Here is a 57671-nt window from a genome sequence, read left to right as displayed (position 1 = left end):
GTTGAGCCATTCCACCGATGGTATGCCGTGGGCGCCGCCGCTATAGCGGTAGGTCTTGATTTCGACCGTGAGCAGGTCGTCCCGGCGCGCTACGCGTTCGGCGGTACCACTGAGTTGCCAGCGCGCACTGCTGATCCGCTCTACCTCCGCCGCTTCTGCGAGAAACTGGTCGGCGATCTCATCCAGGCTGTCGGTTGTTTCCTGAACCTGCTCATTACCCTGTAACTGGGCCAATAGCTGCTCGCGGATGATCTTGTTCAGGGCGGGCTGCTGCTCGAAGACCTCGCGGGTTACGGATACGGAAGAGCAGTCGTCGCGATCAGGGCAATTACTGCCGAATCGCTCGAATGTCTCGCGCTCCGATTTCAGCGCGCCGGATGCAGGGGCCCTGGCAGCGGTTTCGACCCGCGCAGGCCGTTCGCGCTCGCATCCATGCAGTATCGTTAGCGCGGCAAGCACGGCGATAAATCCTGCGGTAATTCTGTTCGACATTGTGGCTCCCTGTCAGCGATAAACCGGCGCAGCGCGGCCGGGACTTCGTGGATGATCGCGAGAATGCGCTACCGCGGCACATAGGACAAGCGGGGCGCAGGAAGTGGATAAAGTGCCGGATCACTTTGACTAGCAATAATACTGCTTCTCACCGGAGGTGACTGTTGCAGCAATATATTTGCAGTCGGCGACAGCGGCCCCGGTATATTGGCCGGGTTGAGTAGTGCTTGCCGTCCGTGCAAGCGCCTGCGAGTGCGACTTCGACTGCAGCGCCATCTTCTCTGTTTGTCCCCGGCGGCGGGGGCGCGGTAGCATAGCCGGCCAATAAGCGCCGGAATGCCCCATGTCCCAGAGTCACCACCCCTATGAAGCCCTCACGCCGGATACGGTTATCGACTGTGTCGAAAGCGCGGGCCTGATTTCCGATGCGCGTATTTTTCCGCTGAACAGCTACGAAAACCGCGTCTACCAGGTGGGCATCGAGGATGCTGAACCGCTGATCGCGAAGTTCTATCGCCCCGGTCGCTGGACCGATGCGCAGATACTGGAGGAGCACCAGTTCACCCTCGAACTCGCGGCGGCCGAAATCCCGGTGGTCGCACCGCTGCAATTCGACGGGCGCACGCTAATGGAGGCGCAGGGATTCCGCTTCGCGCTATTTCCGCGCCGCGGTGGCCGCCAGGTGGAGCTGGACAACTTCGATCACCTGGAGCAGGTGGGCACCATGCTCGGGCGCATCCACGCCATTGGCGGCGCCAAGCCATTCGAGTTCCGGCCGGCGCTGACACTGCAGCACTTTGCGATCGACAGCCGCGAATTTATCCTCGCCGGCGACTTCCTGCCGCGGGAAAACCGCGATGCCTACGCATCGGTGACCGCGCATATCATCGAGCAGATAGCGCCGCTGTTTGAGCGCGACTGGCAGACGCTGCGCCTGCACGGTGACTGCCACAGTGGCAACTTCCTGTGGCGCGACGATACCCCCTGGTTCGTGGATCTGGACGACTGCCTGACCGGGCCGGCGATCCAGGATATCTGGATGCTGATTTCCGGTAACCGCGCCGAGCAGACCGCCTACCTGGACGCGGTGATCGAGGGCTACGAGACCTTTGCCAGTTTCGATCCCCAGCAGCTGCAGCTGATCGAGCCGCTGCGCTGTCTGCGCCAGATGCATCACGCCGCCTGGCTGGCGCGGCGCTGGCAGGACCCGGCTTTCCCGCTGGCATTTCCCTGGTTCAATACGCCGCGCTACTGGGCCGAGCATATACTGGCTTTGCGCGAGCAGCAGTCGGCACTGCAGGAGCCGCCGCTGACCCTCGGAGCGGTGTAAGACGAGCGAAAGAGCGACGGCACGCAAAGTTTCGGCCGGTATCAGGCAAGGCGCTGACGCGGGTGGCCATCCGGCAGATAGTTACCGATGAGGTTTTCTGCCGGATGGCCACCCGCGGCAGGGCCGATAAGACGCCCTGCAGCTGGCGGCGCCCGAAATAGGAGGAGTGACAAAATGGAAGCAACACAAACGGAGCAAAGTGCGGCGACGCTCTGGCAGCAGATTCGCACCGATGTGGCACAGCAGGTGGAACGCGAGCCGATACTGGCGAGCTTTCTGCACGCGACTATCCTCAATCACAATTCGCTGGAATCCGCGCTCAGTTTTCATCTGGCCAACAAACTCGACAACGCGGTGGCGCCTGCACTGCTGATCCGCGAAGTGATCGACGAGGCGCTGGAGAGCGATCCGGCGATAGGTCACGCGGCGCGCGCGGACCTGAGCGCGGTCTACCAGCGGGATTCCGCCTGCAATTCCCTCTACGAACCCTTCCTCTATTTCAAGGGCTTTCACGCGTTGCAGGCCTACCGCGTCGCCCACTGGCTGTGGCGGCAGCAGCGCCGCTCGCTGGCGCTGTTCCTGCAACACCGGATTTCTGTGGTCTTCGCCGTGGATATTCACCCGGCCGCGACATTGGGCGAGGGCATTTTGCTGGACCACGCCACCGGTATCGTGATCGGCGAGACCGCGGTAGTGGAGGACAATGTGTCGATCATGCAGTCGGTGACGCTCGGCGGTACCGGCAAGGAGAGTGGCGACCGCCACCCGAAAGTGCGCCGCGGGGTGCTGATCGGCGCCGGCAGCAAGGTCTTGGGCAATATCGAAATTGGCGAGTGCGCGCAGATCGCATCCGGCAGCGTCGTGCTGAAATCGGTGCCGCCGCACAAGCTGGTGGCCGGGGTGCCGGCGCGGGTGATCTGCCGGGCCAGCTGCGCCGAACCGGCGCTGTCGATGGACCACTGCGCCCTGTCACAGGTCGACAAACAGCTGCCCTGAGCCGGGCTCTGTCGACGATCCAGTGCAGCACAGGGTGTCACGTCGCCACCCGGCGCGGAATTCGCGTCGCGTCATGCGGGCAAAAGGATAAACGGAGCTATCCTTGAAGGCATGAAATACAGTCTCAGCGCCAAAAACCTCGTCAACCGGAATCTGGAGTCCCGCGCCAGTTACTGTGCCGGTCTGTTAAACCCCGATCCCACGAAAGAAATAACCGGCGTTGTGCGCAGCGACAGCGGCCTGCTGTCGCGCACTTTGAATCAGGCGGTGACGAATGCGGTGATGCCGACGCGCATATTGCAGCGCTTCGTCGTCGACTACTTTGCCGAGCGCCACAGCCCGTTCACGCTGTGGCACTGCGCAAGCAAATCCCTCGATGACGCGGAACTGGCCGAGCTTGGCTTGAAGCGCAGGGAGTCGCTGGTGGCCATGGCGGTGGAGGTCCAGCGCCTGGCCGCGGACGAGGAGCTGCCGGAGTCGTTGCGTGGCAAGCTGGAGTTTGCTCCCGTCTCCACCGAGGAGCTGGTGATTTACGGTGAGATCCAGGCTTCCGTCTACAACGGTGAGCGCGAAGGATCGCAGATCAAGAAATTCTACCAGCGGCTGCAGGACATTCCGGAACAGAAGCGCAGCCGGCTGAAACTGTTCCTCGGCAAGCTGGAGGGGCAGGCGGTGGCAGCCGGTTGCCTGTTCGCCTCTGCGGACGCCCTCGGCTTCTACGACATGGTCACGCTGGAGGACTATCGCGGCCGCGGCATCGGTCGCGCGCTTTTCTACCACCTGGTGGGCCAGGCCCTGAACAGCCACCACAAACACGCGGTGGCACTGGCGCCAGCCAATCGACAGGAGCTGCTGCTGGAAGCCGGTTTCTTCGCCGTCGGCGAAGTGGCTCAGTACTGTTTCGATCCCTGAGCGGGCACTGGCAATCAGGCGCGCTCGATCGGGAAGGCAATCACCTCGTCGATGGATGTATAGCCGCCCACCAGCATCAACAGCCGATCGATCCCCAGCGCCACACCCGCGCACTCGGGCATGCCCGCTTCCAGCGCGGCGACGAGTCTTTCCTCGAACGGATAGACGTGTAGTTTGTGTATGCCGCGGTAGCGGTGGTCCGCCTGGAAGCGGCGCAGCTGTTCATCGGCGTCGGTCAGTTCCCAGTAGCCGTTGGCAAGCTCCAGGCCGCCCACGTAGGCCTCGAAGCGGCGTGCCACCGGCGTGCCGCTGTCGTCCGGTAGCACCTTTGCCAGTGCGGCCTGACTCGCCGGGAAGTCGTACAGCAGGGTAATGCCTTCGCCCATCGCGGGCTCCAGGCGATGACTCATCAGCAGATCCAGGCACTCGTCGCGATTCGCCGGCACAAACGAGAGCTCCACCTCGCGCGCCGCACAGTCGTGCAGTTGCTGTTCGGAAGCAGTGTGCGGGTCCAGCTGCAGTTCGCGCAGGAACAGCTCGCGGTAGCTCAGCGACTGCACCCGGGCAGTATTCAGCACCCGGCTCAGCAGTTCGCCGACCTCTGTCATCAGGCGGCGATCGTCCCAGCCACAGCGGTACCATTCCAGCATGGTGAATTCGGGATTGTGGCGACCGCCGGCTTCACCCTCGCGAAACGCCTTTCCCAGGTAGTAACAATCGCCGATACCGGCGGCGAGCAGGCGCTTGAGACCGAATTCCGGGCTGGTGGCGAGGTAGGCGGTATCGCCGTTGCACAGCGCGGTGATGGAGTCGATATGCGGATCACTGGTTGCGCGGCGGGAGAGCACCGGCACTTCGACTTCGAGCACATCGCGCTCGGCAAAGAAGCGGCGAATGTCCGCCAGCAAGGCTCCACGGCGGTGCAGGGCCTCCACGGAGGCGGAGGGCCGCCAGCAATTCTCAGTCATTGGTAGGGGGACCTTGGTCGGAGCGGCCCGCTGTTAGCGGGCGCTCCTGCGGGAGACGAGAGGAGAAGATCAGTCTTCCTTGGCACGGCCCAGGTATTCGCCGGTGCGGGTATCGACCTTGATGGTCTCGCCGATTTCCAGGAACAGGGGTACCTTGACCACGGCACCGGTGGACAGTGTGGCCGGCTTGGTGCCGCCCTGGGCGGTATCACCGCGCAGGCCCGGATCGGTGTCGGTGATTTCCAGGATTACATGGTTCGGCGGGGTAACTGCCAGCGGCGAGCCGTTGTACAGGGTTACCGTGCAGACATCCTGCTCCTTCAGCCACTTGGCGGCGTCGCCGACGGCATCGGCACTGGCCTGGTGCTGTTCGAAGGTCTCCGGCTCCATGAAGTGGTAGAACTCACCGTCGTTGTACAGGTACTCCATTTCGCGGTCCATGACATCCGCGGCCTCGAGGCTCTCGCCGGAGCGGAAGGTGCGCTCCCAGACGCGGCCGGTCTTCAGGTTGCGCAGTTTGACGCGGTTGAACGCCTGGCCCTTGCCGGGTTTGACGAATTCATTTTCCACGATGGAGCAGGGGTCGCCGTCGAGCATTACCTTCAGGCCGCCCTTGAATTCGTTGGTGGAGTAACTAGCCATGGATTCCTCTAAATCAATACAAGCTTTTAATTTCTGTGGATGTGCTTAAAATTTGCGCGCTCGAATCAGCCTCATCCCACAGCGTAACTTGCCGCCTATGATACAGCACGCCTCCGCCACCAGTGAAATAGTCGCTCGCGATAGCGCCGCGGAAGGTGCCGGCTGCCGCTGGCAGGACGAGATGGCGGACCTGGTCACCGACCCGGCGGAGCTGATCGAGTTGCTGGGGCTGGACCCGCATCAGCTGCCGGACGCACTGCGGGCCAGCGGCGATTTTGCCCTGCGCGTGCCGCGCCCCTTCCTCAAGCGTATACGCCCCGGCGACCCGCAGGACCCGTTGCTGCTGCAGGTGTTGCCGGGCGCGCCGGAATTGCGCCCGAGTCCCGGCTTCAGCGCCGATCCCCTGGAGGAGGCGGCGGCCAACCCGGTGCCGGGGGTGGTGCACAAATACCGCGGTCGCCTGTTGCTGATCGCCGCCGGCCAGTGTGCGGTCAATTGCCGTTACTGTTTCCGCCGCCAGTTTCCGTACGGCGATAATCACCTGAACCGCAGCCAGTGGCGGGCGGCACTGGAGTACATTCGCGCGCGGTCCGAGCTTCGCGAGGTCATTCTGAGCGGTGGCGATCCGCTGGTACTGAACGATCGCCAGCTCGGCTGGCTGGCGGAGCAATTGGCAGAGATTCCGCAACTGGACAAGCTGCGCGTGCACAGCCGCCTGCCGATCGTCGCGCCGAGTCGCATTACCGACGAGCTGCTCGCCTGGCTGACCGGCTCGCGTCTGCGGCCGGTACTGGTACTGCACTGCAACCACGCCAACGAAATCGATGGCGAGGTGCGCGCGGCCCTGGCCAGACTGCGCGCTGCCGGTGTGACGCTGCTGAATCAGGCGGTGCTGCTGAGGGGGGTGAATGACCGTGTCGAGGCGCTGGAGGATCTCAGTGAGGCGCTGTTTGCTGCCGGCGTGCTGCCGTATTACCTGCACCAGCTGGACCGTGTGCAGGGCGCCGCCCATTTCGATGTGGACGACGATCGCGCGCTCGCGCTGGTTGAGCAGTTGCGCCGGCGCCTGCCGGGTTATCTGGTACCAAAGCTGGTGCGAGAAATTCCCGGAATGTCATCAAAGTCACCCATTGGTAGCTAAAAGTAGCTATAGGCGTCGATCTTTTAGATGACACAGGTCGCAATTTCGGCGCCAAAATCAACCCGCTGAACTTGTTCACGTAAAAGCCCGCTTCATATACTGCTTGCAAACCGAGGGATGGTTCATCGCAATGCAGGACGCTGTTCAAGAAGTGGCTGCCGCCACGGCCGCCGAGGCCCAACAAAAACTCTTCGCCATACTCCAGTTGCCGGCCCAATCGCTGCCGGAACTCAGCTGTGGTTGCGCCACTGAGCGGCAACTGTTCAGCTGGCTGGAGCAATACGATCTGCAACCCTACCAGCCCGCCGACCAGCTGCGCCTGGCCGGACTGTTGTCCACCCTGATTGACGAGGTCGCGGTGTGGCAGGCTCCCGCCAGCAAGCGCCTGGGCATGCTCGATCTGCTGCGCGAGTACACGGTGGCCTGTGTCGAAGCCATGGCAATTCAGCGCGCGGTGATGGCCAACGCGCAGACCGCGCAACTGCGCAAGACCATACTCGCCGCGGTGCGGCTGTTGCAGCAGCTGGGTAAAGGATTTGCCGGTGTGGTGCGGCAGCTCGACGGAGAGAGTGGCCTGGCGCTGTTGCTGCGCGACAGGCGCGCGCGCAGCCTGCAGCGCGCCGTAGACAGCTATGCCCGAGTGATTCAGGTCGTCTCGCTGTTCGGGCTCGGCACTCCACAGCACTGCTGGCGCAATATGCAGATATTGTTACGGCTGGCCCAGTTGCAGAAACTGGACGGCAAAACGGTCGGCGATACACTGAATCCGCGCAGCAAGAGCTGCACAGCCGGTACCTACCTGCAAGCGGCATTGTTTGCCAGTGCCAACCCGACTCAGCTGAACAGCCGCGAACAGGAGCAGCTGTGGGGGCTGACCCGTGACTGGAGCCGCGAGGCCCAGATCGTGTTCGCCTACACTGAACGCGACAACGGGCTGTTGGCATCGCTGGCGCTCGACCAGCCGCCGATCCCCGCAAACCGGCTCGGCTCCTGCAAGGTGGATCTGCGGCATTTTACCGCACCGCAGGGTTGGAAGGTGGATCTCACCAACCTGTTGGGGGTGTTGGAACGGCAGATGAAACGGCGTTACGATCCGCTGCTGGAAAGGTTGCGGCATGGCTGGGCCTCCAAAACCGGGCGCAGCGAGCGCCGCACCCCCCTGCAGCAGACCTGTGAGTTTGTTATTGGTATCGGCGCCATTTGCCATCACCTGGGTGCGGACGGGGCCGGCCACGGCACAACCAGGCAGGAATTTTTCCAGTCGTCCGAACAGAACAGGGATCTCCTGCGCCTGGATGTGGAGTCGGTGGATTATCGTACCGGGGGCGCGGTCGGTGAGTACGATGTGGTGCTGCCCACTGCCCCGAGTCTGCGCCGGGAGGCGCGGGCGCGCGCCGGTGGTGGCGCCGAACGGATTGCCGAGCGTTACCGCCCCCAGGTGGCCAATGTGCTGAACTGCAGTGGCCGCGGCATCGGGCTCAGCCTGCCGCCTTCCAGTAGCGACAAGCTGCGCATTGGCGAGTTGGTGGGTATTCGTCTGCAGGAAAAGTGGCAGGTGGCCGTTGTCCGCTGGCAGCACACACTGCCGGACCACAGCCGTGCCGGTGTGGAGGTACTGGCCGCCGAGTCGATGCCGGTGCAGGTGCAGCGTCATACCGCCGCCGGGCACTTGTCCGCCCCGATTGCCGGGTTGCTGGTCAAGTCGGCAGCGGAGGACAAGCCGGCGCTGATATTGCCGGTGCCGCTGTTCAAGTCGCACGACAGCGTGGAATTGCTGGCGCAATCCGATCCCCAGCCGGTCACACTCCAGCGGCAGACACTTGCCACCGGAAGTTTCGCGCGCTTCGAATTTGTGTGACCTGGGTCGCGCGCTCGCTCCCTGAGCGCCCTTGTATGCGACCGCCGCCGCCGCCTAAACTAACGAGTTAGCGGCAGCGGTACGCCGCATATAAGTAAAAGAGCAAATAATGAGCAGCAACGACACCATCCGACTTCTCCTGATCCACGATACCCCTTCCGAGGCCCAGCGCCTGGTGAGCATGCTGCACAACGCCGGCCGCCCGAACCGGGCGCAACATGTTGCCAGTGAGGCGGCGCTGACCAAGTTGCTGCAGGATAAAACATGGGACCTGCTGATCGCGGCGGAGGGCAGCAAGCTGGTGCCACCGGCCGCGGCGCTGCGCACCATCAGCAAATTGCAGAAAGATGTGCCGGTAATTCTGTTGAGCGAACGCAGCGGCTGTCAGCCTGTAGTCGAGGGGCTGAAGCTGGGCGCACGGGACGTGGTCACCGTCGATGAGGATCAGCACCTACTGCTGGTGATACAGCGCGAAATGACCGCGCTCGCCGACCGGCGCCAGTCGCGCCAGCACGACCGTCGCTACCACGCCACGCTGCAGCGCGCCAAGGAGCTGCTGGATAGCTCCAAAGATGCCATCGCCTACGTATCTGACGGTCTGTTGGTCTACGCCAATGATTCTTTCGCCGAGCGCTTCGGTTACAGCAGTGGCGAGGATGTCGAATATCAGCCGTTGATCGACATGCTGACCGAAGGCGAGCAGGAGGATGCGAGGGAGTTCCTGAAACAGTGTGCCTTCGACAACAATGAAGTCGAGGCGCAAGAGTGGAAGTTCACCGCCAAGACCGCCTCCGGAAGCCCGCTGCCCACCCGCGCCGAGGTGTTGTCCACCGTCTACGACGAGGAGCGCTGCCTGCAGGTGCGCATCGCCGCCCGCGGTGGCGACACCGAGCAGCTGGAAGCGCAGCTCAGCGATATCAAAAACCGCGATCCACTTACCGGTCTCTATAACCGCCAGCACTTTCTGCAGCTGCTCGGCTCTGCGATTCAGGCCGCTGCAGGTTCCCAGCGCACCGGCGGCCTGATGTTTATCGAGATCGATCGCTTCGAAGACACCGTGCAGAAAGTCGTCGGGGTGGCCGGAGCCGACGCCTTGCAGAAGAAAATGGCGGAGCTGCTGCAGTCCAGCCTGCGCCGCGGCGACATAGTGGCGCGCTACGGCGACGAGAGTTTCTGCCTGCTGATCCCGGATACCACGCCGGATAGCGCCGAGCACCGCGCGAAAGAAATCCTGCGGAAAGTTTCCGATACCATCTTCGACGCCGCCGGCAAGACGCTGCAGATCACCGCGTCGGTGGGTATTTCGCTACTGAGTGAGGCTTCCGGCAATGCGCAGAAGGTGCTGGACCAGGCACTGGAGGCGCACGACCAGGCATTGCAGAAGAGCCAGAAAGGCAGTGCCGTGGCGCTCTACGAGCCGGACAGCAGCAAGCAGGGCGATGCCGATACCTATCACCGCGCGCGGGTGATCCAGGCGCTGGAAGCGGGCAAGCTGAAACTGCTCTACCAGCCGGTGCTGAGTCTGCAGGGTACCGGTGAACAGATGTACGAAGTGCTGGTGCGCATGAAAGACGGTAAGGAAGAGCTGGCGCCGCTGGCATTCCTGGAAGCGCTGGGCGATGCCGGGCTCGCCACCAAAATGGACCGCTGGGTGACTCTGACGGCGATCAAGGCCGCGGCGGCCGAGCGGGCCGCCGGCAAGGATGTATCCCTGCTGCTGCATATCACCGCCGCGTCGCTGACCGACAGCGGCCTGCCGGCGTGGCTGGGGGTGGCCTTCAAGGCGGCCAAGGTACCGCCGAAGGCGGTGGTGTTCCAGCTGCGCCAGGAGGATATCACCAGCAATCTGCACGCCGCCCGCGACTTCACCAAGCAGGTGCAGGAACTGGGCTGTCGCGTGGCCGTGTGCCACTTCGGCACCGGACTGAATCCGTTCAAGGCGCTGGAGCACGTAAAGGTGGATATTGCCAAGGTGGATCCGTCTTTCGTGCGCGAGGTGCAGGACGAGGGCGAGAGCAGCGAGACCCTGGCCAACCTGGTCAAGCAATTGGGCCAAGCCAGCACCAGGGTAATCGTGCCACACATCGAACAGGCCAGCATGTTGCCGACCCTGTGGCAGACGGGCACCGACTATATCCAGGGCTACTATGTACAGGCTCCGGCGGAAGAGATGAGCTTCGATTTCAGTCTCGACTAGATCCGTTTGCCGGACAGGGATGTCCGCGTTAATTTCCCGCCCATCCGTTTCCCATCCCGCGGTATTTCACCGCTTGCGCGCTATCCGAGTGCGCCAAATCGTGCGGTCGATGCCCGCGCCGCAGTCGGCTGCTATTGGCAGAGTCATTCATCATTGTGCGATGCTCCTGTATCCTGTGCCGCGAATTAATAAGCAGAATACTTTTGGAGCCATCCCATGTTGCCCCGCTTACTCTGTACCAGTCTTTTTGTCGGCGCCCTCGCCCTGGCCGGCGGTTGCTCAAAATCTGAACCGACTTCCGCGCCGCAGGCAAAGAGCGAGACGGCCGTCGCGCCGCAAGCCGCTGACACTGCGCAGCAAGCTGCCGCAGACAAGACACCGCAATCCGGTGTCGATTACCACTCTTTCGCCAATACCGATGATTACCGGGTGCAGCATCTCGACCTGGACCTGACCGTCGACTTCTCGCGCAAGATACTCGAGGGCGAGGCCCAGTTGCAGGTCAAGCGCCTGAATGACAAGAACCCGCCGCTGATCCTCGATACCCGCGGGCTGGACATCGAAGCCGTACGCGCCGGTCACGGCGACAAGCTGGAACCGGTGAAATTCTCCATGGGCGAGAAGGACGATCACCTGGGTACGCCCCTGAAGATCAACCTGCCCAAGAACGCCACCCGCGTGGCGATCCAGTACCGCACCTCCCCGGACGCGTCCGGCGTACAGTGGCTGGAGCCGCAGCAGACCGCCGGCAAGGAGCACCCGTTCCTGTTCACCCAGGCGCAGGCAATTCACGCGCGCAGTTTCGTACCGCTGCAGGACTCGCCGAAAGTTCGCATCACTTACAACGCGACCATCCGCACGCCGAAAGAACTGCGCGCGGTGATGAGCGCGAACAACGATCCGCAGGCGGAAAAGGACGGCGTCTACGAGTTTGAGATGCCGCAGCCGATTCCGTCCTACCTGATCGCGCTGGCGGTCGGCGACCTGGAGTTCAAACCGATGGGCGAGCGCACCGGCGTCTATGCCGAGCCGTCACTGCTGGATGACGCGGCCGCCGAGTTTGCCGATACCGAGTCCATGCTCGAGGCCACCGAGGAAGTCTACGGCCCCTATCGCTGGGATCGCTACGACCTGCTGATCCTGCCGCCGAGCTTCCCGTTCGGCGGTATGGAAAACCCGCGCCTGAGCTTTATCACCCCGACCGTGATCGCCGGGGACAAGAGCCTGGTGGCGCTGATCGCCCACGAACTGGCGCATTCCTGGTCCGGTAACCTGGTGACCAATTCCAGCTGGCGCGACCTGTGGCTGAACGAGGGCTTCACCACCTACCTGACCAACCGCATCATGCAGAACGTCTACGGTGACGAGCGCTACAAAATGGAGATGGCGCTGGGCTACGACGATCTGCAGGCGACGCTGGAGGACAGGCCGGACAGCGATGAGATACTGGCGGTCAATACGCGCGGCCGCGATCCGGACGAGGTCTTTTCCGATATTCCCTACGAGAAGGGCTCGCTGTTCCTGTACGAACTGGAGCAGAAAGTCGGTCGCGAAAACTTTGACCAGTTCCTGTTGGATTACTTCAACCATTTCTCATTCCAGAGTATTAACACAGAAGATTTCGTGAAGTACCTGAATGAGACGCTGCTGAAGCAGTACCCGGACAAGCTGGATGCCGAGCGTATTCACGAGTGGATCTACGAGCCGGGCATTCCGGAGGGCGCGCCGCATCCGCAGTCCGATGCCTTTACGAAGCTGGATCCGGTGCGCCAGCAGTGGCTTGACGGCGAGATTGCGGCGAAGGATATCGACACCAGTAACTGGACTTTCCACCAGTGGAAATATTTCCTCGACGGCATGCCGGAAAAACTGAGCGACGAGCAGCTGAAGGAGCTGGACAGCGCATTCGGCCTGACCGAGTCGACGAACAACGAGATCGCGTTCAGCTGGTTGATGATCGCGGTGCGCAACCAGTATCAGCCCGCCTACCCGCGTCTGGAGGAGTTCCTGACCAGTATCGGTCGCAACAAGTTCCTGCGCCCGCTGTACCGTAATCTGGTCGAAACCGGGCAGAAGGATCTGGCTGTGCGCATCTTTGAAGAAGCCAAACCGGGTTACCACCCGCTGTCAGTGAAAGTGAATAGCTGGGTGATTTACGGCGAAGACAAAGGCTGATCTTCGCGTCTTCTCCACACAATGCCTTCACTTCGCCGCGGTGCGGGGTGAAGGCATTTTTTTGCGAGAAATCTTCAGGCGTCAGAATCCCCACGGATAGGTATCCGGTGGTGTCGCGGCCCGCGACGCCTCGATATGCAGGGGATGCAGCGCGCGGGTTTCCTCCAGATGGATGAACGCATCGTAGCGCCGTGCCAGTTCGGTCGGCACATAGTTGCCCCGTTCCCATTCCGGGTCGTAGACCACGCCGACGGCGCGATGTCCGCGCGCCTGAAGCAGGTCGGGATCCGGCCGCTCTGCATCCAGCAGTAAAATCCCGTCCTTGCCACGGGCGCGGTGAATGGCGCCTTCCCAGCTGTCGTCCGGGGCCGCCGGCAGCGGCAACTTCTGCATCGCCGCGCCCCAGCGGTGGCCGGCAATGACGCTGCCGCGATGGCTGCCGAAGCCCACCAGTCGCACCCGCTCGGCACTCCACTGCTCCCGCGCCAGCTGGCCGATGTTATGCATTCCATCCGCCAGCATATCGGTGGCGCGGGCGTCGCCGATATGGGTATTGTGCGCCCAGACGATGGCCTTGGCGCCGGCGCCGTGGTGCTGCATCAGGCGGTCCAGTGTCTCCATCATATGGGTGTCGCGCAGGTTCCAGGAGCCGGCGCCGCCCATCATCATCGTGCGGTAATAGCGCTCGGCACTGACCATCACATGGGCGTTCTGCTCGGCATCGAAGTCGCCCTCGGGGTCGGCATCGAAGTGGGGGTGAGTATGCGCCAGCCGCAGCAGCAGACGGGTTACTTCGTCGGCACAATCGTGATGGGACACGGCGGTATGCCGGGCGTAGCGCTGTTCGTCGCGGCCATAGGGCTGGAAGCAGTTGACTACCCGCTCGGCCACTGGCATCGACTGCGGGTCGTTGTGTTGCAGGTGCCGCACGATCGCGTCCAGCGATTCCCACAGGCTGTAGACGTCCAGACCGTAGAAGCCAACCGGCTGGCCGTCGGCGCGGGCATTGTGTTTGCGCAGCCACTCGGTGAAGGCAACCATCTCCCAGTTGGCCCACATCCAGGTCGGCCAGCGGTCAAAACCGCGCAGCACGCTCTCCGCATGGTCACCGGACTGCGGGTAGGCTTTGACGTAGCGGTTAACGCGATAGCAGTCGGGCCAGTCGCCCTCGACGGCGATAAAACTGAAACCGTGCTCTTCGATCAGCCGGCGGCTGATTGCCGCCCGCCAGACATAGAATTCGGAGGTGCCGTGGGAGGCCTCGCCGAGCATGACGATGCGGGCGTCAGCCAGTTGTTCGACCAGCGGGCTCAGGTCGTCCCGGCCGCGCAGGGGTTGGTGCAGGGCGCCTAGGGTTTCCTGCAGGGAGGTGTCGCTATTTGTGCTTGGGGCTGGCATTGAATCGGCGATCTTCCGCGGGTGCTCTCTGTGAGCATAGTTTTTCCGCCGCTGTCACGCGCCGCCAATTTACTGGCGGGATATTCAACCGCCGACTGTTCACCGCCGAACCCATTGCGTAATCTGCAGTCCGATAAAAACCGGTGCTAACGAAGGGAAATTCTCATGGCGAAACGGATATTCATGTTGCTGTTGCTGGCCCTGCTGACGGTCAGTTGCAGCGGCGGCATCAGTGTGTGCACCGACAACAACAAGTCCCGTCCGCTACCATTCCCCCACGCGATGGCGTGACCCGCCAGAGCCTGAGGCAGCGGGCCGCACATGGTGCGGAGAGTTACCGAGCAGGGGAGGGCCGTGCTGCTACCCCAGCTCTTCTATCTGCCGATCGTTGAGTCCAAACAGGTACAGCGCTGCATCCAGGCCGAAACGCTCAATCGACTGTGGCGCTTCCAGGCGCACCTTGGGTTTGGGGTGGATAGCGATCCCCAGGGCGCCGAGGTTCAGCATTGGAATATCGTTGGCGCCGTCGCCAACCGCGACCACCTGCCCGAGATCCAGTCCCATCTGATCCGCCATCTGCTGTAGCAGTGCCCGCTTGCGCATACCATCGACGATCGGTTCGATCACCCCGCCGGTCAGAGCGCCGTGTTCGAACTCGAGCTGGTTGGCGTGCACGAAGTCCACTGGCAGCTGCTCGCGCTGCAGGTAATCGGCAAAATAGGTGAAGCCGCCGGACAGAATCGCGGTCTTGCAACCGAGTGCACGCAGTGCACTGAGTAGTTCCTTAGCGCCTTCCTTTAGCGGCAACTGCGTGGCGATCTCCGCCAGTCGCTGTTCGGAGAAGCCCCGCAACAGCGCCATGCGCTTCTTGAAACTTTGGCGGAAATCCAGCTCGCCGCGCATGGCTGCCTCGGTGATCGCGGCCACCTGTTCGCCGATGCCGGTGATCTTCGCCAGTTCGTCGATGACCTCGGCATCGATCAGCGTCGAATCCATGTCGAAGCCGGCCAGTGCCGGCACCCGCTGGCTGCTGCCCGGTTGCAGCACCAGGTCCGCATCGATTTTTTCCGCCAGTTGCAGGCAGGCGTGTTTGGCGGCGGCAAACTCGAGCTCCGCGTCGAGCTGGAAGCGCAGTACCGTGCGATCGCGGCGCTGCGCCAGTGTGTCGACGGCGCGCACCGACCAATCGTGCGCGGCGAAAAACCTCAGCAGCTCCTGTAACTGCGCCAGGCGGGCGGCGGGAGCCAGCATGGTCACGCACCAGGGGGTGGTTACTGCGGCAGGCTCCCGCGCCGGCGGTGCCAGCTCGCAACTGGTGATGTCTTCGAAGGGCGCCGCGCCGTGATACTCGAGGCCCAGATGGGCGTAGTCACCGGAAAAATCCAGGTAGCGCAGGGGGCAGTCGAGCGGCGTCTGCGTGATCTGTGCCAGGGGCAGGTGGAATTCTTGAGAGGTCGGCTGGTCGCCCATGGCGCTGCTCCCTGCTGTTTGAGAAAGTTGGGGGCGCATTATAGCTCGTGGCGCATTCTTCGCTAAAATCACCTCCATTCCTACAACGACAACAATCCCAGCGGCTTCCTATGCTTGCCTCCATTTTTTCGAACTCCCGCAAACTGCCCGAACTGATCGCCGGGCTGCCACAGCGCACGCAGCAGCAATTGCTGGCAGCGGCCATCTGGCTGGTGCTGGGACTCTTCTGCGGTGCCGCCCTGGGCCATTACTACGGCCAGCAGAAGTCTGCGGCCGTAGCGCGCGACCGGGACTCGGCGGCGGCGGCGGCGGCTTTCCTCGCCAGCCAGAGCCTCGAGAGTATCGTCGCCGGTGACCGCATCAGTATGCAGCTGCTGACGCAACAGCTGCTGGAGCTGCCGGCGATCAGCGGTATCACCGTGCAGGATGTGGAGTCCAATACCCTCGCGCAGGTCGGCGACTCCGGGCGCGGCGAGAGCATCAGTGCACCGGTGGTGTTACACGACAGTATTGCCGGCAATGTCACCGTGCACCTGTTGCCGGGCAGTGGAGTGTCCTTTCCCTGGGCCAGCCTGCTGTTGAGTCTGGTGTTTGCGCTGCCGTTCAGTGCCGCCGCGGCGCTGGCGGCGGGCGCGAGTTCCTCTGCGCGTGCGGGTGCCGCTTCCCGCCGCAGCGTGCCGGTGGTGCAGGCGCGGCCGGCACCGCCGCCCCCGCCGGAGCCGGAAATTACCGTCGGCCTCTATATCCGGCCGCTGAACTGGGCGCAGCTGGGCAACCAGCTCAGCCGCAGCGCGCTGGAGAAACTGCAACTGGAGCTGGAGCAGCGGTTGCAGCTGCTGCGGCGGATCTACGATGCGCGCCCGCTCGAGCACGCCGGCCCACAGCAGGGACTCGGCTTCTGCGGCGGGGACGCGGCCTTCCGCGCTGTCTGCTGTGGGCTGCTGCTGCGCGAGTTGCACAGCGCCAGCCGCGCCACCGGGCTGCAGCTGGCGCTGGCAGTGGTGCCGGCGCGGCCACAGTCGTTCGATTTCTCCGGCGAGCAGCTGCTGGCCCAGTCCCGCGGTCTGTCGCTGCACGCCGAACTGCTCGACGACAAGTCTCTCGATGGACGCGTGGAGCACCACGGTGCCAGCTGGGGTGCCGAGGTGACCGGCCTGGTGCCGACTTATCAGAAACTGCTCGACAATCAGTTGCATCAGCTGCTGAACGCCTAAACTCCCCCCTGTAGCGCATTCTCTCACTCGGTGACCAGTCATCGGGTGAGGGTCAATTTTTGTCATAAAGCTTACGTTTACGTTAACGTAAACTCCTGCTAGTCTTTTGCGCGTTCAGAGGAAGTTGCCATGAAAGCCAAAGACAGCCCCGCAGAGCCCTCCAGCTACAGCATTTCCGAGCTGGCGCGGGAGTTTGATATCACGACCCGCGCCATCCGCTTCTACGAAGACAAGGGGCTGCTGTGCCCGGCGCGACGCGGCCAGACCCGCATCTACAGTCCGGAAGACCGGGTGCGGCTGAAATTGATACTGCGCGGCAAACGGCTGGGTTTCTCCCTCGACGAGAGCCGGGAAATCATCGACATGTACGACCCGGCGCACGGCAACGTGGAACAGCTGCAGCGGCTGCTGCTGCACATAGAACAGAAGCGCGCGCAGCTGCAGCAGCAGTTGCGCGATATCGAGAGCCTGATGGGCGAGCTGGACGACGCGGAGGCGCGTGCCCGCACCGCCCTGCAGCTGAACATCGACAGCTGACGGAATTGAGATACGAAGGCCCCGATACCCGCGGCCGCCCCGAACCCCGAATTGCGCCCACAAGGCGAAGAGTGAAAAAACAGTAACGGAGTCGCTATGAACACCTCCTACCCAACCCTGAATTTCGACCTCGGTGAAGAGATCGATATGCTGCGCGACATGGTCTACAAGTTCTGCCAGGCGGAACTGGCACCGCGCGCGGCGCAGATCGATGAGGACAACCTGTTCCCCGCCGATATGTGGAAAAAATTCGGCGAGCTGGGCCTGCTCGGCATGACCGTGGAAGAAGAGTACGGCGGTTCCAACATGGGCTACCTGGCCCACGCGGTGGCGATGGAGGAAATCTCCCGCGCCTCCGCGTCGGTCGGCCTGTCCTACGGGGCCCACTCGAACCTGTGTGTGAACCAGATTCGCAAGAACGGCACGCCCGAGCAGAAGGCCAAGTACCTGCCCAAGCTGTGTTCCGGTGAGCATGTCGGTGCGCTGGCGATGAGCGAACCCAACTCCGGTTCCGACGTGGTCAGCCTGCAGCTGCGCGCCGAGAAGAAGGGCGATCGCTTCATCCTGAACGGCAACAAGATGTGGATCACAAACGGCCCCGACGCCAATACCTATGTGATCTACGCGCGCACCGAGCCGGGCGTCAGCTCCGGTGGCATCACCGCATTTATCGTCGAGCGCGGCTTCAAGGGGTTTTCCCAGGCGCAGAAGCTCGACAAACTGGGTATGCGCGGCTCCAACACCTGCGAACTGGTGTTCGAGGATTGCGAGGTGCCGGAAGAAAACATTCTCGGCGAGCTGAACGGCGGCGTGCGCGTGCTGATGAGCGGCCTCGACTATGAGCGCACGATCCTGTCCGGTGGCCCGGTCGGCATCATGCAGGCGTGCCTGGACGTGGTGGTGCCCTACGTGCACGAGCGCAAACAGTTCGGCAAGGCCATTGGCGAATTCCAGCTGATGCAGGGCAAGCTCGCCGACATGTATGCGGACCTGAACGCGAGCCGCGCCTATCTCTACGCGGTGGCCAAGGCCTGCGATCGCGGCGAAGACTCGCGCAAGGACTCCGCTGCGGTGATCCTGTTTACCGCCGAGCGCGCCACGCAGATGGCGTTGCAGGCCATCCAGACCCTGGGCGGCAACGGCTACATCAACGAGTACCCCACCGGCCGCCTGCTGCGCGACGCCAAGTTGTACGAGATCGGTGCCGGTACCTCCGAGATCCGCCGCATGCTGATCGGCCGCGAGCTTTTCAGCGAGACTCGCTGAGGCACTTTGTCGATGGGGCCGCGGCGGTACTGCTACCAATACTGGTTCGCAGGGCGCCGTAAACCCATCCATGGGACTCTTCCGCGGCATCCCTGTCGCAGAAGGTCCCGCAAACCAAAACCGGTATCAGCACCTTCGCATTGACGTGCTGATCTCTAATCAACTTCGTAAGTTTTTATGAATCAGATTCAGAGCAAGATTAATACCCGCGACGCCGCCTTCGCCGATAACCGCGCGCACATGCAGAAACTGGTCGCGGACCTGCGCGAGAAAGTGCAAAACATCGCCCAGGGCGGCGGCGAGCGCGCGCGTCAGAAACACCTGGCGCGGGGCAAGCTGCTGCCGCGCGATCGCATCGATGCGCTGCTGGATCCGGGCAGCCCATTCCTGGAATTCTCCCAACTGGCCGCCTACGACGTGTACGGCGAGGATGTGCCGGCGGCCGGTATCATCACCGGTATCGGTACCGTGTCCGGTCAGCCGTGTGTGATCGTTGCCAACGACGCGACCGTAAAGGGCGGCACCTATTATCCGCTGACGGTGAAAAAACACCTGCGCGCGCAGGCGATTGCCGAGCAGAACAACCTGCCGTGTATCTACCTGGTGGATTCCGGTGGTGCCAACCTGCCGCGCCAGGACGATGTGTTCCCGGACCGCGAGCACTTCGGCCGCATCTTCTTCAATCAGGCCAACCTGTCGGCGCAAAACATTCCGCAGATTGCCGTGGTCATGGGCAGCTGCACCGCCGGTGGCGCCTATGTGCCGGCGATGGCCGACGAATCCATCATGGTGAAGGAGCAGGCCACCATCTTCCTCGCCGGCCCGCCGCTGGTGAAGGCCGCCACCGGTGAGGAGGTGTCCGCGGAGGAGCTGGGTGGCGCCGAGGTGCACTGCCGCACCTCCGGGGTCTCCGACCATTACGCGAACAACGACGTGCACGCGCTGCAACTGGCACGGCGCTCGGTGGCGCGGCTGAACCGCATCAAGCATCCGGGCCTGGATATCCAACAGCCGATCGAGCCGATCTATCCGCCGGAGGAAATCTACGGCGTGGTGCCGCAGGATTCCCGCCAGCCCTACGATGTGCGCGAGATCATCGCCCGCACCGTCGACGGCTCCGAGTTTGATGAATTTAAGGCGCTCTACGGCACAACACTGGTGACCGGTTTCGCGCGCATTCACGGTTACCCGGTGGGGATCGTCGCCAACAACGGCATCCTGTTCGCCGAGAGTGCACAAAAGGGCGCGCACTTTATCGAGCTGTGTGCCCAGCGCAATATTCCGCTGGTATTCCTGCAGAACATCACCGGCTTCATGGTGGGCAAGCAGTACGAGGCCGGTGGTATCGCCAAGCACGGTGCCAAGATGGTAACCGCGGTGGCCACCGCCAAGGTGCCGAAGATCACCATTCTGATCGGCGGTTCCTTCGGCGCCGGCAACTACGGCATGTGCGGGCGCGCCTACGATCCGAACTTCCTGTTTATGTGGCCGAATGCGCGCATTTCGGTAATGGGCGGTGAGCAGGCCGCCGGTGTGCTCGCGCAGGTGAAGCGCGACCAGATGGAAGCGCGCGGCGAATCCTGGAGTAACGAGGAAGAGCAGGCGTTCCGCCAGCCGATCGTCGACGATTACGAGCACCAGGGGCATCCCTACTATGCGTCGGCGCGCCTGTGGGACGACGGTGTCATCGATCCGGCGGATACCCGCCGCGTGCTCGGCCTGTGCCTGGCCGCCGCCAGCCACAAGGAACCGCAGGAAACCAGGTTCGGTGTTTTCCGCATGTAAGGCGGAAAATAGTTCGCAGGAGCCGCCGCGTGCGGTTCCAATGAGAAAGAGCAGACGGCGCCCGAAATTAAGGAATCCATTATGAGCGACAAAATGCTGTGCGAAATCGACAGCGAAGGCGTGGCCACGGTCACGCTGAACCGACCGGAAATTCACAATGCCTTCGACGATGAGCTGATTCGCGAACTGGGCGAGACGTTTGACCGCCTCGGCCAGGATCCGGAGGTGCGGGCACTGGTGCTGGCGTCCGAAGGCAAGAGCTTTTCCGCCGGCGCGGACCTGAACTGGATGAAGCGCATGGCGAACTACTCCGAGGAGGAGAATCGCCGCGACGCCGCAGCGCTGGCCGCCATGCTGCACAAACTGGACACCTTCCCGGCCCCGACCATTGCGCGGGTGCAGGGCGCGGCCTTCGGCGGCGCCGTCGGCCTGGTCAGCTGCTGCGATATGGCGGTGGCGAGCGAGCGCGCCAGTTTCTGCCTGTCGGAAGTGAAGATCGGATTGCTGCCGGCGACGATCAGCCCCTATGTCATCAATGCCATAGGTGCCCGCCACGCGCGCCGCTATTTCGTCACCGCCGAGCGTTTCTCTGCCGAGCGCGCGCAGCAGATCGGCCTGGTGTCGGAAGTCTGCGCCGAGGGCGATCTGGATCTGACGGTACAGCAGCTGGTGAACGCGATTACCGACAACGGTCCGCGGGCTGTCGCCATGGCCAAGCAACTGGCGATGTCGATGTCCAACCGCGTGATCAACGAGGAACTGCAGGGGCAGACCAGTGCACTGATTGCCGCGGTGCGCGTGTCGCCGGAGGGACAGGAAGGCCTCAGCGCATTCCTCGAAAAGCGCGCCCCCCAGTGGATGAATAGCAGCGACGAATAATTTTCAGGTTTCTTATGATTCGCAAACTGTTAATTGCCAACCGCGGCGAGATTGCCTGCCGCATCATCAAGACCGCCCGCCGACTGGGTGTGGCGACCGTAGCGGTCTATTCCGACGCGGATGCCGATGCCCTGCACGTGCAGCTGGCCGATGAGGCCGTGCACCTGGGCCCGGCGCCGGCCAAGGATTCCTATCTGGATATTGAAAAGGTGCTCGATGCCGCCAAGCGCACCGGCGCCGATGCGATACACCCGGGTTACGGCTTCCTGTCGGAAAATGCCGAATTCTGCCGCGCCTGCGACACTGCCGGCATTATCTTTGTTGGCCCGCCCACCGGTGCCATCGATGCGATGGGCTCCAAGTCCGCGGCCAAACGCATCATGGAGGAGGCCAAGGTGCCGCTGGTGCCCGGTTACCACGGCAACAACCAGGACGCGGATATTCTCGAGGGCCACGCGCAGCGCATCGGCTATCCGATACTGCTGAAGGCCGCTGCCGGCGGTGGTGGCAAGGGCATGCGCCGCGTCGACAGCCCGAGCGAATTCCACAGCGCCCTGGAAGCGGCCAAGCGCGAGGCCATGAATGCATTCGGCGATGACCTGATGCTGCTGGAGCGCTATGTGGTCAGCCCGCGGCACGTCGAGATCCAGGTGTTCTGCGACCAGCAGGGCAATGGTGTCTACCTGTTCGAACGCGACTGCTCGGTGCAGCGCCGCCACCAGAAAGTGGTGGAAGAAGCTCCGGCGCCGGGGCTCAGTGAAGACCTGCGCGCACGCATGGGTGAGGCGGCACTGCGCGCGGCGCACGCGATCGGCTACGTGGGCGCCGGCACGGTGGAATTCCTGCTGGATGCCAGCGGTGCTTTCTATTTCATGGAAATGAACACCCGCCTGCAGGTGGAGCACCCGGTGACCGAAATGATCACTGGCCAGGACCTGGTGGCCTGGCAGCTGGCGGTCGCCGCCGGCGAGCCACTGCCACTGCGCCAGGACGATCTGCACATCCTCGGCCACGCGCTGGAAGTGCGCATCTATGCCGAGGACCCGGACAACGATTTCCTGCCGGCCACCGGTAAGCTGGTGCGTCACCGCCCGCCGCAAGAGAGTGAGAGTGTGCGCGTCGATACCGGTGTGCAGAGCGGCGATGAAATCAGCGTGCACTACGATCCGATGATCGCGAAGCTGATCTGCCACGGTCGCACGCGCAAGGAGGCGCTGGCAAAACTGGATCGCGCGCTGCAGGAATACCAGATCGCCGGTGTCCGCCACAATATCGAGTTCCTGCGCCGGGTCATCAACCACAAGGCCTTTGCCGGCGGCCGCGTGTCGACGCATTTCATCGAGGACTACGAGGCGGAAATCCTGCAGCAGGAGCAGCAGCTGACGCCGCTGAAATGCGCCGCCATTGCCGGTTACCTGAACCAGCGTGAAATTCACGACCTGCGCGCCAGCGCGCCGGCCGCCGATCCGTATTCTCCGTGGCACAGCGGCGACAACTGGCGCTCCGGCCTCGCCGCCAGGCGCGCGCACAATGTCGAGTACCGCGGCCAGCATGCGGAGATCACCTTCGTCGCCCGGGGCGGCAGTGTGCAGTGGCAGTGCGACACCCTCGACGGGGACGAGAAGAGCGGCGAAATCCGCGTGCTGCCCGGGCGCGAACTGGCGCTGGTGGACGGTCGCCGGTTGAATTTTTCCAGTGTCGACACCGAGCATGGCGGCTCGATTTTTATCGACGGCACTCAGGTTGAGTTCAGGCTGCTGCCACCGGATCTCGGGGAAAGCGGTGATCAGGCCCATGGCCTGGAAGCGCCGATGAACGGCACCATCATTGCACTGCTGGTCGAGCCGGGTGCTCAGGTGGAAAAGGATCAGCCGCTGCTGGTGATGGAGGCAATGAAAATGGAGCACACGCTGCGCGCGCCGGCTGCCGGTACCGTGCAGCAATTTTTCTGTGCCGAGGGCGAGCTGGTAGACGGCGGCAGCCTGCTGATTGATTTTGCCGCGGAGGAGTAACAATGCAGCTTCCCCAGAAAGTGAAAATGGTCGAAGTGGGCCCGCGCGACGGCCTGCAGAACGAAAAGCAGCCCATTTCGGTGGCAACCCGCATTGCGCTGATCGATCGGCTCGCTGCAGCCGGCCTGCCGGTCATCGAGGCGGGTAGTTTTGTCAGCCCGAAGTGGGTGCCGCAGATGGCGGCGAGCGAGGAAGTGCTTGCCGGAATCCAGCGCAGGCCCGGCGTCGTCTACAGCGCGCTGACACCGAACATGAAGGGCTATGAGCGCGCGCTGGCGGCCAAGGCCGACGAAGTGGCAGTGTTCGGCGCGGCCTCCGAAGCCTTCACGCAAAAAAATATCAACTGCACCATCGCCGAGAGCCTAGAGCGTTTCCGGCCATTGATTGAACAGGCACGACAAGACGGCATCCCGGTGCGCGGTTACGTGTCCTGCGTTCTTGGCTGCCCCTACGAGGGCGAGATAGACCCGGCCAAGGTGGCGGAGGTGAGTGGCGCCCTGCTGGATATGGGCTGCTATGAAATTTCCCTTGGCGATACGATCGGTGTCGGCACGCCGGAAGCGGCGAAACGCATGATCGAACAGGTGTCCGCGCGGGTGCCGGTGGAAAAACTGGCGGTGCACTTCCACGACACCTACGGCCAGGCGCTCGCCAATATTTACGCGGCATTGCAGATGGGTATCGCCGTGGTCGATTCCGCAGTGGCCGGCCTCGGCGGCTGCCCCTATGCCAGGGGTGCGTCGGGCAATGTGGCCAGTGAGGATGTACTTTACCTGCTGAACGGTCTCGGTATCGAAACCGGCGTGGACCTGAATCTGCTCGTCGAGGCCGGTAACTTCATATCTGCCGAGCTCGGACGCGAGAGCAATTCCCGCGTGGCCCGCGCGCTGGCGCCGGCCTGATATTTTTCCCGTCCTCAGAGGCGGCCGACGGTCGCCTCTCTGCCCGCCGCCCTGCGGGGCTCTGTTACAGAGAATCTGTTAAGATCGGCGAAAGTCTTTCGAATCGAACTGTTTCGCCATGAAATTACTGCGGATATCTTTTTTTACCCTGCTCGGCCTGGCAGTAGCGGCTGCACTTGCGGCGCCCGGGTTTATCGGGCCGAAAGTGGAAGAAATCTGGAAGCAACAGTTTGGCAGGCTGCAGGGCGGAAGTATCGAGCAGTATCAACGCGGCTGGTTCGGAGCCCGCGCCAGCACCGAATTTACCAGTGAGGATGGCGAGACCGAATTACACACCGCTATCCAGCATGGGCCACTGCTCTTCACCGCGCGCGGTCCGCGCCTGGGTGTCGTGTACAGCGAGACCCGCCTGTCCCTCGAGCAGTTGGCTCCACAGCTGCGCGCGCAACTGGAAAACATCTACGGCCGCCTGGAGCAGAGTCCGCTGGTACTCGAATCGCTGGTCAAGGCGGACAACCGCGTGATCAATTACCTGCGCCTCGAGCCGTTCACGCACAGCAATCAGTATGGCAAGACGACGTTCGACGGTGGCGAGATTCTGATTGAGACCGACTACAGCGGTGCACTACTGACGGGCTCGGTGGAGCTGGGCACCCTGCGCCAGACTCGGGGCGGGCTGGAAACACTGTTCACCAAATCCGTCAGCGGCGAATTCCAGTACATACCCGGGCAAGGCGGAGAAGCGAAGCTCAGGCTGCCGCTGCTGCGGGCCGAGTCGGATTCCGGCCCGCTGGAGCTGCATGACATAAGCCTGCAACTCACCATACAGCAGCTGGCTGGTGGCGCGGTCAAGCTGGTCTCCGATCTGCAGCTGCCGGAGGTGCAGTCCGCCACGCCGATCACGTCCTTGCAACAGCAAATGACTCTGCCGCAGATCCATGCCGCAGATCTGGTGCACTATCTACGCGCCCTGTTACCGGCAGCCACGCGCGACTGGCCGCGGGATATGCAGCGGCCGCTGCAGTTACAGCAACAGCTGGCGGTGCAGTCCCGCAATGGACCGGTGTTGGTGGATGCAAATATCGACTGGCGCGGCCTGCCGGCAAATGCGCAGCGTGACAAAGCAGTAGCTCAGTGGCTGGCGCCGCTGACCGGCACCATGACGTTCAGTGCGGCCGAACAGGCGTTGCTGCAGTCACCGCTGGTGGGACAGGCGATGATGCTGCGCCAGTACGGGCTGTTGCTCGAGAGCAATGGCGAGTTGCAGATGCATTTGGAGGTCGACAACGGACAGTTGCAGGTTAACGGGCAGCTGTTACCGCCGGACCTGTTCATGATGGCATTGATGGGCGACTTCTAGCGCTTGGCGAGCACTGCTCGCCGCTAGAAGTCGCGCCCGGCCAAGGATGGCCGGGCCGGAAGCCGCTCCACGGACGGCTGCTTGCAGCAAATCTTATCTATATCAATACGCCGGCCGGTTATCCGCCAGCACCAGCCAGCCGCGAATCACCCGGTAAACCACCCACAGCCAGCTGATGCCGAGGATCAGGAATCCGATGCCGAAGATCCAAACGGTCGCCCAGCCCACCAGGAACCAGAGAATACTGAACCAGAAGGTACGTATCTGCCAGCGGAAGTGGGATTCCGCCATGGTGCCGCGCACGTCGCCGCGCTTAACGTAGTTGATGAGAACGCCGACAAAAAACGGCACGGCGGTAAACAGGCTGATGGCCTGAATCAGGTAGACCAGTGTGGCCAGATCGCGGCCGCTCTGTTCGCGGGCTTCCTGGGTCTTGGCGGGGAACTGCTCGGACATGATGTTTTCTCGCAAGGAATTCAATCCACTATTTTGCGGGCACGGGCCCGCATTTCAACTCGTGTTGATTGTAGTGACGCTTCTGGCCGGCCCGCGGGATGCACCTGTGTCATGTCTAATAGTTCGCGCCGCCGGTCTGCCAGCGTAAACGCTCTTTATTTCAGTGCCCATTCTGTATGGACATTCTGCTCGCGCCAGGCCTTCAGTTGCTGGACGGATGCGCGCATCAGGTTGAGCAGCTCGGTGCGCTGGTGACGACAGTATTCCCGCTCACTGTCGATCGACAGGCGGGCGGCCAGGGCGCGCAGGCGTGCGGCCACCGCCTCCAGGCCGATTTCCTCGGCGCTTTCGGCGATCGCCTGAGCTTGCTGCTCCGCATCCAGCCAGTGCCGGCCGGTCAGTGCGCTGGTGAAGGCGGTGGCGCGTTTCGGCAACGTGGCGCAGCGGTCGCTGAGCAGTTCGGCAAAGGGCACGTGCCCGAGAATATCCCGTTGCCGGCGCAGGGTGTCGGTGTTGAGCAGGCGGGTGGGGCGCGCGGGTTTCTGTTCGGCGACGGTGCCATCCATGCGGCGGGTTATCCAGTCGAGCAGTTGCTGCAGCTGTTTGTCGGCAACGGGGCGCGCCAGCACGCCGGTCAAGCCGCGGGCCTGATAGCGCTCTCGGTCACCGGCCCGGGGGTTGGTGAGCAGCGCGAAAATGGGCAGTGCGGGGCCGAGACCGCGGCGAATCTTTTGCGCTGTCTCGACACCGTCCATCAGCGGCAGCTGGCTGTCGATCAGGATCAGGTCGAATTTCTGCTGCAGCGCCGCATCGGCGCCATCGACGCCATTGTTTTCCCATACCACCCGATGTCCACGGGATGCCAGGTCGTCGCGCAGCGAGTGGTTGTTTTCGTTTTCTACCAGCAGTATCGACAGGCCTTTTTTTTCGGTCTCCTGGCCTTTTACCGCTAGCTTCAGATCGTTCCTTTCCAGTCCGCCGCAACGCTGGATTTCCTCCAGTGACTTGAGGGCGGTCTCCAGTTGGTGTCGCGCCATTTCCAGCAACTGTCCGGCGTCATCGCCGCCGCTGCGCGTGAGCAGGTTGAGAGTGCCTTGCAGGGCGCTCAGCGGCTGGCGCAGATGCTGGCCGGTGATAGCCAGCAGATCGGAGTTTTCCTGGCGTTGCTGTTGCAGCGCTTCGCGCGCCTCGGTCAGTTGCCGCTCGCGAGCGGAGATTTCGCTGCCGTAGGATTGCAGCTGGCGGTAGATCTTGTCGTTTTCGTCTTTCATCGTGGCTGCCCGCTGTTCGCTGTCGGCAGCTTCCCGGTGCAGACGCAGCCAGGTCATCAGTGCAAACGCCGAGACAATAAACATTACGGTTCCGAGCAGTACTGGCCAGAGCAGGGCAACCCGGGTGCCCGTCAGGGAAAGCGGTGCCGCGCTGGCCGCTGCCGGGAGCAGGGCGGCAATGGCAGGTAGAAGTTTGACGGAATAGGCGCGCAGGCCGAAACGGGGAGAGATTCCTCGCCCACGGGATATGGTGTTATTCATCCTTGTTACCACTTGTGTTGGTACGGACTAAATCCTGCAGTCCGCATTAATTATTGATGTAAATGACCTCCGTCGGTTTCAGGTCAGCTTGATACTGCAATCCGGCGGCGCATACAAGTGAAATTTGCGCTGATACCGGCCGCAATGGAGATATAAATGCTGATTGTGGCGGGGAAAGACCGCAGGCTGCCGGGATTCAGGCAGCCTGTGGCAGGCGCTCCTGCAACAGCTGCAGCATGCGCTCGGAAGGCAGGAACAGGCGAATGCCATCGCAGTGCTCGAGCAGTTCGCGGTAGAAATAATCGAAGTGGGTACAACCGAGAATCAGTATCTGCACGCCGCTTTTCACCAGGGCCGCGGTCAGGTCGTCCAGTGCGTGCTGCTGCACGATCATCTCCGGTGTCAGGCCGTCTTCGATATCTTCGACGATCTGCAGATTGCCGATGCCGATGACCTTGGCGGTCTTGTTGCGGGCGAGAATCTCGCGCTCGATATTGGCACAGCTCTGACAGTTGGCCGCCAGCAGGCCGAAATTGCGATAGCGCTGGGTCAACTCCGCATAGACCTCCAACGGTGACACGACGGCGATCGGCGCGGCCGCCTGTACCGCGGCCATATCCACGGCGCCGGACAGCGAGTTGCAGTAGATCATCGCGGCCTGGGCTCCGGCTTCGTGCAGTTGCGCAATGGCGCGGATCAGCTGCTGGGTCAGCGCGCCGCGCTCCAGTGCCTGCAGCTGGGTCTGCGCCTGCGGCGAGGCGGACAGGGATACGCCGATGCCGCGCACCTGGCGTGCGGCGAGGAAATCCAGGCCGAAACGGGTATCGGTGGCGGTACCAGCCACCACACCCACCGTCATGGCGCTGTTTTCAATGGCGTTGGTCAACACGGCACAATCCTCTCTGCAGACTTCAGGCGAGCGCGTGCGGCTCGACCAGCGGGCGCCTATTTATCCACACTCGGCGCAGCCAGTCGAGATAAATTCCGTACGGGCGTCCCAGCGCGCCGGCGATCAGCATGAACGTGATACTGGCGGTCGCGATTTCCCCCCAGTTGGCACCGCCCAGCAGCATGTTGCTCAGGTACAGCGGGAACTGGAAACTCAGAAATACGAAGGTATCCACCAGGTAGGCATTCAGCACGCCGCCACCACCGAAGCGGTTTACGACCCACAGGCGGTAGAGGCTGAACGGGCGTGCGATCACGGTGTTGAAGATCACTGCCAACAGTCGCACCTTCAGGTGCTCCTGCCAGCTCATGCCGGCCAGTAGCAGTTCGATGGGCACGGCGATAGCCCAGGAAAAGCTGTTCATGGCGAAGATATCCAGGAAAAGCTCGCGCCGGCGCGAGGGGTTGCTCACGGTGGGCTCGGCGTTTTCCGGGGTTAGCGCGGGGGCGGACATGGGCGCGGGTACCTCTGACAAACAACGAGCCGCCGACACGGGGACGGCGGCTGATAACGGCTGGCGATTATATCCACAGTTTGGCTAAAAGCTAGTCTTACATATTAATTTATTTAAGATAGCGATATAACCATCCTAATATTGCAGTTTTTTGTAAGCAGGATATTTTAACGTGACTGCCTTAGACCTTTGGCGCCGCCGGCATCCCGCGACCAAAGCGGTTAATATGAAACTCTTTGCATAACAAGATCGGAGTCCCAATGTCCCTGCGCTACGCCGTTCTGACGCTGCTGGATATAGAGCCGGGCAGCGGTTACGACCTGAAGCGCCGTTTCGAGCGCAGCGTGTCGCACTTCTGGAGTGCCAGCCACCAGCAGATGTACCGCGAACTGCACAAACTGCACGATGAGGGCCTGCTGGACTGCACGGAGCAGCCCCAGGAGGGCAAGCCGGACAAGAAGATCTACAGCCTTACCGAGCGCGGCCGCGCCGCGCTGCAGGCGTGGGTGCAGCAGCCGACGCCGGCGCAGAAGATCCGCGAACCGTTTCTGATCCAGTTGTTTGCCGGTCACCACCTGACTGACGAACAGGCGCGCGCGGCGGTGCAGCGCCAGCTGGAGGAGCACCGCGCGCTGCTGCACAGCTACCTGGAGCAGAACGAGCGGGTGTTGCAGAGCGATCCGGCCGTGCAGGAGCGCTATTGGCTGGCTCACCAGACACTGCTGCTGGGGATAGAGGCGGAAAAGACCTGGGTCGCCTGGGCGGAGAGGTTACTGCGGCGACTGGATCAGCAGTAACGGGAGCAGCAACAAAAAGCCGGGCGTCGCCCGGCTTTTTGTACGTCAGTATCAGAGGGCGATTTTCTCGACCACGAGGCTGCCGATCGAGTAACCGGCACCGAAGGAGCAGATGACGCCGCGCTCCCCGGGTTGCAGGTCGTCGCTGTAGAGGTTGAAGGCGATGACGGAGCCGGCGCAGCCGGTATTGGCATAGCGGTCCAGTACGATCGGCGCGCGCTCTTCGCTGGTGTCGTCGCCCAACAGCTTCTTCGCGATCAGGTTGTTCATATTGATATTGGCCTGGTGCAGCCAGTAACGGCGCACCGCGGCCGGCTCACTGCCGGTCTCGCGCACGTGTTCCTCGATATGCGCGGCGGCCATCGGGCAGACTTCCTTGAATACCTTGCGACCGTTCTGGCGGAAAGTCTTGCCGGGGCCGAATGGGTCTACATCGGCAGCGCGGGCGGTAAAGCCGAAGTTGGAGCGGATATTGTTGGAGTACACCGTCTTCGCCTTGGTGCCGAGTACTTCCCAGGCGTTGTCTACCGCGCAGGTGTCGCGCCGTTCCACCACGCTGGCCACGGCCACGTCGCCGAAGATGAAGTGGCTGTCGCGGTCGGTGAAATCGATCTGCGGCGAGGGCATTTCCGGGTTGATCACCAGTGCGGCGCGCGCGGCCCCCGATGCGACCGCGTCTACCGCGCGCTGCAGGGAGAAGGTCGCGGAGGAACAGGCCACTTCCATGTCGAAGGCGAAACCGTCGATGCCCAGTGCGCCCTGTATCTCGATGGCGATGGCCGGGTAGGCGCGCTGCATATAAGAGGCGCCGACAATCACCAGGTCGATGTCTTCCGGCTTCTTGTTCGCCTTCTCCAGCGCCAGTTTCGCCGCTTTTACGCCGATCTCCGCCTGCAGACAGAGTTCGTCGTCGGGGCGTTCCGGCAGATAGGGGCGCATGCGCTGCGGGTCCAGGATGCCGTCGCGGGAAACCACATAGCGGTTCTTGATGCCCGATGCCTTCTCGATGAACTCTGCCGACGAGTAGGGTTTGGCGGTCAGGTTTCCGGCCTCGATCTCGGCGGCGTGTTCGCGGTTGTACTGCTCCGCGTAGGCGTTGAAGGCTGCCACCAGCTCTTCGTTGCTGATGGCGTCGGGCGGCGTCCACAGCCCGGTACCACTGATGACGATACCCCGTGGCAGCTTGTATTCACTCATCGCTGAATCCCCGGCTCGCGCCAAACGGCGTGCGAGCGTTTAGTCACTAAATAGAACCTTAGCAGCGCTGGCCCGAATGAGACGTGGGTACCAGCCCGGCAAGGGGCGGCCATTGTGGCGGGTATGTCAACAGCGGTCTATGCCCGGTCGGGCCGAATTGTCAGGGTGTTCTGGCCAGTGCGTAGGCGCTGACCCGGGTGGCGCCGGCATCGAGTAATGTGCGGGCAGCGGCCTCCAGCGTCGCGCCGGTCGTGATGACGTCATCTACCAGGCCGATATGCAGGCCGGCCACCGCTCCGGTCACCGCAAAGCTCTGGCTCAGGTTGCGCAGCCGCTGAGCGCGTTTCAGCTGCAGCTGCGTGTCGGTGGCGCTGTGTTTGCGCAGCAGCCGCGTGCGGACCGGCAGTTGCCACTGGCGGCCGAACTCGGCCGCGACCAGCTGGGCCTGGTTGTAGCCGCGGCTCCAGTAGCGACGCCAATGCAGCGGCACCGGCACCAGCAGATCCGGCCGCGCATCGCGCGGTTCGATCGCCGGCGCTGCCAGTCGCGCGAGGCTGTGGCCGGCGGCGAGATCGCCGCGATATTTGAAGCGTTGCACCAGTGGGGCGATAGGAAAGGCATAGTGCCAGGCGGCACTGGCGCGGCTGAAGCTGGGCGGCTGCTGCAGGCAGCGCGGGCAGCTGCTCGCGCCCGGTTGGAGCGGCAGCGCGCAGCTGGTACAGGCATCGCGCAGGTAGGGTAGTTCGGCGGTACAGGGCGCGCAGAGACCGCTGCCGGCAGCGCGGCCACCGCACAGCAGGCAGTGCGCCAGCCTGGGCGCGACAGAGCGTGACAAAAAGTGCGAAATCAGTCTGTAAACCATTCCGTGGCTATTTGGTTGACAGCGACCCGGCCACCGCTAAACTGGCCAGTCTGTTGATGCCGAATGCGCCTGGCCGCCGAACGGCGGCCCCTAGCGGGCGATAGGCCCAGCACAACCGCGGCGCGCTGCCGCGCCATTACCGTTAGTAGAGAGATTACGCCCAGTGACCGCAGCTCAGCAAATGCCCGCCGCCACCTATCAATACGGCGACAGCCGCCACGACTGGACTCGCCAGCAGGTGCTGGACCTGTTCGCACTGCCATTCAACGATCTGCTGTTCACCGCCCAGCAGGTGCACCGCACGCACTTCGACGCCAACCGGGTACAGGTCAGCACCCTCTGCTCGATCAAGACCGGCGCCTGCCCCGAGGACTGCGCCTACTGCCCGCAGAGTGCCCGCTACGACACCGGGCTCGAGCGTGAGAAGCTGATGAAGGTGGAGAAGGTGCTGGAAGAGGCCCGCGCGGCCAAGGCCAGTGGCGCCACCCGTTTCTGCATGGGCGCCGCCTGGCGCTCGCCGAAGAAGAAGGACATGCCCTATGTGACCCAGATGGTGCGCGAGGTGAAAGCGCTGGGTCTGGAGACCTGCATGACGCTGGGCATGCTCAACGACGACCAGGCGCAAGAGCTGGCCGATGCCGGCCTCGACTACTACAACCACAACCTGGACACGTCGCCCGAATACTACGGCGAGATCATCACCACCCGCACCTACCAGGATCGCCTGGAGACCCTCGATCGGGTGCGCGCCGCGGGCATGAAAGTCTGCGCCGGCGGCATCATCGGTATGGGCGAGGGCGAGCAGGACCGTGCCGGCCTGCTGATGCAGCTGGCCAACCTGCCGGAGCATCCGGAGTCGGTGCCGATCAACATGCTGGTCAAGGTCGCCGGTACGCCGCTGGAGGAAGAGCAGGATCTGGATCCGTTTGAATTCATCCGCTGCATCGCCGTGGCCCGCATCATGATGCCGAAGTCCCACGTGCGCCTGTCCGCGGGCCGCGAAGCCATGAGCGACGAGATGCAGGCGATGGCGTTTCTCGCCGGTGCCAACTCGATCTTCTACGGTGAGAAACTGCTGACCACCGCCAACCCGGAGGCCAACAAGGACATGCAGCTGTTCCAGCGCCTCGGCATACAGCCGGAGGAATACCAGCAGTACGCCGATGAGTCCGAGGTGGAAGCCGAATTGAGCGCGCAGATCACCGAACAGCAGAACGCCCCGTTTTTCTACGACGCGGCCAAATGAGCCCCATTTCGAGCCTTGAGGTAACCCTGCGCCAGCGCCTCGATGAGCGGCGCCAGCGCAACCTGTACCGCGAACTGAAGACCCTGGCCGCCGCGCCGGGGCCGCTTGCACAGGTGGACGGCCGTGAATTGCTGACCTTCAGCAGTAATGACTACCTCGGTCTCGCCACCCACCCCGATGTCATTGCCGCCCAGCAGGCCGGCGCCGAACTGGGTGCCGGCGCCACCGCCTCCCACCTGGTCAACGGCCACCTGCAGATTCACCGGCAGCTGGAGGACAAGATCGCCGAGATCACCGGGCGCGACGCGGCGCTGGTGTTTTCCAGCGGTTATATGGCCAATGTCGGCACCATCTGTGCGCTGGTGGGCCGCGGCGACAATGTCATCTCCGACCGGCTCAACCACGCCTCCCTGATCGACGGCGCACGTCTGTGCGGCGCCACCAGCCTGCGCTTCGCCCATAACGATCTCGACGGGCTGCAGCGCCAGCTGCAGCGCGCGGCGGCCAACGGCGGCCAAACCCTGGTGGCCGTGGACGGCGTCTACAGCATGGACGGCGACTGCGCGCCGCTGGCGGAAATGGCCGAACTGTGCCGCCGCCACAGTGCCTGGCTGATGGTCGACGAGGCCCACGGCTTCGGCGTCATGGGCAGCCCGCAGCTGCCGCTGGCCGGCAGCATCGCGCTTGCCGGACTGGGGCAGGACGACGCCCCGGTAATGATGGGTACGCTGGGCAAGGCGGCCGGCAACGCCGGCGCCTTCGTCGCCGGCTCGCGTGCACTGATCGACTACCTGGTGCAGTTCGCGCGCCCGTATATCTATACCACCGGCATGCCGCCGGCGGTGGCAGCCGGCGCGCTGGCGGCGCTCGAGGTCATGCAGCGCGAGCCGGAGCGTTCCGCCCGGCTACAGCGCAATATCGAATTTTTCCGCCGCCGCGCCGCGCAGCTGCAGCTGCCGCTGGTGGAGTCCGCCAGCCCGATCCAGCCGTTGCTGCTCGGCGATGAAAATGCGGTGATGGCCGTGGCGGCGGAACTGCAGCAGCGCGGCTTCCTGGTCGGCGCGATACGCCCGCCGACCGTGCCCGCCGGCACCGCGCGCCTGCGCATCACCCTCAGTGCGAACCACAGTGAAGCGCAGATCGACCAGCTGCTGACGGCGCTGGCCGAGAGCCTGGGGCCATGGGCGGAGACGGCATCGTGAAGCCGGTGGAGCAGCTGGTATTCCTGCATGGCTGGGGCGGCGACCGGCGCCAGTGGCAGCCGCTGCTCGAGGCCCTGCGCGATGACTGCCCGCTGCCGGTCAGCTGTCTCGAACTGCCCGGCTTCGGCGAAGCGGCCGGGCGCTCCTGGCCGGATGACGAAGAATTGCTGCAACAGCTGACCGAACAGCTGCCACACAAGTGCCTGCTGATCGGCCACTCCCTCGGCGGTATGCTCGCCGCGCGCCTGGCCGCCGGAGCGGGGCGGGAAAAGATTGCCGCGCTGATCACCATCGCCGCCAATGGCTGTTTCGTGCAGCGGGGCGACTGGCCGGGCATGGATCCGGATACCTTCGCCGCTTTCCGCCGCTCGCAGGCAGCCGAGCCGCAGGCGACCTGGGAGAAGTTCTGCGGCCTGCAGGCCCGTGGCGATAGCGCCATGCGCGCGGTCCTGAAACAGCTGAAGCAGTGGTCACCGCGAATCATCGGCGGTGCCTGGCGGGATGCACTGGACTGCCTCGCGCGCCTGGATAACCGCGACATTTTGCCGCGGGTTTCGATGCCGTCGCTGCACCTGTTCGGCGACAAGGATGCTCTGGTGCCGGCCGCGGCGGCAGGGCGTCTCCGGGCACTGGGTGCCGACGTGGAGGTGCTGGCCGGCTGCGGTCACGCGCCGCAGCTATCGGTTCCGGATCTGCTGGCGGAGAAGATCTGCAAATTCGTGCGCAGTCTGAACGATGGCGATGCGCCGTTCGACAAGGGCGCGGTGGCCAGGTCTTTCGCCCGCGCCGCCGCCAGCTACGACGCCTGTGCGCACCTGCAGCGCGCCGTCTGTCGGCAGTTGCTGGGCGAGGCGGACAGCGTCTGGGCACCGAAAACCATTCTCGATCTGGGCAGCGGTACCGGCTACGGCAGCGAGCTGCTGCGCCGGCGCTTTCCACAGGCGCGGATCATCGCCCTGGATCTGGCCGAAGGCATGCTGCAGTACGCGCGAGCTGAGCGCCCGGTGGCGGATTGCTATATCGCCGCCGACGCCGAGCAGCTGCCGCTGGCCGACGGCAGCGTCGATCTGGTGTTCTCCAGTATGGCGCTGCAGTGGTGTTACCGGCTGCCGCAGCTGTTCGCCGAGCTGCACCGGGTGCTGGCGCACGGCGGTCGCTGTCTGGTCGCGACCCTCGGGCCGGGCACGCTGCGAGAGCTGAAAGACAGTTGGGCGCAGGTGGATGACGGTGTGCATGTAAACCGCTTTCTGCCGCAGCGACAGTGGTGGCAGTCAGCGACCGACAGCGGGCTGCCGGGAGAGGCGCGCCGCGAGCAGCGGGTGCTGCATTTCGACAATGTGCGCCAGCTGATGCGCGAGCTCAAGAGTGTCGGTGCGCACAATGTGAACCGCAGTGCGGACCGCGGCATGACCGGCCGCGCCAAACTGCGCCGGCTGGCGGAGGCCTACGAGCCGCTGCGCGCGCGCGCCGGCCTGCCGGCCAGTTATGAAGTGATTTACCTGAAATTGGCGCGCGACGCGCAGGGGCAACTGGCGGGGCGGGCCTAGCGGCAGTTGCCGCAACGAAAACGCGGGCCAGTAGGCCCGCGCGGAGGATGTGAAAGCTGGAAGAAGGAGATCAGGGATAGATATCGATCGTCGTCGGTGTTTTCACCATCGCCCAGATCTCGTCCATCTCGCGGTTGGTCACTGCGATGCAGCCCGCGGTCCAGTTCATCTTTTGCAGGTACTTCTCCATGCCCTTCCACTGCGGCTTCATGCCATGGATCATGATGTCGCCGCCCGGGTCGACGCCCAGCCTGGCCGCACGGGCGCGGTCGCGCTTGTTCGGGTAAGAGATATGAATCGAGCGGTAGAAGCGGCTCTTGGGGTTCTTCCAGTCCAGCGTATAGCGGCCCTCGGGGGTGCGCTGATCGCCCTGTTGGACCTTGTGGCCCCGCGGGTTTTTCCCAAACACGACCTTGTAGCTTTTGACCACTCGGCCGTCGCGTTTGAGCTGCATCAGTCCCTTGGACTTGTACACGACCACATGGTCGACGGGTTTGATGGTGGCTGAGGCGAACAGTGGCGCCATCAGCAGCAAAGCAAAAATCAGGTATCGCATGGTCTCTATAAGCAGTCTTAATAGTTGTCAGTTTTTCCGTGGTTCCGGTAGCTTCCTTACTGTTCCTTTTCCTCGTTGGGAAAAAGTTTTGACAGCGTTGTCTTTTGCTGCCCGCCCGATGCGTCTCGGGGCAAGTTTCTAGAGAATTATCCTAACCCCGAAGCGAAATCAATCTCGAATGTGGTTAAAAATTACTCTATGCGGGTAACTTATCATCAACTAGTCGGCGTTTAAAGAGGCGTCAAGAAAAAAACCGAGGTTCCCTGATGAGAGGATTGTGGTCGTGACTCGAAGCTATTTTGTCGCCGGAACAGATACCGAAGTCGGCAAGACCTATGTGACCGCGGCGCTGCTCGCAAGTGCCGCAAACGCGAAATTAAAAACTGCGGCAGTGAAACCGGTCGCCTCCGGCTGCGAGAACACCGCGGAGGGGCTGCGCAATGCCGACGCGCTGCTGCTGCAGGAGGCGATGACGCTGGAGCTGCCCTACCAACAGGTCAATCCGTTTGCGCTGGAGCCGGCCATAGCGCCGCATATCGCGGCGATGGAAGCCGGCAAGCAGCTCAATCTGCAACGGATGGCCGGGGTCTGCCGGGGCGTCATGTCTGCCGGTGCCGATCTGGTACTGATCGAGGGAGCCGGCGGCTGGCGTACGCCGCTTGATTTTGTTGGAGGGCGGCCCAGGACGTTTCTGTCACAGCTGCCGCAGGAGCTGAATACGCCGGTGATCCTGGTCGTCGGTATGCAGCTGGGCTGTATCAACCACGCGCTGCTGACAGCCGAGGCTATCCGCCGCGACGGTCTGCCGCTGGCGGGCTGGGTGGCGAACTTTGTCCGCGAGGGTATGGCGCGCGCGGACGAGAATCTGGCGACTCTGAAAGCCCTGCTACCGGCGCCACTGCTGGGCACACTGCCGTTCGACGAGCAGGCCGACTACCGCCGGGCGGCGCACTTGCTCGATCTGAATCCGCTCACAAATTCCCCATAATGGCGAATTAATCGCCAGTCTCGGTCCGTCAGCGTAGTTGACAAGAGGCCGCTTCGCGCCTAGATTCAAACGATCGTTTGAAACACTTGAATGAGGACCGGGAGCATGGCCGAGTATAAGGCGCCACTGCGGGAGATGAATTTCCTGCTGCACGAAGTATTCGCTGCGGAAGAACTCTGGGCGCACCTGCCCGGGTTGGCAGGCGCGGTGGACCGCGAAACCGCGGACGCGATCCTGGAGGAGATGGCCAAGCTGGCCGCGAACACGCTGGATCCGATCAATCGCAGCGGCGACGAAGAGGGCTGCCAGTGGAATGACGGTGTGGTCACCACCCCCGCGGGCTTCAAGGAGGCCTACGCCACTTTCTGTGAAGGCGGCTGGGGCGCGCTGCTGGGCAATCCGGAATACGGCGGCATGGGCATGCCGAAAATGCTCGGCGCCCAGGTCGAGGAGATGATTAACTCCGCCGGCATTTCGTTCGCGCTCTACCCGGTACTGACCAACGGTGCCTGCCTGGCCATCGACGCCCACGGCAGCGAGGCATTGAAGCAGCAGTACCTGCCGAAGATGTACGAGGGCACCTGGTCCGGTGCCATGGACCTGACCGAACCGCACGCCGGTACCGACCTCGGCATCATCCGCACCAAGGCGGAGCCACAGGATGACGGCAGCTACAGGATCACCGGCAGCAAGATTTTCATTACCGGCGGCGATCAGGACCTGTCGGAAAACGTCATTCACCTGGTGCTGGCGAAGCTGCCGGACGCGCCGAAAGGTCCCAAGGGCATTTCCCTGTTCCTGGTGCCGAAATTCCTGGTCAACGAAGACGGCAGCCTCGGCGAGCGCAACCACGTCAACTGCGGTTCCATCGAGCACAAGATGGGGATCAAGGCCTCGGCCACCTGCGCGATGAACTTCGATGGCGCCAAGGGCTGGTTGGTCGGTGAGGTCAACAAGGGCCTCGCGGCCATGTTCACGATGATGAACTACGAGCGCCTGGGTGTCGGTATCCAGGGCCTGGGCGCGTCTGAGCGCTCCTACCAGAACGCGCTGGAATACGCCCGCGACCGCGTGCAGAGCCGCTCCCCGGCCGGTGCGCAGCAACCGGAAAAGACCGCGGATCCGATTATCGTGCACCCCGATGTGCGCCGCATGCTGCTGACCCAGAAGGCGCTGATCGGCGGCGGTCGCGCGCTGTCCACCTACGTGGCCAAGTGGCTGGATATTTCCAAGTTCGGCGAGGGTGAGGAGAAGAAGAATGCCGAGGCGATGGTCGCGTTGCTCACGCCGGTAGCCAAGGCCTTCTTCACCGACAAGGGCCTCGACTGTACCGTGATCGGCCAGCAGGTGTTCGGTGGCCACGGCTATATTCGCGAGTGGGGCCAGGAGCAGCTGGTGCGCGACGTGCGTATCACCCAGATCTACGAGGGCACCAACGGCATCCAGGCGCTCGACCTGGTGGGCCGCAAGACGGTCGCCAACGGCGGCGCCCTGTTCGAGCTGTTTGCCGCCGATGTACAGGCATTTATCGATGCGGAAGTCGATCGCGAGGAAATGGCCGAGTTTGTCCAGCCGCTGGCAGCGGAGCTGCAGCGCCTGCGCGAGGCCACCGAAAAGATGGTCGCCGCTGCGCAGGAAGATCCGCACGCGCCCGGCGCCGCCTCGGTGGAATACCTGCACCTGTTCGGCTACGTGGCCTACGCCTTTATGTGGGCGAAGGTGGCTGCGGTGGCACTGCCGAAGGTCGAGCAGGACAGCTTCTACAAGGGGCAGGTGAAAACCGCGCGTTTCTACTTCGCGCGCCTGCTGCCGCAGGCCCAGGCCCTGGCCGCCAGCGTCAACGCCGGCAGCGCCACACTGATGGATATCGAAGACGAGCTGTTCTGACAGCCGCTATCCACTTTTTGATCTGCCGATCAGGCCCCGCACTGCGGGGCTTTTTTGTTTCCGTTAAGCGGCCAAAGCCATCCGGCACTTTTGTCTGTCGGCACTATCTTCTAGACTCGTGACAAACAATAACGAGCGCAACAGCCACATGTCCGAGCAACCGCAAAAAAAACTCTCAGACGAAGACCAGGCCAAGGTCGACAAATACCTGCACAGCGGCGTCAACAAGGTGGAGCGCAAGCCGTTCCGACCGCTGCTGTTGCTGTTGGTGATTGTCGGCGTACTGACCCTGTTATCCCTGCTCAGCATTATGATCGCGCGCACCAAGGGTGTGGTCTGAGGAGACGTATGACTAACGACAAAACCTTTCTGCCACTGCAGTTCGAGCGCCTCGATGAGGCGGAGATGTGCCGCCGCGCGCAGGCGTTCACCGAACTGATGCGCAGCCGCCGCAGCGTGCGCGACTTCTCCGCCGAGCCGCTGCCGCGGCAGGTGATCGAGCAGGCGATCCGCGCCGCCGGCAGCGCGCCCAGCGGCGCCAATATGCAGCCGTGGCATTTCGTCGTCGTGGAGAGCGCGGAGATCAAGCGGCTGATTCGTCTGGCGGCGGAAGAGGAGGAGCGTGAGTTCTACCAGCGTCGCGCCTCGGCCGAATGGCTCAGTGCGCTGCAACCCCTGGGTACCGATGCCGACAAACCGTTCCTGGAAACGGCGCCGTACCTGATCGTGATCTTCCTGAAGAAGTTTTCCAGCAGTGACGCCGGCGAAAAGCTGAAAAACTATTACACCGCCGAATCCGTCGGCATCGCCACCGGCATGCTGATCGCCGCGCTGCACAACGCCGGCGTGGCCACACTGACCCACACTCCCAGCCCGATGAAATTCCTCAACGAGATTCTCGGCCGCCCGGCCACGGAGAAGCCCTATATGATCCTGGTGGCGGGACTGCCGGCAGAGGGCGCCGAGGTGCCGGCCATCGACAAGAAGCCGCTGGAAGAAATCGTGGAGTTCGTTTAGCCGCCGGGCGCTACAGGGCGCCCAGCCGCACGATGGCCTGCCATTGCCGCGGCGTCACCGGCTGGATGGACAACCGCCCCTGCTTGACCAGCACCATGTCCTCCAGCTCCGGGTTCTGCTTGATTTCTGCCAGCGGTACCGGCCGCGCGAATTCGCTCTGCCAGCGGACATCCACGCAGTACCAGCGGGGCTGGTCACCGCTGGCCTTGGGGTCGAAGTACTTGGATGCCGGGTCGAACTGGGCCGGATCCGGGTAGGCGGCGCGCACCACCTCGGCGGTACCCACTACCGCCGGCACCTTGCAGGCGCTGTGGTAGAAGAGGACACCGTCGCCCTCCTGCACCTGGTCGCGCAGGAAGTTGCGCGCCTGGTAGTTGCGGATACCATCCCAGCGGCCGGTATGTCCGCGCTCTGCGGCGAGATCCTGAATGCTGTATTCGTCCGGTTCGGACTTAAATAACCAGTAGTTCATGCGGCAGTCCGTCCATATGCTGCGCCGGTTGGTATTTCACCAGCGGGAAGCGCCATTTAGTATGAACCCATACGAAAGTGTCAAATCGGCGCCGCTAGCCGCTATACGAGGCCGGCGTCGCGAACTGGGAGTTTATGGGTAACAACGCATTTCATTGGCTGTCCGAACGGCTGGCGATGCAGCACTGGCAGTACTGGGCGCTGCAGCTGAGTGGCTGGGGCGGCTACACGCTGCTGACCTTTGTCGGCAGTTTCTTCTGGGTCAAGGATCACTGGCTGCACACCGGCTATATCGCCGTGGCCACCGCGTCCGGCGTGCTGCTGTCCGAGGCCATGCGCCGCGGTTTCCGCAGGCTGTGGGACAAGCCGCCGGCCAGCCGCCTGTTCGGCTCGCTGGTGGTGGTGATACTGGCGGCGGCGCTGTGGGCGGCGATCAAGTTCGGCGGTTCGCTGTGGCTCTACGGCAAGGAGAGCGACGAGCACCCGGCGGTGCTGGCGATCTACTGGTTCTCCTATTCCTTCCTGATCCTGATGACCTGGGCGGCGCTCTATTACGGCATCAAGTATTACCAAGCTTCGCTGACCCAGCAGGAAAAAGCGCTGCGGGCGGAATCCATGGCACACCAGGCGCAGCTGAAAATGCTGCGTTACCAGCTGAATCCGCACTTCCTGTTCAATACGCTGAACGCGATTTCGACGCTGATCCTCGACAACCAGGGGCGTACCGCCAACGATATGGTCACGCGCCTGTCCCAGTTCCTGCGCCACTCGCTGGACAATGATCCGATGCAGAAGGTGACCCTGGCCAAGGAGGTCGAGGCACTGATGCTCTATCTGGATATCGAGAAGGTGCGCTTCGCCGACCGGCTGGGCGTGAACCTGGACCTGGAAGGCGATTCGCCACGGGCGCTGGTGCCCAGCCTGCTGTTGCAGCCGCTGGTGGAAAATGCGATCAAGTACGGCATTTCGCAGCGGGAGTGGGGCGGCGAAATCATGATCAAGGCACGGGTCTTTGCCGGCGAGCTGCTGCTGGAAGTCAGTGACAATGGCCCGGGCATGCCGGAGGAAGATCTGGCCAAACTGGGCAGCGGCTCCGGCGTCGGCATCCGCAACACCTGCGAGCGCCTGCGCGCACTCTACGGCGATGAACAGAAAGTGCGCTTCCGTAACCGCCCGGAGGGCGGTCTGGCAGTGCATCTCCGCATTCCCTTCGAACAGGAATAAAAATATGAATGGCACAGCAGACACTTCATCCAAAGCCGCGGACACTGTTAAGAGGGCGGGCGTCCTGAGAGCCATCGTCGTCGACGACGAGCCGCTGGCGCGCCGCGGGCTGCGCCTGCGCCTGGAGCAACTGAGCGACGTCGAGGTCATTGCCGAGTGCAGTAATGGCCGCGAGGCGCGGGAGAAAATTCTCGAACTGCGGCCGGATGTCGCCTTCGTGGATATTCAGATGCCCGTTGTCAACGGCCTGGAAATGGTGCAACAGATTCCCGTTGAAAAGCTGCCGCAGGTGGTGTTCGTGACCGCCTATGATCAGTACGCGGTGGAGGCCTTCGAAATCAATGCGGTGGACTATGTGCTCAAGCCGATCGAAGACCAGCGCCTGACACTGGCTCTGCAGCGGGTGCGGGAAAAACTGGCCAGTGCCGATATCGCCAGCCAGCGCGAGCAGCTGCTCGAAGCCGTGGCGGACCTGACACAGGAATCGCCGGAAGAGCTGGCGAAGAAGCTGGCTGCCGGCGAACTGGGGGGCAGTTCCTACCCGGACAAAATCGCAATCAAGGATTCCGGCAAGATCACGCTGGTGCCGGCGCGGGAAATCGATTGGATCGATGCCGCCGGTGACTATATGTGCGTGCACGCCAACGGCGAGACCCACGTGATGCGTATCACGATGAAGGAGCTGGAGCAGCAGCTGGATCCCAAACTGTTCCAGCGTATTCACCGGTCGACCATCGTCAATCTAAGCCGCGTACGCGAAATCTGCGCCCATATCAACGGCGAATATCACCTGGTGCTGAACAACGGCGAACGGCTGAAGATGAGCCGTAGTTACAAGAACAAAGTTCAGCACTTTCTGTAATCACTTCCTTAAAAAAAATCTGGGCTCGATAAGACGGTGGCGAATCCGCCACCGGCCCAGCTTGATCGACAAAAGCCGGCCGTTGATCGCAATCACCTTGCCCTTTACCCGCAACCGTTTAGCCTCTAGCGCCAGTTAAAAAAATAAAGGGTCCGGGTATGGCGCTCACCAGAGCCGCGCTGAAAAATCCTGCCGCCACCGCAGTGGCCGTGGTGCTGGCCGTGTTGCTCGGCGCCTTCCTCGCCAGCCGCCTGCCGGTACAACTCTTCCCCGATATCGACAATCCGCGGATCACCATCCAGGCCGGTTGGCGTGCCGCTTCGCCGAAAGAGGTGGAGGCGGAAATCGTCGAGCCGATCGAATCGGTGTTACAGGGGCTCACCGGCCTGGAGATGATGCAGGTCAATGCGGGTCGCGGCTTCGCTTGGGTGAACCTGGAGTTCACCATGGGCACCGACATGGACAAGGTGCTGATCGATGTCATCAGCCGCATGAGCAGCCTGCCGCCGCTGCCGCGGGATGCGGAACCGCCGCGGGTGATGCTGGGGGGCTGGGGTGGCGATGCCACAGCGCTGACTTATTTCTTCCTGCAGCTGCTGCCCGACAACCCCCACAGCCTCGAGGATTACACCGGCCTGATCGAGGACGTATTGCGCCCGGAATTGGAAGGTGTGCCCGGCGTGGCCAGCGTCGAGGCCCAGTCTGGCCGCGCCGGCCGCGAAGAATTACAGGTGATTTTCGATCCGTGGAAGGCCGCCGAACTCGGTATCCAGTTGCCCGCGGTGACCCGCCAGCTGGCATCGGCGCGCGACGTGTCTGGCGGCTTCACCGACGTCGGGCGGCGTCGTTACACATTGCGCTTTGTCGGTGAGTACGATCCGAAGAACCTGTCCGAGTTGGTACTCGAGTGGCGCGACGGCCAGCCGGTACGTCTGGGCGATATTGCCGAAGTGAAGGTGGCCCCGTCCGAGACCGGCGGTGTCACCACACAGAATGGCAACCCGGCTGTGTCGCTGCGCATCAACCGCACCAACGATGCCAACATGCTCGCGACGCTGGAACGGGTCAAGCACAAGGTCGCGGAGCTTAACGAGGAGAAACTCAAAGACGAAAAACTGGTGTTGGTGCAATCCTTCGATGCCTCGGTCTTCGTCTACCGGGCGCTGAATCTGCTCGGCGGCAACCTGTTGCTCGGTATCTTGCTGGCGGTGGGGGTACTGTGGTGGTTCATGCGCCGCATGCGTGCCACGCTTATCGTCGCCGCGGCGATCCCTATTTCCCTGTTCGCCACCTTTGTCGTGCTGTCCGCCGCCGGACGCAGTGTCAATGTGATTTCGCTGGCCGGCCTCGCCTTCGCTACCGGTATGGTGTTGGATGCGGCCATCGTCGTGCTGGAAAACATAGTGCGCCTGCGCGAGAAGGGGCTCGGCGCGCAAGACGCCTCCGAGCAGGGGGCGGGCCAGGTTTGGGGCGCTCTGCTCGCCAGCACCGCCACCACCGTCGCCATCTTCCTGCCGGTGTTTTTCCTCAATAGTGTCGAGGGTCAGGTGTTCGGCGACCTGGCGCTGACCATCGCCGTGGCGGTGGTTTTTTCCCTGCTGGTTGCGGTGGCCGTGGTGCCGCTCGCGGCCAAGCTGTGGCTGCCGGATATTTCCAGTCGGGACCGTCTCGCGGGATTCTGGGAAAAAATCACCGCAGGGGTTATGGGGCTGACGTGCACGCCGGCGCGGCGCTGGAAAGTGATAGGCGCGCTGTTGCTACTGCCGTTACTCGCAACCTATTTCCTGTTGCCGAAATTGGATTATCTGCCGCCGGTGAAGCGGGACGCGGTGGATGTGTGGATGAACTTCCCCGCCGGCACCAACGTCGAGACCATCAAGCGTGAAATTGTCGCAGAGATAGACCGGCGTATGGCCCCCTACATGAGCGGTGAGCGCGAGCCAGCCCTGAAGAATTATTACATCATCACATGGCCCAATGGCGGCACCATGGGGGTGCGCGTCAAGGACATGGACAAGGCCAAGGAAATGGAACGCGTGCTGCGCGAGGAAGTGCTGGTGGATATCCCGGACTTCCGCGGCTTTGCCGCCCGCGGCAACCTGTTCGGCCAGTTCGGCGGTGACCGCCGCATCGCCCTGCATCTGCAGTCCCGCGATGCCGAGGGACTGATGAACGCGGCTGCCCGTGGAGTGGAGGTGATTGGCGAGGTGATGCCCGGCGTACCGGTCAACCCCAACCCCGGTCTGGCGCTGGCGGAGCCTGAGCTGACGGTCTACCCGAACGATCGCGCAATGCACGAGCAGGGCTGGAACCGGGAGGCGATGGGCAGCCTGGTGCGCGCCCTCGGCAATGGCCTTTACGTCGGCGAATACTTCAATGGCGAGAAGCGTCTCGACGTGATCTTCCGCGCACAGGAGTGGAGTACACCGGAGCAGCTGCAGAACACGCCGCTGGTCACACCGCGTGGCGAAATCGTCCCGCTGAACCAGCTCGCCAGCATCGAGCGCACCGTGGGCCCCGGCAGCCTGCGACGTGTGGACGGCCGCCGCACCATTACCCTCAATATCGTGCCGCCGGACGACATCTCGCTGGAGGAAGTACGCGCGCAGTTGGAGGAAGAGGTGCTGCCGCAGATCCGCGCCGTGTTGCCCGCCGACGGCAGCATCATGGTCGGCGGCAATGCCAGTGATCTCGATAAGGCTCTGGTTTCCCTGTCGCAGAATTTCGTGCTGGCACTGTTTATCCTGTTCCTGTTGATGAGCGCGCTATTCCGTTCGCTGCGCGACGCCGGCCTGGTCCTGCTGACGGTGCCGCTGGCGACGGTCGGCGGCGTGCTGGCACTGCAATTACTCAATCTGATTGGCTTCCAGCCGCTGGACCTGCTGACGATGATCGGTTTCGTGATTCTGCTTGGTCTGGTGGTTAACAATGCCATCCTGCTGGTCCATCAAACCCGCGCCGCCGAAGCGGCGGGTGCCAGTCGTGTCGAGGCGGTGGAGCAGGCACTGCGCCTGCGCCTGCGGCCGATATTCATGAGTACCCTGACCAGTGTGTTCGGCATGCTGCCGCTGCTGGTGGCGCCGGGGGAGGGCAGTGTGATTTACCGCGGCCTGGCGGCGGTGATCGTCGGCGGCATGGCGGTCAGTACCCTGTTTACTCTGGTTCTGTTGCCGGCGCTGTTGCAGACTGGCCGGATGCCCCTGCCGAAATTCGCGCAGCTGCGCGAGCGATTGCTTGCAAGGAATTCCCTATGAAAAACATGATTGGCGCCGGGCTGCTGGCGCTGTTGGCGGCGTCCCCGTCACTGGCGCAGCAGCCGCCGGCGGCGGTTACCGTAGATCGCGCACAGCTGCGCGAAATTGCCCCGAGCCAATGGTCGGCCGGCAAGGTAGTGAGCCGTCGCGATATTCGTATTTCCGCCGAACTTGACGGCGCGCTGGAGTTTGTCGCCGAGCCCGGCAGCCTGGTTAAAAAAGGCGAGCGGCTGGCGCAGCTCGATGCGACCCACTGGCGGCTGCAGTTGCGCAACAGCGACAGCCGCATCACCCAGTTGCGCGCCCGCCTGACTTATCTGGATGCACAGCTCGAACGCCTTAGTAAGCTCGCCGAAACCAACAGTACTTCCCGCGCCGCGCTGGAGGAACAGCAGGCGGAGCGCGAGGCCATGGCCCAGGACCTGGTGGCCGCCCGTATCGAGCGGGATCGCCGCGCCTACGAGCTGTCCAAGACGAAGATCAACGCACCTTTCGACACGCTCGTCGTCAGCCGCGAGCATCAGGCCGGAGAATATGTGCGCACCGGCATTGAGCTGTTGCGCGCACTGGATATGTCGCAACTGGAAGTCGAAGCAGATATCCCGCTGGTCGCGCTGCCGCTGCTGCGCGCCGGCGAGCCGATCGCACTGCGCAGCGACGCGGTGTCGATCACCGAAGATGCGCGTGCAGGCGGTGAGTTGCTCGAGGGGCGTGTGCGTCAGTTTGTGCCGGTAGCCAGCGATAATTCGCGCCGGGTAAAACTGATGGTCGATTTACCCGCACAGTCCAGCTGGATTGTCGGCATGCCGGTGCAGGTCGCCGTGCCGGTGGCGGCGGCGCAGCGAATGGTGGCGGTACCGCGCGACGCGCTGGTGCTGCGCAACGGCGACGCCTTCGTGTTCCGCGTCGACGGCGACAACAAAGCGGAGCGCCTGCTGGTAACCACCGGTAGCGGTGACGGCGAGTGGATCGCCGTGCACGGCGGACTTTCCGACGGCGACAGGGTCATTGTCCGTGGCGCCGAGCGACTGCAGCCGGGGCAGGCGGTCAAGGTGCTGTCGGAAGTGGCAGCACGGACAGACGAAGGCGCCTCGATTTAGCCACACTCGATTTGGCAATAGCCTTGCCTCGTGAGGGTGCGCTTTACGGCCGCGATTTGGGATGGGCGTCGCCGCTCAGTAAACTCCTAGTAGTTTGCAAGAGAGGGGCTGCGGCCATGCACTACGCTATTGCACTCCTGCTCAGTCTCGCCGTGTCGCTAGCCTGGGCGCAGGATCGGTTGAGATCCCTGCCTTCTGGCGCTTCGCAAATCCTGGCGGGCGGCCAAACCTATCACTACTGGCGCGGTTCCTTCTACCGGCCGAGCCAGGGTGGCTATGTTCGTGTGGAACCCCCACTGGGTGCAAGGGTCCCCAATGTGCCCGGCAGCAGCGCTACCTTCAAGATGGGCGGCGAACGCTATTTCGTCTCCAGAGGCACGTTTTTCCTGTACGACCCCCGCGGCGACGACTTCGCGGTCATAACCCCGCCTTCCGGCTGGCGCGAATACTACCGGGAGCCGCCGCAGCTCCGCTCTCTCGCCGCCCCGACGCCGCGTCCCCCGGCAGTAACACCCCGAACCTATCCGGCGCCTGAACCCAGATATCGCCCTGAAACTTACTACGGGCGCTATCGCGGCGATTACTATTACCGCGGCAATGGTTACTACGGCCGCTATGGCTACCGCGACAATATTGCCGACCTGAGCTACCGCGAGCTCAGATCGACCTGCCGCAGTATCGCCAGGGATCAATCGCGCCGCGGCGACGTCGGTCCCTACCGTCGCCAGCCGGGCAGTTACTGGGATGAGTACAAACGATGCATGCGCTAGCTCCCTGGCGCATGTATCTCTGCCAATGATCGCTATCGAAAATTGTTCCCCTTAAAAAAATCGTGATCTGCGCGCTCGCTGCCTTCAATAGAGGGAGTGTTTGCGCGCAAGCTTGTGCGGGTTCCACTGTCAATTTGCCATAAATGACGCCTCTGTTCCCCCTCCGACAAAATTCCCGACACTTTCGCCACGCGCGGAGCGCGCAATATTTCTAGGCTGTATAGAGAGCATTTCTCACCGGCCGGAATTTTCCGTGCCAGTGCCAACCGGAAAACAGCCGCAATGTCTTAGTTGCGTGCGGCGAAGTTGTTGAAGGGAATCACATGCAGATGGAAAGGGATTTGTTCGCCGCTTGGCGAACCTGCGTCGCCCTGCTCCTCGCCTTGACGCTATCCGCCTGCGGCAGTGGCAGCAGCAATAGTAACGGCGGCAGAAACGACGGCGTTCGCTCCTCCAGCACCGAGGCGGTTGTCGCACCCTGTAGCACCAGTGATGAGGAGCCGGCGTCTGAAAGGTGCGGACAGCTGTACATCGGCCTCACCGATCTCGAAGGAGACTTTATCCGCTATCAGGTGGATATCGGTTCGTTGCGGCTACAGCGCTTCGATGGCAGCTGGTTCGAGGTACTGCCGCCGGCCACTAGCGTGGACTTCGTTCAGTACCGCGATCGCACGGAACTGGTGACCACCGCGACACTGCCGCTGGGCAATTATGTGCGCGGCGAAATCACGCTCGATTACAGCGAAGCGGATATCCGCGTCGATGTGGATGGGTTTGCCGAGCGGGCGCGGGTGGCGTTTGCGGACGGCAGAAAAGTCCGCACGGTGATGCTCGACCTGGAGTTAGACCCTCTGCGCCCGGTGGTGATCGTGCCCGATATACCCGCGCTGTTGGAGCTCGATTTCAATCTGCGGGCCGCCAACAGCGTCGACACCGAGATACTGCCGCCGGAAGTCACTCTGTTCCCGGTGGTGAGCGCGGAAAATGATCCGCTGCTGCCGAAACCCTTCCGCATGCGCGGACCGCTAATCGGCGTCGACGAGAAACAGGTTTCCTTCCGCATCGCACTGCGTCCCTTCTTCCGCGACAGCGGTCGCCTGGGTGGCGTCGATATCGAGATTCGCGGCGACACCGACTGGGAAATTAACGGCGAGCGTTTCAGCGGTTCCAGTGGCCTCAGTGCGCTGGCGGAGCTGCCCGGCGGCATTGCCACGCTGGCATTCGGCGTCTTCGACCGCAGCCGGCGCAGCTTTATCGCGGACCTGGTCTACGTCGGCAGCAGTGTGCCGGGCGACTCTCTCGATACGGTCAAAGGGCATGTACTGGCCCGCGAAGGCAATCTGCTGACGATTATCGGCGCGCAGCTGATACGCACCGATGGCAGCGTGTCCTTCCACGACGAACTGGAGCTACTGCTGGCCGCGAACACGCCGGTCAGCGTGCCACGCTTCCCGCTGCGCCAGGAAATCACCCGGGCGATATCTGTCGGCCAGCGCATCGCCGCCCTCGGTCACTGGGACAGCGATCTGTTGCGGCTGAATGTCGATGACGGGCGCGTGCGCCTGCTGCCGACCACGCTCGATACCTTTCTGAACTCCCGCATCGACGACGTTCTGAACGTCACCGCACTGGAATTCGGCGGGCGCGATGCGCTGCTGTTCGATTACCGGGGCACCGGCACCGACGAGGCCGTGGATGCCGATCCGGACGCCTACCAGGTGGATATCAGTGTCCTGGACGTCGACCCGCTGGCGGTGGGTACGCCGTTGCGCTTTCACGGTTACGTGAATTCATTCGGCCGCGCGCCGCCGGATTTTGGCGCCATCGGGCTGCAGGATTTCAGCGAAAGCGGCGCACAATTCCTGGTGAGCTGGATCGCGGGCGGCAGTGATATCCCATTCCTGACCCTGGATGCGTCGGGCCTGACCGTCAATCTGGCGCCGGATCTGCTCGGCGCCGATCACATCATTCGCCGCGGCGCCGTCATCACCGACCTGCGGTCGCTGATCAGGGTGCCGCAATTGCAGCCGGTGCCGGAGGAGGAGGGCGGACTGTATGTTCTGGCCGAGGATGACATCATCGTTATGTACTCCGATTTCGGCGACTTCGTTACCGACCTGAACCGGCGCCTGATCGACGGCGCGCTGGTGCAGCGGCTGTTTGCCGAGGGCGGCTATGTGAGCGGTGCCGGCTTCATGACAGTGAACGGCGTGACCGTGCTCCTGAACCGCTAGCGGCGACCCGGCGCGACGGCACTGACGCGGACGGGCCGAATCCTGCCTCGGCTACACTGAACAGAGCGGATTCTCCGGGATTCGTGTTGTTTTACGCGTCGGAGTTTTTCACGGATAGATGCGCACTATGGCGGGCGACCGCAGTTTTTCCTCTCTTCGCCTGGCTCGCTGCGATCGCAGTGCTGTTCGCACACTGCTGAGTTTTTTTCTCGCCTTTCTGTTTACCTGCCTTTCACTGACTGCCACTGCCCAGCTACCGGGCAGCGAACCCAAAGCATTCGAGCCGGTGATTCCGGATTTTTCTGCCCCGTCGGCGGACTGGTGGACAGGGTGGACGGAGGCCTCCGCCGAGGAGCGCCAGCAGTGGTTGGAGGCACTGACGAAAGCCTGGCAGGAGTGGCGTAAGAGTCTGCCCGACGAGAAGAAATTGCAGGCGCGCGCCGAATCGATCAGCCAGAGCCTGAAGGGGATTGAGGCGACCTGGCAGCGGCAAAAGGAATACCAGAAGGTCCCGGTGCTGCCGGATGTCGAGTTTCCGGAAAATCCGGACATCATGGACTGGGCCAAGGCAGACGCGGCAATCACTCGTGGCCGCCAGCGCTTATTGAGTCTGCAGCTGGAGGCGCGCCAGCTGGACCAGACCCTTGATCAGTCGATCAATCAGCTGCGCAAGCAGGTCATCCTGCTGCGTGAAGCCCGCGACGGGGCGCAGAAGGACTCGGCCGCTCTGGCACTGCTGCTGACGCAAATCAACCACCTGAACATCCTTGAGCAGCGCGAGATGCTGGAGGAGTTTCTCGGCAACTGGCAGGGGAAAATTGACCATGCCGAAAGCCAGCTACAGCGCATGCTCGATAGGCTGCAGTACAGTGCGGAGGCAACCAAAGCACTGGAAAAAGACGTCAAGAAGCAGCTGGATGCGATCGAGAAAATAGGTGCGTCGCGCACCAGCATCCAGGGCTCGCCGGAGTTAACCACCGACCCGGTCAAGAACCTGCAGAAAGACCTCACACTGATGCAGCTGGAAGTCGACCTGATCGAAGCGCACCTGAAGAAGCGCAAGGCCGAGTTGTTGTTGTCGATCAACTCGGTGTTACAGCAGGGACAGGAAGGTGAGAAGGATCGGCAGATGGTGGTGAGCCGCGATCTGTTGGAAACGGCGAGCACAATGATCGAGGGCACCTCACGGGAGCTGAACCTGCGCCAGCGCCAGGTCTCAGCCTGGCGCGGCGAAGAGGGCGAAGAAGAGACAGACCTGAGCCGCTGGTGGGGTTATTTCGAGCGCATCGACAGTGGCCTCGACCGGGCCGAAGATCTGGTCAAAGACATTCAGCGCTACGAGGCCGCGCAACTGAGCGTGTACAAGGAGCAACAGGGCTGGTGGGCAACGGTGCGCGAGCGCACCGGTTTCATGTTCGAGCAGATCTACAAGCACTGGCGCCAGCTGGCGGACTTCCAGCTGTTAATTATCGCGCAGAATCCGATTACCCTGCGGGACATCGCCAAGATCATTTTCGTCATGGTGTGCGCCTGGCTGATCTCGAGCCTGGTGCGGCGCTTTCTGAATCGCATGGTGCGCAAGAATCACGCCAGCGAATCCTCGATGTACACCCTGGGGCGCGTGCTGCACTACAGCATCATCGCCATCGCCATAGTAGTCGTGCTCAGCATGCTCGGGCTGGATACCTCCAAGCTGGCAATCGTCGCCGGTGCCCTGTCGGTGGGTATCGGTTTCGGCATGCAGGCAATTTTCTCCAATTTTATTTCTGGATTGATCCTGTTGTTCGAGCAGCCGCTGCGCGTCGGCGATCTGGTCGAACTGGAGTCCGGCGTATTCGGTCGCATCCGCGATATCAATGTGCGCTCGACCAGAATCACAACGCGCGACAATGTCGATATATTGGTACCCAATACCGAGTTCGTCGCTGGTCGCGTCATCAACCATACCCTCGACGACCCGGTGCGGCGCATTCACGTCCCCTTCGGCGTGGCCTACGGTTCCGATCCCGACCTGGTGCGTGAGGCGGCGATGGCGGCGGCCGAACACGTCAACATCACCCACACCGACTGGAAGCGCAAGACTGAAGTCTGGTTGATGGAGTTCGGTGACAACTCGCTGAATTTCAAACTGGTGGTGTGGATCAACAGCAATATGGTGTCGCCGCTGGGTGACCCCTACGCGATGTACAACATCGAGCTGCTGCGCGAGTTTAATGAAAAGGGCATCGAGGTGCCGTTCCCGCAGCGCGACCTGCACCTGCGCAGCTGGGATGCGCCGCTGCCGATCACCCGGCATTCGCCGAAGTAGCGCCGGGCACACGTGTGACGACGCCGAAGCCCATTGCAACCGCTTCCGCTACCTATGCCGCCCAGGTGGGCCTGCCGTCCAAGTCCGGGGTCGGCGGTGGCCTGCTGGCGGTGCTGCCGGGGAGTTCACCGTCTGCGCCTGGTCGCCGGCACTAGATAGCCTGGGCAATTCGATCGTCGCCAGCTGGGCGCTGGAGCGGTTGGTGGAGCATATCGGCCGCTCGCTACTCGGTTAAATTTCAGCCGGAGTGTTTGTTATCCGAACGGCGCCCCTGTATTCTGGGGGGCCATTTCAACCCTCAGTTTAAGGCCGGCCGCAGTGCTCATCATCCCCATCCAGAACAAGCCCGATTGGCGCCGGCCGCCGCTGATGTGCTTCGCCCTGATTGCCCTGAACCTGCTGGTGTTCGTGTTCTACCAGGGCCGCGACGAGGCGCGCTGGCAGCAGGCGGAGGAATACTACTTCTCCAGTGACCTGCCGGAGCTAGAGGAACAGCGCTTCCTGATCTATGTGAACGAGCTGCACCCGGAATGGCGCATGCAAGTGGACGTGCAGGGCGAAGATTTTGTCTACCGGGAACTGCTGTGGAACCCGGAATTCCACCACTGGCTGCTGCCGCAGCTGCGGGCCGAGGGCGAGACCGAGTGGCTGGCGCAGCGCCAGAAGTTCGCCGATATGCGCGACCGCCTGAGCAGCATCGCCATGGGGCTGACGCCGGCCGAGCCGAGTGTGTCGGGACTCTTTGGTCACATGTTCCTGCACGGCAGCTGGGACCACCTGATCGGCAATATGCTGTTCCTGTTGCTGTTCGGCCTGTCGGTGGAGCTGGCCCTGGGCGGACTCTGGTTTGCCGGCCTGTATCTGCTCGGCGGCCTCGCCGCCGCCGGCCTGCATATGGCAGTCGAGGCGGGCAGTCTGGTGCCGATGGTCGGTGCCTCCGGCGCGGTATCGGCGGTGATGGGCATGTTCGTTGCCATTTACGGCGTGCGCCGCCTGCGATTCTTCTACACCGTCGGCTTCGTGTTCGGCGAGTTCAGTGCGCCGGCGCTGCTGGTGCTGCCGCTGTGGCTGGGCAAGGAAATTTTCGGTTACTTCTACGGCGATGCCGGTATTGCCTACTGGGCCCACACCGGCGGCCTGCTGGCCGGCTTTGCCGCCACCCTGCTGCTGCTCAGCCGGCGCCCGCCACTGGAGCAGATGCCGGTGGAGGCGGAGGCGCCCTCGCCGCAACTGCGCGCCCTGGCCCGCATCGATCGCTTTCAGGAGGAGGGCAAGCTGCTGGAGGCTGCGGACGCCGCCACCGCCGCGGTGCGCCAATACCCGCAGTCGCTGGTACTGATCGAGCGCGCCATAGAACTGACTGCCGCGGCCCCGGAAAGCGAAGCCTTCCACCGCGCCAACCTGGCGCTGTTTGCGCAGGCGAGCAATACCGCCATCGACGGCCATACCCTCGCCGACGGCTACCGCCGCTACCTGCAGCAGGCGACCCAGCCGCGGGCACTGACGACCAAGGTATGCCTGTTGCTGGCCCGCCGCGCGGCGCAGGAAAAGGACTGGAAATGGCTGGACGAGCTGTTGCGCCGGTTGCACAAACAGCAGGTGGAGCACCCGCTGCTGCCAAAGCTGAGCATGGCCCTGGTCGGCCACTACCGGCGCCTGGGTGACGAGAGTCGCGCGCGCGAGGCGCTGCATCTTTTCCGTGGCGGAGAGGTCCCCGCGCAGCAGTGACGGGTACGACTGGACCGGCTTGCTCATGCCAGTCCGGTAGCGCATCATCGCATCGGCTAAGCGCCGTTTATCCAGCCGATGCTCAACAAGTAGCGGTTGCCCTGCTCGACTTTTGTTACCGAGTGCTCGCAGATGTCCGGCCGGAAGAATTTGACTCTGCTACTTTGGTAGATTGGCGCGGCGCAGACAAACTGTCCACCTTTTTTCGCCTTCCTCAATACGATATTCAGGCGGTAGTGTTTGCCGCTGGTTACCGAATCCATGTGCGGTGGCACCTCGCAGCCCTGCGGGAATCGCAGCAGGTAACAGTCAAACTTTATTGGCCAGTGTGCTGCCGCCAGCAACATCTTCTCGTAGCCGGTCTTTTGCCGGCCTTTTTGCCAGCGAAATAAATGGGCGAATCCGCTCATTCTCAGTGAACCCGCCCGCTAAAACCTGGAATCGTTTTCACAGGGTATGCCATCCCGGTCGCCGTCCATTTTGGTGTTTGGGCAATTTTTAATGAAGAACTCTGCTTCCTCGCGGGAGCGCATCTGGCTGCAGTACCGCCGGCCATCACAGCTGTATTTGGCTGGCGACAGTTTAATAGTCGGCATGCTGTCCGCCGCGCTGCTACTATTCTGAACAGAATAGTTACCCCAACGCTGGCTCTGGTCCTTCACCTTTTCGGCATATATTTTCCAGCCGGCAAATCCGAGCAGGGCGACGATGACCAATTTTTTCATCTGCATTCTCCGATATTGTTCTATCGGTATGTAGTTGGGGTGCGCTCCGCGAGCAAACTACGCCAGGGCAAGTTCCACTGCCTTTTCTGCATGAATAGCCGTCGTATCCAGCAGCCTTACAGCTGTGTCCGCCTGGCGGACCAGCATACCGATCTCCGTGCAACCGAGAATGACTGCCTCGGCACCCCGGGCGGCCAAGTCGTCGATGATGCGCAGATATTCCGCCCGTGATTCCGGCTCGATCTTGCCCTGACAGAGTTCCCGATAGATCACCCGGTGCACCAGTTCCCGGTCTTCCCGGTTCGGCACCAGTACCTGCATGCCGTAATCGTTCGTCAGCCTTCCCCGGTAGAACTCCTGCTCCATCGTAAAGGCCGTACCCAGCAGGCCGACCGTCTTTATTTCCTTGTCGACCAGCAGTTGCGCGGTGGCGTCTGCAATATGTAGTAACGGAATGTCGATGGCCGCTTCAATCTCCGGAGCGACCTTGTGCATAGTGTTGGTGCAGATCAACAAGAAGTCCGCGCCCGCAGCTTGAATGCCCTTTGCCGCCTCGCTTAAGATCCTGGCTGTGCCCTGCCAGTCGCCGGCATGTTGCAGTTTTTCGATCGGACCGAAATCGACGCTGTACAGGGCAGTTTTGGCCGAATGCAGGCCGCCGAGCTTCTGCCTGATTCCCTCGTTGATTGCTCGGTAGTAGCCGAGTGTGCTCTCCCAGCTCATGCCGCCGAGTAAACCGATTGTTTTCATGGGCTCTCTCCGTGTGTCAGTACGGCATGATGTTGGGATTGACGGGCTTGACTTACAGGCCGGGCCACCCTGCGCGGGCCGCGGGACCGGAACAATCTGCCTGCGCTTGTTATGCCCTTGTGCACTCTCCGTTGCGAACCTTGTTTCTAATGTGAGTAATCTCTTCCAGGATTTCTTCTACATTAGCGTGCTCTACCTGCATTCGTTCTTTGGAGTACGAAGAAGTTAGAGTTTCAAGGATCTTAAAAGCGCTATCTATAAGAATTTCTGCTTTTTTGGGCGAGACATCGAAATATGATAATTCACAGTAATATGTCGCAGCATGCAGCGCACCTAATGCCCCCGCGTAGCCATAATCAATTCCTGTTTCCCACGCCGCAAGTTGCCACTTCATTGCCTTATTGAAATCTTGCTCTACTCCAGAGCCAGCCAAATACAATGTGCCCAAAATTTGTGCGCAGCCTCCATGGCCAAGCTCTGCACATTTCTTAATGTCCACAATGCCTTGTTGTGTGGATAAATTTTTCCTACCTTTGACATATAACTGATCTGGACTTCTACTCTCTTGAGTAGAGCAAGCGATCAATAAAAATACTGTTAAAATAACCAAGTAATTAGATGTCATTTCAGGTTGGCTCTGATTACATAGTATTGGGCTTTCCGCGGAGGCCCGAAGGGCCGGATCAAACTTCCTGCGATTGTTATGAGTTGATATACACGTAGTATCCGACGAAGCCCGTAAAATCACGACTTAAATAATAAGGCAGTTCTTTTCCAATCAGGGCAGATAGTGTTTGGGCCATATGCCGAGCTGGAGCTTCTGTATCCCAAGGCTCTACACCTTCGGCAACATAAGCCACCGCTACACCAGTGGCAGCCGTGGATTCGTTGGCTTCTTCAAGTTTGCACCACCCGCCACCGGGTAATTCAAGATAGATACTATGGTTGCCGATATGTGCACGTATTTTTTCAACAGTTCCATGCCACTCATACGGCTTTTTTATCGGCATGCTCTGACGAGAGCCAAATATTTTTTCAAAAATCGTACGAAACACTGAGTTCTCCGTTATACATAACGCCCCGCGGAGGGCCGCAGGCCCGGATGCCCGGCTTTGTCATGTGGGACGCACTCCCAGTCTATTACGTAGCTAATTCTATGCTGTAATTTTTTGCTTTTAGGATCAACATTGTAAGTATCTTGTACTTGTTTTGACGCCTTTAGTAGCGCAGATTTTGCAGAGTCTTCGAATATGCCATGAGGCTTAGAATCAACAACAACTATATTGGTGATCTCGCCCTGCTCGGTAATCGAAAACTCTAGATCAACCCAACCTTCGATACATTTCTCTAGAGCATCGATTGGATAATTTAGTCCTCCGAATACTCTCGTCGCTGAAAAATTGCCACTAATAAAAATCAGTAGTATGCCGAGCATCACTATTATTTTATTCATTGCTCTGCCACATAACGCCCGCAGCAGGGGCGACCAATGCTATGCGCATTTTGTGCGAAACTGGGAGCGAAGCGACCCGCACAAAATGCGCATAGCGCTGGGCGTCCCGCGGAGGCCCGAAGGGCCGGAGCACACTGCTTGCGCTTGTTATGTGATTCATGAGTGGTCTGCATGCGAGTCTTCACCCTGAAACCTATTATCAGCTTGATCGTTGGCTACCGGACCTAGACTTAAGTAATGCCAAATGTAAATCGGGCCTAACAATGGTAAGAGCCACAATATAGATCCTTTTACGACCTTTCCAATACGATTTAAAAATGGATACTCAACCAGCTCTTTTGTGTAGAAAACGCATAGCGCTAAATGAAGTAGTAAAGCGCCGGCCAGAATTTCAAAAACATATGTCATAGCTAAGCGATAAACCTTCTAGTTGCGGAGCACATAACACCTTGCTCAGCGGTTAGTTAAACTGGCGCTTGTTTTTCCGGGCTTATGGCAAAAAAAGTGACAGTTTAACGAGTCCGACTGCAGCAATTTGTTAGGCATTCTCTCTAACCTGGTCATCTTC

General features: G+C 62.2%; 53 protein-coding genes (2 of these 53 cut by a window edge). 33 read left to right on the top strand and 20 right to left on the bottom strand.

Going from position 1 to position 57671, the window contains the following annotated elements; genetic code table 11:
• Positions 1-492, bottom strand: the 5' portion of a protein-coding gene (locus BLW36_RS15225) for a DUF3298 and DUF4163 domain-containing protein (protein ID WP_091390706.1). 312 nt of this gene lie to the left of the window's left edge; the window shows 492 of its 804 coding nt (coding positions 1-492); its start codon is at positions 490-492; the stop codon falls past the left edge of the window.
• A gap of 343 nt (positions 493-835) precedes the next feature.
• Here BLW36_RS15225 and BLW36_RS15220 point away from each other — a divergent pair, with 343 nt between their 5' ends.
• The 3 genes from BLW36_RS15220 (at position 836) to BLW36_RS15210 (ending at position 3730) form a co-directional block, all read left to right on the top strand.
• The gene (locus tag BLW36_RS15220) at positions 836-1822 is read left to right on the top strand and encodes a serine/threonine protein kinase (protein WP_091390705.1); all 987 of its coding nucleotides are present in this window, start codon (positions 836-838) and stop codon (positions 1820-1822) included.
• A 174-nt stretch (positions 1823-1996) separates the two neighbouring features.
• Complete coding sequence (cysE, locus tag BLW36_RS15215) at positions 1997-2818, top strand: serine O-acetyltransferase (protein WP_091390703.1); 822 nt, start codon at positions 1997-1999, stop codon at positions 2816-2818.
• Positions 2819-2929: 111 nt separating this feature from the next.
• Positions 2930-3730 (top strand): GNAT family N-acetyltransferase, encoded by an 801-nt coding sequence (locus tag BLW36_RS15210; protein ID WP_091390701.1) that lies wholly within the window; start codon positions 2930-2932, stop codon positions 3728-3730.
• A 14-nt stretch (positions 3731-3744) separates the two neighbouring features.
• On the opposite strand, the gene epmA is transcribed toward BLW36_RS15210, so the two are convergent.
• Positions 3745-4698, bottom strand: coding sequence for an EF-P lysine aminoacylase EpmA (epmA, locus tag BLW36_RS15205; RefSeq protein ID WP_091390699.1), 954 nt, complete (start codon positions 4696-4698; stop codon positions 3745-3747).
• A gap of 69 nt (positions 4699-4767) precedes the next feature.
• Positions 4768-5340, bottom strand: coding sequence for an elongation factor P (gene efp / locus BLW36_RS15200; RefSeq protein WP_091390696.1), 573 nt, complete (start codon positions 5338-5340; stop codon positions 4768-4770).
• Between the two features lie 97 nt (positions 5341-5437).
• Here efp and epmB point away from each other — a divergent pair, with 97 nt between their 5' ends.
• From epmB to BLW36_RS15180, 4 genes are all read left to right on the top strand, one after another.
• The gene (gene epmB / locus BLW36_RS15195; protein ID WP_091390694.1) at positions 5438-6481 is read left to right on the top strand and encodes an EF-P beta-lysylation protein EpmB; all 1044 of its coding nucleotides are present in this window, start codon (positions 5438-5440) and stop codon (positions 6479-6481) included.
• 130 nt (positions 6482-6611) lie between these two features.
• Positions 6612-8339, top strand: a complete 1728-nt coding sequence (locus BLW36_RS15190) for a hypothetical protein (RefSeq protein WP_091390692.1) — start codon at positions 6612-6614, stop codon at positions 8337-8339.
• Between the two features lie 109 nt (positions 8340-8448).
• A complete protein-coding gene (locus BLW36_RS15185) occupies positions 8449-10536 on the top strand; it encodes an EAL domain-containing response regulator (protein WP_091390690.1) in 2088 nt (695 codons plus the stop codon).
• 216 nt (positions 10537-10752) lie between these two features.
• Positions 10753-12711 (top strand): M1 family metallopeptidase, encoded by a 1959-nt coding sequence (locus tag BLW36_RS15180; protein WP_091390688.1) that lies wholly within the window; start codon positions 10753-10755, stop codon positions 12709-12711.
• Between the two features lie 81 nt (positions 12712-12792).
• Here BLW36_RS15180 and BLW36_RS15175 read toward each other — a convergent pair whose 3' ends face one another.
• Positions 12793-14109, bottom strand: a complete 1317-nt coding sequence (locus BLW36_RS15175) for an erythromycin esterase family protein (protein WP_091390686.1) — start codon at positions 14107-14109, stop codon at positions 12793-12795.
• A gap of 165 nt (positions 14110-14274) precedes the next feature.
• On the opposite strand from BLW36_RS15175, the gene BLW36_RS17650 reads away from it, so the two are divergent.
• Entirely contained in the window at positions 14275-14400 is a 126-nt protein-coding gene (locus tag BLW36_RS17650; RefSeq protein WP_280140364.1) for a hypothetical protein, read from the top strand.
• A 69-nt stretch (positions 14401-14469) separates the two neighbouring features.
• Here BLW36_RS17650 and serB read toward each other — a convergent pair whose 3' ends face one another.
• Positions 14470-15579, bottom strand: coding sequence for a phosphoserine phosphatase SerB (serB, locus tag BLW36_RS15170; RefSeq protein ID WP_091390684.1), 1110 nt, complete (start codon positions 15577-15579; stop codon positions 14470-14472).
• Positions 15580-15689: 110 nt separating this feature from the next.
• On the opposite strand from serB, the gene BLW36_RS15165 reads away from it, so the two are divergent.
• From BLW36_RS15165 to BLW36_RS15130, 8 genes are all read left to right on the top strand, one after another.
• Entirely contained in the window at positions 15690-16793 is a 1104-nt protein-coding gene (locus BLW36_RS15165) for a hypothetical protein (protein WP_091390681.1), read from the top strand.
• A 129-nt stretch (positions 16794-16922) separates the two neighbouring features.
• Positions 16923-17330 (top strand): MerR family transcriptional regulator, encoded by a 408-nt coding sequence (locus BLW36_RS15160; protein WP_091390678.1) that lies wholly within the window; start codon positions 16923-16925, stop codon positions 17328-17330.
• Between the two features lie 96 nt (positions 17331-17426).
• A complete protein-coding gene (locus tag BLW36_RS15155) occupies positions 17427-18596 on the top strand; it encodes an isovaleryl-CoA dehydrogenase (RefSeq protein WP_091390675.1) in 1170 nt (389 codons plus the stop codon).
• 177 nt (positions 18597-18773) lie between these two features.
• On the top strand, positions 18774-20381 hold the full coding sequence (locus tag BLW36_RS15150) for a carboxyl transferase domain-containing protein (RefSeq protein ID WP_091390673.1): 1608 nt from the start codon (positions 18774-18776) through the stop codon (positions 20379-20381).
• Between the two features lie 81 nt (positions 20382-20462).
• Complete coding sequence (locus BLW36_RS15145; RefSeq protein WP_091390669.1) at positions 20463-21260, top strand: enoyl-CoA hydratase/isomerase family protein; 798 nt, start codon at positions 20463-20465, stop codon at positions 21258-21260.
• 14 nt (positions 21261-21274) lie between these two features.
• Complete coding sequence (locus BLW36_RS15140) at positions 21275-23272, top strand: acetyl/propionyl/methylcrotonyl-CoA carboxylase subunit alpha (RefSeq protein ID WP_091390667.1); 1998 nt, start codon at positions 21275-21277, stop codon at positions 23270-23272.
• A 2-nt stretch (positions 23273-23274) separates the two neighbouring features.
• Entirely contained in the window at positions 23275-24174 is a 900-nt protein-coding gene (locus tag BLW36_RS15135; RefSeq protein ID WP_091390665.1) for a hydroxymethylglutaryl-CoA lyase, read from the top strand.
• Positions 24175-24292: 118 nt separating this feature from the next.
• Positions 24293-25534: a DUF945 family protein gene (locus BLW36_RS15130; RefSeq protein WP_091390663.1), complete on the top strand. Its 1242-nt coding sequence runs from the start codon at positions 24293-24295 to the stop codon at positions 25532-25534.
• A 102-nt stretch (positions 25535-25636) separates the two neighbouring features.
• Here BLW36_RS15130 and BLW36_RS15125 read toward each other — a convergent pair whose 3' ends face one another.
• From BLW36_RS15125 to alaE, 4 genes are all read right to left on the bottom strand, one after another.
• Complete coding sequence (locus BLW36_RS15125; RefSeq protein WP_091390661.1) at positions 25637-25990, bottom strand: DUF4870 family protein; 354 nt, start codon at positions 25988-25990, stop codon at positions 25637-25639.
• 155 nt (positions 25991-26145) lie between these two features.
• Positions 26146-27522: an ATP-binding response regulator gene (locus tag BLW36_RS15120; protein WP_091390659.1), complete on the bottom strand. Its 1377-nt coding sequence runs from the start codon at positions 27520-27522 to the stop codon at positions 26146-26148.
• A 196-nt stretch (positions 27523-27718) separates the two neighbouring features.
• Entirely contained in the window at positions 27719-28411 is a 693-nt protein-coding gene (locus tag BLW36_RS15115) for an aspartate/glutamate racemase family protein (protein WP_091390657.1), read from the bottom strand.
• A gap of 22 nt (positions 28412-28433) precedes the next feature.
• Positions 28434-28925, bottom strand: coding sequence for an L-alanine exporter AlaE (gene alaE, locus BLW36_RS15110; protein ID WP_091390655.1), 492 nt, complete (start codon positions 28923-28925; stop codon positions 28434-28436).
• 260 nt (positions 28926-29185) lie between these two features.
• Between alaE and BLW36_RS15105 the strand changes: the two genes are divergently transcribed.
• Positions 29186-29722: a PadR family transcriptional regulator gene (locus tag BLW36_RS15105; protein ID WP_091390653.1), complete on the top strand. Its 537-nt coding sequence runs from the start codon at positions 29186-29188 to the stop codon at positions 29720-29722.
• A gap of 51 nt (positions 29723-29773) precedes the next feature.
• Here BLW36_RS15105 and BLW36_RS15100 read toward each other — a convergent pair whose 3' ends face one another.
• Together BLW36_RS15100 and BLW36_RS15095 are read right to left on the bottom strand one after the other, a co-directional pair.
• Complete coding sequence (locus tag BLW36_RS15100; protein WP_211567225.1) at positions 29774-30919, bottom strand: beta-ketoacyl-ACP synthase III; 1146 nt, start codon at positions 30917-30919, stop codon at positions 29774-29776.
• A 160-nt stretch (positions 30920-31079) separates the two neighbouring features.
• The gene (locus BLW36_RS15095; protein WP_244506284.1) at positions 31080-31754 is read right to left on the bottom strand and encodes a ComF family protein; all 675 of its coding nucleotides are present in this window, start codon (positions 31752-31754) and stop codon (positions 31080-31082) included.
• A 208-nt stretch (positions 31755-31962) separates the two neighbouring features.
• Between BLW36_RS15095 and bioB the strand changes: the two genes are divergently transcribed.
• From bioB to bioC, 3 genes are read left to right on the top strand one after another with little or no spacing between them, the layout of a single operon-like run.
• Complete coding sequence (gene bioB, locus BLW36_RS15090) at positions 31963-33027, top strand: biotin synthase BioB (protein ID WP_091390650.1); 1065 nt, start codon at positions 31963-31965, stop codon at positions 33025-33027.
• Positions 33024-34229, top strand: coding sequence for an 8-amino-7-oxononanoate synthase (bioF, locus tag BLW36_RS15085; RefSeq protein ID WP_091390648.1), 1206 nt, complete (start codon positions 33024-33026; stop codon positions 34227-34229). The genes bioB and bioF overlap by 4 nt, the downstream gene beginning before the upstream one ends.
• Entirely contained in the window at positions 34208-35776 is a 1569-nt protein-coding gene (bioC, locus tag BLW36_RS15080; protein WP_170833234.1) for a malonyl-ACP O-methyltransferase BioC, read from the top strand. The genes bioF and bioC overlap by 22 nt, the downstream gene beginning before the upstream one ends.
• 70 nt (positions 35777-35846) lie before the next feature.
• Here the strand turns inward: bioC and BLW36_RS15075 are convergent, their stop codons facing one another.
• Positions 35847-36332, bottom strand: coding sequence for a L,D-transpeptidase family protein (locus BLW36_RS15075; RefSeq protein ID WP_091390646.1), 486 nt, complete (start codon positions 36330-36332; stop codon positions 35847-35849).
• 283 nt (positions 36333-36615) lie between these two features.
• Between BLW36_RS15075 and bioD the strand changes: the two genes are divergently transcribed.
• From bioD to BLW36_RS15055, 4 genes are all read left to right on the top strand, one after another.
• Positions 36616-37320 carry a dethiobiotin synthase gene (gene bioD / locus BLW36_RS15070; protein ID WP_170833233.1) on the top strand — a complete coding sequence of 235 codons (705 nt, stop codon included), beginning with the start codon at positions 36616-36618 and terminating at the stop codon, positions 37318-37320.
• 105 nt (positions 37321-37425) lie between these two features.
• Positions 37426-39207: an acyl-CoA dehydrogenase C-terminal domain-containing protein gene (locus BLW36_RS15065; protein WP_091390642.1), complete on the top strand. Its 1782-nt coding sequence runs from the start codon at positions 37426-37428 to the stop codon at positions 39205-39207.
• Between the two features lie 148 nt (positions 39208-39355).
• Positions 39356-39547 (top strand): DUF3094 family protein, encoded by a 192-nt coding sequence (locus BLW36_RS15060; RefSeq protein ID WP_091390640.1) that lies wholly within the window; start codon positions 39356-39358, stop codon positions 39545-39547.
• A gap of 8 nt (positions 39548-39555) precedes the next feature.
• Positions 39556-40224 carry a nitroreductase family protein gene (locus BLW36_RS15055; RefSeq protein ID WP_091390638.1) on the top strand — a complete coding sequence of 223 codons (669 nt, stop codon included), beginning with the start codon at positions 39556-39558 and terminating at the stop codon, positions 40222-40224.
• A gap of 10 nt (positions 40225-40234) precedes the next feature.
• On the opposite strand, the gene BLW36_RS15050 is transcribed toward BLW36_RS15055, so the two are convergent.
• Entirely contained in the window at positions 40235-40696 is a 462-nt protein-coding gene (locus BLW36_RS15050) for an EVE domain-containing protein (RefSeq protein WP_091390636.1), read from the bottom strand.
• 134 nt (positions 40697-40830) lie between these two features.
• On the opposite strand from BLW36_RS15050, the gene BLW36_RS15045 reads away from it, so the two are divergent.
• The 9 genes from BLW36_RS15045 (at position 40831) to BLW36_RS15010 (ending at position 54175) form a co-directional block, all read left to right on the top strand.
• Positions 40831-41919 (top strand): sensor histidine kinase, encoded by a 1089-nt coding sequence (locus BLW36_RS15045; RefSeq protein WP_091390634.1) that lies wholly within the window; start codon positions 40831-40833, stop codon positions 41917-41919.
• A gap of 4 nt (positions 41920-41923) precedes the next feature.
• Entirely contained in the window at positions 41924-42781 is an 858-nt protein-coding gene (locus BLW36_RS15040; protein WP_091390632.1) for a LytR/AlgR family response regulator transcription factor, read from the top strand.
• Positions 42782-42939: 158 nt separating this feature from the next.
• A complete protein-coding gene (locus tag BLW36_RS15035; RefSeq protein WP_091390630.1) occupies positions 42940-46035 on the top strand; it encodes an efflux RND transporter permease subunit in 3096 nt (1031 codons plus the stop codon).
• Positions 46032-47135 carry an efflux RND transporter periplasmic adaptor subunit gene (locus BLW36_RS15030; RefSeq protein WP_091390628.1) on the top strand — a complete coding sequence of 368 codons (1104 nt, stop codon included), beginning with the start codon at positions 46032-46034 and terminating at the stop codon, positions 47133-47135. Before BLW36_RS15035 ends, BLW36_RS15030 begins: the two co-directional genes overlap by 4 nt.
• A 116-nt stretch (positions 47136-47251) precedes the next feature.
• Complete coding sequence (locus BLW36_RS15025) at positions 47252-47905, top strand: DUF6515 family protein (RefSeq protein WP_091390626.1); 654 nt, start codon at positions 47252-47254, stop codon at positions 47903-47905.
• A gap of 329 nt (positions 47906-48234) precedes the next feature.
• Positions 48235-50139: a hypothetical protein gene (locus BLW36_RS15020; RefSeq protein WP_139304924.1), complete on the top strand. Its 1905-nt coding sequence runs from the start codon at positions 48235-48237 to the stop codon at positions 50137-50139.
• 118 nt (positions 50140-50257) lie between these two features.
• On the top strand, positions 50258-52447 hold the full coding sequence (locus BLW36_RS15015; RefSeq protein ID WP_244506283.1) for a mechanosensitive ion channel family protein: 2190 nt from the start codon (positions 50258-50260) through the stop codon (positions 52445-52447).
• Between the two features lie 14 nt (positions 52448-52461).
• Positions 52462-52602 carry a glutaminase gene (locus BLW36_RS17555; protein WP_244506282.1) on the top strand — a complete coding sequence of 47 codons (141 nt, stop codon included), beginning with the start codon at positions 52462-52464 and terminating at the stop codon, positions 52600-52602.
• Between the two features lie 163 nt (positions 52603-52765).
• Positions 52766-54175: a rhomboid family intramembrane serine protease gene (locus tag BLW36_RS15010; protein WP_091390621.1), complete on the top strand. Its 1410-nt coding sequence runs from the start codon at positions 52766-52768 to the stop codon at positions 54173-54175.
• Between the two features lie 56 nt (positions 54176-54231).
• On the opposite strand, the gene BLW36_RS15005 is transcribed toward BLW36_RS15010, so the two are convergent.
• The 7 genes from BLW36_RS15005 to BLW36_RS14980 all read right to left on the bottom strand — a co-directional run.
• Positions 54232-54585: a hypothetical protein gene (locus BLW36_RS15005; protein WP_091390619.1), complete on the bottom strand. Its 354-nt coding sequence runs from the start codon at positions 54583-54585 to the stop codon at positions 54232-54234.
• Positions 54586-54603: 18 nt separating this feature from the next.
• Positions 54604-54900 carry an excalibur calcium-binding domain-containing protein gene (locus BLW36_RS15000; RefSeq protein WP_091390616.1) on the bottom strand — a complete coding sequence of 99 codons (297 nt, stop codon included), beginning with the start codon at positions 54898-54900 and terminating at the stop codon, positions 54604-54606.
• A 57-nt stretch (positions 54901-54957) separates the two neighbouring features.
• A complete protein-coding gene (locus tag BLW36_RS14995; RefSeq protein WP_091390615.1) occupies positions 54958-55650 on the bottom strand; it encodes an aspartate/glutamate racemase family protein in 693 nt (230 codons plus the stop codon).
• Positions 55651-55759: 109 nt separating this feature from the next.
• Positions 55760-56275, bottom strand: a complete 516-nt coding sequence (locus BLW36_RS14990; RefSeq protein ID WP_139304923.1) for an SEL1-like repeat protein — start codon at positions 56273-56275, stop codon at positions 55760-55762.
• Positions 56276-56351: 76 nt separating this feature from the next.
• Complete coding sequence (locus BLW36_RS17270; protein ID WP_139304922.1) at positions 56352-56705, bottom strand: hypothetical protein; 354 nt, start codon at positions 56703-56705, stop codon at positions 56352-56354.
• Between the two features lie 11 nt (positions 56706-56716).
• Entirely contained in the window at positions 56717-57103 is a 387-nt protein-coding gene (locus BLW36_RS14985; protein WP_091390611.1) for an energy transducer TonB, read from the bottom strand.
• Positions 57104-57641: 538 nt separating this feature from the next.
• Positions 57642-57671, bottom strand: the 3' portion of a protein-coding gene (locus BLW36_RS14980) for a hypothetical protein (RefSeq protein WP_091390609.1). 318 nt of this gene lie beyond the right edge of the window; 30 of the gene's 348 nt are visible here — the last part of the coding sequence; its start codon lies off the right edge, out of view; the stop codon is at positions 57642-57644.

Origin of the sequence: Microbulbifer marinus, assembly GCF_900107725.1 — a bacterium.
Taxonomy (GTDB): Bacteria; Pseudomonadota; Gammaproteobacteria; order Pseudomonadales; family Cellvibrionaceae; genus Microbulbifer; species Microbulbifer marinus.
The sequence above is the reverse complement of the archived record's forward strand: the minus strand, read 5'-3'. Positions and strand labels throughout refer to the sequence as shown.

Bases quoted from the DNA above. Each gene is read 5' to 3' on its own strand.
- BLW36_RS15220 (WP_091390705.1), top strand. From the start codon at position 836: ATGTCCCAGAGTCACCACCCCTATGAAGCCCTCACGCCGGATACGGTT.
- cysE (WP_091390703.1), top strand. From the start codon at position 1,997: ATGGAAGCAACACAAACGGAGCAAAGTGCGGCGACGCTCTGGCAGCAG.
- BLW36_RS15210 (WP_091390701.1), top strand. From the start codon at position 2,930: ATGAAATACAGTCTCAGCGCCAAAAACCTCGTCAACCGGAATCTGGAG.
- epmA (WP_091390699.1), bottom strand. From the start codon at position 4,698: ATGACTGAGAATTGCTGGCGGCCCTCCGCCTCCGTGGAGGCCCTGCAC.
- efp (WP_091390696.1), bottom strand. From the start codon at position 5,340: ATGGCTAGTTACTCCACCAACGAATTCAAGGGCGGCCTGAAGGTAATG.
- epmB (WP_091390694.1), top strand. From the start codon at position 5,438: ATGATACAGCACGCCTCCGCCACCAGTGAAATAGTCGCTCGCGATAGC.
- BLW36_RS15190 (WP_091390692.1), top strand. From the start codon at position 6,612: ATGCAGGACGCTGTTCAAGAAGTGGCTGCCGCCACGGCCGCCGAGGCC.
- BLW36_RS15185 (WP_091390690.1), top strand. From the start codon at position 8,449: ATGAGCAGCAACGACACCATCCGACTTCTCCTGATCCACGATACCCCT.
- BLW36_RS15180 (WP_091390688.1), top strand. From the start codon at position 10,753: ATGTTGCCCCGCTTACTCTGTACCAGTCTTTTTGTCGGCGCCCTCGCC.
- BLW36_RS15175 (WP_091390686.1), bottom strand. From the start codon at position 14,109: ATGCCAGCCCCAAGCACAAATAGCGACACCTCCCTGCAGGAAACCCTA.
- BLW36_RS17650 (WP_280140364.1), top strand. From the start codon at position 14,275: ATGGCGAAACGGATATTCATGTTGCTGTTGCTGGCCCTGCTGACGGTC.
- serB (WP_091390684.1), bottom strand. From the start codon at position 15,579: ATGGGCGACCAGCCGACCTCTCAAGAATTCCACCTGCCCCTGGCACAG.
- BLW36_RS15165 (WP_091390681.1), top strand. From the start codon at position 15,690: ATGCTTGCCTCCATTTTTTCGAACTCCCGCAAACTGCCCGAACTGATC.
- BLW36_RS15160 (WP_091390678.1), top strand. From the start codon at position 16,923: ATGAAAGCCAAAGACAGCCCCGCAGAGCCCTCCAGCTACAGCATTTCC.
- BLW36_RS15155 (WP_091390675.1), top strand. From the start codon at position 17,427: ATGAACACCTCCTACCCAACCCTGAATTTCGACCTCGGTGAAGAGATC.
- BLW36_RS15150 (WP_091390673.1), top strand. From the start codon at position 18,774: ATGAATCAGATTCAGAGCAAGATTAATACCCGCGACGCCGCCTTCGCC.
- BLW36_RS15145 (WP_091390669.1), top strand. From the start codon at position 20,463: ATGAGCGACAAAATGCTGTGCGAAATCGACAGCGAAGGCGTGGCCACG.
- BLW36_RS15140 (WP_091390667.1), top strand. From the start codon at position 21,275: ATGATTCGCAAACTGTTAATTGCCAACCGCGGCGAGATTGCCTGCCGC.
- BLW36_RS15135 (WP_091390665.1), top strand. From the start codon at position 23,275: ATGCAGCTTCCCCAGAAAGTGAAAATGGTCGAAGTGGGCCCGCGCGAC.
- BLW36_RS15130 (WP_091390663.1), top strand. From the start codon at position 24,293: ATGAAATTACTGCGGATATCTTTTTTTACCCTGCTCGGCCTGGCAGTA.
- BLW36_RS15125 (WP_091390661.1), bottom strand. From the start codon at position 25,990: ATGTCCGAGCAGTTCCCCGCCAAGACCCAGGAAGCCCGCGAACAGAGC.
- BLW36_RS15120 (WP_091390659.1), bottom strand. From the start codon at position 27,522: ATGAATAACACCATATCCCGTGGGCGAGGAATCTCTCCCCGTTTCGGC.
- alaE (WP_091390655.1), bottom strand. From the start codon at position 28,925: ATGTCCGCCCCCGCGCTAACCCCGGAAAACGCCGAGCCCACCGTGAGC.
- BLW36_RS15105 (WP_091390653.1), top strand. From the start codon at position 29,186: ATGTCCCTGCGCTACGCCGTTCTGACGCTGCTGGATATAGAGCCGGGC.
- BLW36_RS15100 (WP_211567225.1), bottom strand. From the start codon at position 30,919: ATGAGTGAATACAAGCTGCCACGGGGTATCGTCATCAGTGGTACCGGG.
- bioB (WP_091390650.1), top strand. From the start codon at position 31,963: ATGCCCGCCGCCACCTATCAATACGGCGACAGCCGCCACGACTGGACT.
- bioF (WP_091390648.1), top strand. From the start codon at position 33,024: ATGAGCCCCATTTCGAGCCTTGAGGTAACCCTGCGCCAGCGCCTCGAT.
- bioC (WP_170833234.1), top strand. From the start codon at position 34,208: ATGGGCGGAGACGGCATCGTGAAGCCGGTGGAGCAGCTGGTATTCCTG.
- BLW36_RS15075 (WP_091390646.1), bottom strand. From the start codon at position 36,332: ATGCGATACCTGATTTTTGCTTTGCTGCTGATGGCGCCACTGTTCGCC.
- BLW36_RS15065 (WP_091390642.1), top strand. From the start codon at position 37,426: ATGGCCGAGTATAAGGCGCCACTGCGGGAGATGAATTTCCTGCTGCAC.
- BLW36_RS15060 (WP_091390640.1), top strand. From the start codon at position 39,356: ATGTCCGAGCAACCGCAAAAAAAACTCTCAGACGAAGACCAGGCCAAG.
- BLW36_RS15055 (WP_091390638.1), top strand. From the start codon at position 39,556: ATGACTAACGACAAAACCTTTCTGCCACTGCAGTTCGAGCGCCTCGAT.
- BLW36_RS15050 (WP_091390636.1), bottom strand. From the start codon at position 40,696: ATGAACTACTGGTTATTTAAGTCCGAACCGGACGAATACAGCATTCAG.
- BLW36_RS15045 (WP_091390634.1), top strand. From the start codon at position 40,831: ATGGGTAACAACGCATTTCATTGGCTGTCCGAACGGCTGGCGATGCAG.
- BLW36_RS15040 (WP_091390632.1), top strand. From the start codon at position 41,924: ATGAATGGCACAGCAGACACTTCATCCAAAGCCGCGGACACTGTTAAG.
- BLW36_RS15035 (WP_091390630.1), top strand. From the start codon at position 42,940: ATGGCGCTCACCAGAGCCGCGCTGAAAAATCCTGCCGCCACCGCAGTG.
- BLW36_RS15030 (WP_091390628.1), top strand. From the start codon at position 46,032: ATGAAAAACATGATTGGCGCCGGGCTGCTGGCGCTGTTGGCGGCGTCC.
- BLW36_RS15025 (WP_091390626.1), top strand. From the start codon at position 47,252: ATGCACTACGCTATTGCACTCCTGCTCAGTCTCGCCGTGTCGCTAGCC.
- BLW36_RS15020 (WP_139304924.1), top strand. From the start codon at position 48,235: ATGGAAAGGGATTTGTTCGCCGCTTGGCGAACCTGCGTCGCCCTGCTC.
- BLW36_RS15015 (WP_244506283.1), top strand. From the start codon at position 50,258: ATGCGCACTATGGCGGGCGACCGCAGTTTTTCCTCTCTTCGCCTGGCT.
- BLW36_RS15005 (WP_091390619.1), bottom strand. From the start codon at position 54,585: ATGAGCGGATTCGCCCATTTATTTCGCTGGCAAAAAGGCCGGCAAAAG.
- BLW36_RS15000 (WP_091390616.1), bottom strand. From the start codon at position 54,900: ATGAAAAAATTGGTCATCGTCGCCCTGCTCGGATTTGCCGGCTGGAAA.
- BLW36_RS14995 (WP_091390615.1), bottom strand. From the start codon at position 55,650: ATGAAAACAATCGGTTTACTCGGCGGCATGAGCTGGGAGAGCACACTC.
- BLW36_RS14990 (WP_139304923.1), bottom strand. From the start codon at position 56,275: ATGACATCTAATTACTTGGTTATTTTAACAGTATTTTTATTGATCGCT.
- BLW36_RS14985 (WP_091390611.1), bottom strand. From the start codon at position 57,103: ATGAATAAAATAATAGTGATGCTCGGCATACTACTGATTTTTATTAGT.